Genomic DNA, 43979 nt, shown 5'->3' with positions numbered 1-43979 from the left:
GGCCTTTCTCCACAGATTCCGATGCGGAAAGACGCCCTCATCCGGCCTGCCGGCCACCTTCTCCCATCGCGTACCGCGACGGGAGAAGGGAAAATTGACATGGCACAAGACACGCCGCCGCCATATGCGATTCGCCTCCCCACAAGGGGGAGGGAAAAGACCCCGATTCTGCATGACCGCCCGCCGCTCTAGACCCCCGCCGTGCGGCAAACCTTGCGCTGCATCAAGGCGCGCGTATCCGCCATGCGGCCTATAGCGGGCATGGACCAGAAACTCGATCCCACGGGCATCGACGCCTACAAGCCTGCCGAAGTGGCGCTTCGCATCGAAGAGGCGGGTGTCAGGAAGGCGAACCTCCCGGCCATTCCGCTGCTCACCCTCTCGGTGCTGGCGGGGGCCTTCATCGCACTGGGGGCGGCGGCCTTCACGGCGGTGCTGGCGGGAACCACCCCGGGCTTCGGCCCGGCGCGTCTCCTCGGCGGCATCGCCTTCGCGACCGGGCTCATCCTCGTCGTCGTTGCGGGGGCCGAGCTCTTCACCGGCAACACGCTCATCGTCATGGCGCGGGTCGATGGCCGGATCAGCACTTCGGCACTCCTGCGCAATTGGGCCTTTGCCTTCGCCGGCAACCTGCTCGGGGCGCTCGCCGTGGTGGCGCTGATGGTTCTTTCGGGCCTGCTTGACGGCCCCAAGGGCGACACGGCGCGCGCCATTGCGGAGGCCAAGGTGGCGCTCGGCCCCATGCAGGCCTTCACCCGCGGCATCCTGTGCAACATGCTGGTCTGCCTCGCCGTGTGGGTGAGCTTCGCGGCGCGCGGGGTGGACGGCAAGATCCTCGGCATCGTCTTCCCGATCTCGGCCTTCGTGCTGCTGGGCTATGAGCACTCGATCGCCAACATGTATTTCATCCCGCTCGGCTGGGCGCTGGGCGGCAATGTCACGCTGGCGGGCTTCCTCGGCAATCTCGTGCCGGTCACGCTCGGCAATATCGTGGGCGGGGCCGGGGGCGTTGCCCTCGCCTATTGGCTGGCCTACCGGCCAGGCGGCTGAAAACGCCTCAGTCGGAAGCCTCCGAACTCTCGGTGGCGGTTTCCTTGCGGGTGCGGCGGCGCTTCACCGGCGGTGCGGCAACCTCTTCGGCAGCGGCCTGGACAGGGACCGGCGCAGGGGCCGGACGGCGCAGGAAGGATGGCGCCTCCCAGCGATCGGCATCGTCCGGGGCGGCGGCAGGCGGCGGCGCGGCAGCTTCGCCGCGCGGCGGGCCATCCTGCGGGCGTGGCTGCTGGTTCTGCTGGCGGGGTTCGCCGCCCTGGCCCGGCTGGTCGTTGTTGCGGCGCTCGTTGCGGTCCTGCCAGCGCGGACGGAAACGGTCACGGTTCTGGCCCTGATGGTCGCGGTTCTGGTCCCGGTCCCGGTTGAAGTCGCGGTCCCGGTTGAAGTCACGGTCGCGGTTCTGGCGGAAGGGCTGGTTCTGCTGCGGCGCGCGCTCCTGACCGTCGATCGAGGGCTGGTCGCCCAGCCCTTCCGGCTCGGAACCCTGCCCCTGCTGGCCGCGCTGTTCCACCTGCGCCTCGCCATGATCCTCAAGGTCCTCGTCGTCGAAATCATCGTCGGAGCGGCGGGACTGCGGCTGATTCTGCTGGTTATAGGCCTGTGCCGCGAAGACGATGCGCAGATAGTGCTCGGCATGCTGGAAATAGCTTTCCGCCATCACGATGTCGCCCGAGGACTGCGCATCGCGGCCGAGCTGCAGATATTTATCGGCCACCGTCTGAGCGGTGCCGCGGACCTTCACGTCCGGACCGTTGCTCTCATAGACGCGGCTCAGCGGGTTACCCCCGCCGCCCCCGCCTCCGCCTCCCCCGTTGCGATGACGGTTGCGGTTGCGGTTCTTGTGAGTCGGTCTCATCAACATTCCATCTTCAGACTGAGTCTGATCTTAGGTTGCAGGCATTGCCCCACGGAACGCTCGGGTTCCGCGGCAATCCGTTGTCACATGTGCTCAGAAAGCGAGCGTCTTCAAGCTTAACCCGTTGGTTTGAGGAGGCTTCCGCCAAAGGCGCGAGTCCCGGAGGGCGCGTGCCATGTCCCCGCCTGTGCTGATTTCAATTGCGGCCTCTGCGCCATCCCGGCGCCAATGCCCCAACGTCGTTCCTGGCACCAATCAAAGGGCAGAAAGCGTTTCCGGTTCCTGTTTAGCCCACAGACCCTTCATTTCCAAACGCTATTTTTGGCTGCACACAAAGACGAGGCAGCGCGTGTGGCCGCCCAGGTCGCGGCGTCGGCCGACCGACCGGAAGCCCGACTGGGCGAAAATCGCCTCGACGTCTTCCGCCTGCCCCGCCCCGATCTCGACCAGCACATGCCCCGCCGCCGCCAGATGGGCAGCCGCACCGGTTGCGATGATGCGGTAGGGGCCGAGGCCGTCGGCTCCTCCTGAAAGTGCAAGGTCCGGGTCATGGTTGCGCACGTCCGGGCTCAGGCACGCAATGTCCCGATCTGGAATATAGGGGGGATTCGACAGGATGATGTCGAAGCTGCCGGAGACCGGCGCGAACCAGCTGCCCTCCGCGAAGGTCAGCCGGCAGGCCACGCCGAGGCGCGCGGCATTCTCCCGCGCAACGGCGAGCGCGGCGGCCGAGAGATCGGTCGCGATGCCGGTCGCATCGGGCCGCTCGGCCAGCAGCGTGATGGCGATGGCCCCCGTGCCGGCGCCGAGATCGAGCAGGCGTCCGGACTTCGGCAGAAGGGGCAGCGCCGCCTCGATGAGGGTCTCGGTGTCGGGCCGCGGGTCCAGCGTATCGGGCGTCACCCGGAAGACGCGGCCATAGAATTCGCGCTCGCCGAGGATGCGGGAGACGGGCTCATGCCGCTCGCGCCGCGCGATGAAGCTGTCGAAACGGGCGAGTTTTTCTTCCGTCAGCGCGCGGTCTGGGCCGAGGATGAGGTCTTCGCGGGTGAGACCGGCGGCAGCCTGCAGCAGCAGGCGGGCGTCGAGCGTGGGGGTGCCCGAGCCCGCCGCCGTCAGACGCGCGGTGGCGGCGGCAAGCAGTGCCGCCAGCCGGTCAGGCGGCATGTTCCTGCTGAGCCAGAAGCTCCGCCTGGTGATTGGTCATCAGCGCCTGCACCATTTCCTCCAAGGCCGGGCCTTCGATGATCTGGTCGAGCTTATAGAGGGTGAGGTTGATGCGGTGGTCGGTGCAGCGGCCCTGGGGGAAATTATAGGTGCGGATGCGCTCCGAGCGGTCGCCTGAACCGACCTGGCCCCTGCGGGCGGCGGAGCGCTCGGAATCGATGCGCTGGCGCTCGATCTCGTAAAGCCTCGCCCGCAGCAATTTCATCGCGGCATTCTTGTTCTTGAGCTGCGACTTTTCGGTCTGCTGGGCCACCGCGATGCCCGTCGGAATATGCGTGATGCGCACGGCGGAATCGGTGGTGTTCACCGACTGGCCTCCGGGGCCTGACGAGCGGTAGACGTCGATCCTCAAGTCCTTGTCCTCGATTTTGATGTCCACGTCCTCGGCCTCGGGCAGCACCGCCACGGTGGCGGCGGAGGTGTGGATGCGGCCTTGCGTTTCGGTGGCGGGCACGCGCTGCACGCGGTGGACGCCTGACTCGAACTTCAAATGCGCAAAGGCGCCGGCGCCATGGATATTGGCGATCACTTCCTTATAGCCGCCATGCTCGCCCTCGCTCGCCGAGATCACCTCGGCGCGCCAGCCCTTGGACGCCGCATAGCGCTGGTACATGCGGAACAGATCGCCCGCGAAAATCGCCGCCTCGTCCCCGCCGGTTCCGGCGCGGACTTCGAGGATGACGTTCTTGTCATCCGCCGCATCCCTGGGCAGCAGCAGGATGCGGATCTCGCGCTCCGACTTCTCAATCTTGCCGTCCAGCACCGGGCGCTCGGCCTCGGCCATCTGGGCCAGTTCGCCGCCGGCCCTCACCATCTCGTCCAGGTCGCGGCGCTCGTCATAGGCCTTGCGCAGTTCCTGGGCCTTCTTCGCCGCCGGCTCAAGGTCGGCATATTCCCTGGACAGCCTGACGAAGGCTTCGCCCGACACCGCACCGGATGACATGTCGTGTTCGACAGCAGCGAAGCGCTGGATGATCCGGTCGAGCTTTTCGTGGGGAATGGCGGACATGGGCGGCTTCTAGATCAGGTTCCGGTTCAGTGGAATCGAAACCTGCTCCATCTATTTGTTTGGTCGCATCTTCGACGGTCAACCGGTTTTCGGCTGACCGGAACATGCTCCAGATCAAAAGCCTGAGCATGATCTTATCGCAAAAGCGGTTCCACTTTTGCGGATCATGCTCGGGCCGAAGCGCTGCTTGCGCGGCAACCGCTCGGTGCCCGGCAGCGAAAATGCGCCGGACGGCGGCGCGCAAGGAGGCGGGATCAGCTTTCGAAGGACTTCAGGTCAAGCGAGCGGCCGACAAGGATTTCGCCAGGCGTGCCGAGAATGCCCTTTTCCTTGCCGTCGATGATGTAGTCGAGCAGCCCGCCATCGCGCGCGATGACGACGAGCCCGTCACGGTTCGGCACGCGATAGGTGTCGCCCTTCATCAGCATCTGGGTCATCACCACGTTGCCATTGGCATCCTCGATGCGGACCCAGACGGGGGCCTTGGCCTTCAGCGTCAGGCGGCTGCCGGCATTGGCTTCGCCGAATTGTTGCGTGCCGGCAGCCTTGGGTGCGGCGCCGGGCGCGGGCGAGGTCGAGGCGGTGGTCTGGGGCACATTCTTCTGGATCAGCGCCGTGATGCCATCGAGGCCGGTGCCGTCGAGATCGTTCCGGCCCTCCGGCTGTGCCGCCGCGGTCTGGGTTTCCTCAGCGGGCATGGGCTCGTCACCCACCGAAACATCCGCCGTGCCGGACCCGGTCGAGGCGGTCGGCATCAGATCGGCGCCCGGGGGCGGCGGCAGGGCTGGGTAATCGACGCCCGACATGTCCGCCACCTTGTCCGGGGCCTTGCCGGCATGCGGCATCAGCATATAGCTCACCGCACCGAACAGCAGCACGGCGCCCGCGAGGCCGGCGACGAGGCCGCCCGCACCGCCGGGAATGCGGCGCAACTTCATCCTGGGCAGCTTTGCGAAGCTGGCGAAGGACAGTATCCTGGCGGAGGACAGCGGGCCAGGATTGGCTGGATGGCGCACGTCCGCAGTGAATTCCGGCACCGGCATGAACTGCGCGAAATGCTGCACCAGCGGCTCCGGGTCAAAGCCCAGATACGCCGTATAGGCGCCGATCATCTCCAGGGCCTCGCCGCGCTCCGGCAGGCAGGTCATGTCGCCATATTCGATGGCTTCGATGTGATAGGGGTGAATGCCGCAGCCCTCGGCCGCGTCCTCCAGCGACAGGCCGCGCATCAGGCGCTCATGCTCAAGATACCAGCCGGCCTCTCCGAGAGGGTCTGACTCGCCATCGGGCTTGTCGCGAATCTCGATGTGATGGTGAGCCTCCTCCTGAGGGGCGGCCTCCCCGTGCTGTTCCACGGCGGCCTCGGCCTCACCGCTCATCTCGACGCTGTCATCACGCATGATACCACTCTCGGGCACTGTTACCTTTTGTCCAAGAATGACCGAGAATGGTGAATGGGAAGCTAATGCGGGGACGGCGGCGCGCGCTCCCACCCGCGGAAGGAGGGGAAAAGGGCCAGACAGGGCGCATCCCCCGCAGGAAGAATGGTTCAGAGAACCACGCCGTTGCGCTGGGCGAATTCCAGCAACTCGGGGCGGAGCGTGTGGAGGGGGCTCCGCAGCAGGGGCTGCATGAAGGTCCACAGCTTACGGCGGTCGAGCGTGCGCAGCATGGCCTTCACCGGGCCTATGGCGGAGGGAACCATGGAGATCGAGTTGAGGCCGACGCCGATGAGGCCCATCGCCTCCAGCGGGCGTCCGCCCAATTCGCCGCACAGCGTCACCGGCTTGCCATGCTCCGCCGCCTTCTCGACGATGAGCCGCATGGCGCCCAGGGCTGCGGGGCTCAAAGGATCATAGCGGCCGGCGAGCCTGGGGTTGCCGCGGTCGGACGCGAAGAGGAACTGCACGAGATCGTTGGACCCGATCGAGGCGAAATCGACGAGCGGCAGCAGATGATCGAGCTGCCAGAGCAGCGAGGGAATCTCGATCATGGCGCCGAGCTTCAGCGGTGCGGGCAGTTTGTGGCCGCGCTTCAGGAGATGCCGCTTCTCGGTCTCCACCGCGTCCAGCGCCCGCCTGTATTCCTCGATGTCGGCGATCATCGGGAACATGATCTTCATCGGCTGGCCTTCCGCCGCCATCATCAGCGCGCGGAGCTGCAGGCGGAGAAGGGCCGGACGGTCCAGCGCCATGCGGATCGAGCGCCAGCCCAGAGCCGGATTCTCCTCCTTCGGCTGGCGGAGATAGGGCAGCACCTTGTCGGCACCGATGTCGAGCGTCCGGAAGGTGACGGGCTTGCCCTGGGCCTGCCCGATGATCGCCCCGTAATGGCGGATCTGCTGGGAAAGCCGCGGGAAGCGGCTCGCCATCATGAACTGCAGTTCGGTGCGGTAGAGGCCCACGCCGTCGGCGCCTGATTCATGGAGATGCGGCAGGTCGACGATGAGGCCGGCGTTGATGTTGAGCTCGATCCTTTCGCCCGACCTGCAGACGGCGGGCTCGTCCCTCAGCGCGGCATATTGCGCCTGCCTCCGCGCATAGAAGCGGACTTTCTCGGCATAGGAGCGCTGAAGGTCCGCGGACGGACGGACGAAGACCTCTCCGGTGCCGCCATCGACGATGACCGGGCTTCCGGTGTCGAGGAGGTCGATCAGCCCTTCCGTCTGGCCGATGGCGGGAATGCCCAGCGCGCGCGCGACGATGGCGACGTGGCTCGTCCGCCCGCCCTCCTCCAGCACCACGCCGCGCAGCTTCGAGCGGTCATAGTCGAGGAGTTCGGCGGGGCCCATGTTGCGGGCCACCACGATGGCGTTCTGCGGCAGGTCGGTGCGGGACGCGGTGGCGATCGCCCCGGTGAGGATGCGCAGCAGGCGGTTCGACAGATCGTCCAGGTCATGCATGCGCTCGCGCAGGTAAGGGTCGGGGGTGCGCATCATGCGCGCGCGGTTGTCGTTCTGCACGCGCTCCACCGCCGCCTCCGCGGTGAGGCCGGTGTCAATCGCCTCGCGCAGGCGGTTCGTCCAGCCCTTGTCATGGGCGAACATGCGGATTGTTTCCAGCACGTCGGAATATTCGGTGGCGCCGCGCTGCGCGTCCGAGCCGTCGAGCAACTCATCCACATGGGCGCGGAGCTGGGCCACCGCATCCTCGAGGCGGCGCTTCTCCGCCGGCACGTTCTCGGCGATCAGATTCTGGATGACGACGCGCGGCTCGTGCAGCACGGCATGGCCAAGCGCAACGCCTTCGGCGAGCGAATCGCCGCGGAGATGATGGCTGCGGACATGCGCCACGTCGGCGGCGACTTCGCGCGCCACCTCGCGCAGCTCGCCCGCGGCGATGACCTCCGCCAGCACCATGGCCGTGGTCTGCAGCGCCTCCTCTTCCTCCTCGGTGTAGAGCCGCCTGGTGCGGTTCTGCACCACGAGCACGCCGATGACGGCGCCGCCGCGCATGATCGGCACGCCAAGGAAGGAATGGTAGATTTCCTCGCCCGTCTCGGGGAGGTATTTGAAGGACGGGTGCTGCCGGGCGTCCTGCAGGTTCAGCCCGATCGCCTGATTGGCGATGGTGCCGACCAGGCCCTCGCCCGTCTTCAGCTTCGACTTATGCACCGCCTCCCGCTTGAGGCCTTCCGTGGCATAAAGCTCGAGGAAATCTCCAGGCCGCATGACGTAAATCGAACAGACCTCTGCCACCATGTTGGCGGCGATGATCTGGACGATCTTGTCGAGGCGCTTCTGCGCCGCCACCGGCTCCGCCATGACCTCGCGGAGCCTTCTGAGCAGGACGCGCGGGCCAAGGGCGGAGGTTGCCATCAGCCGCCGTCCCCGCTTACGGAGACGCAAACCGCTTTGCAGCGGCGGGCCTTCGTCATGACGTGGCTGATGGCGTGGCGCATGGGGCTGCTAGGCGACCTTGGCGTCGAGGCCGTAGGCCGTGTGGAGCGCGCGCACGGCGAGTTCGGTATAGGCCTCGTCGATCAGCACCGAGGTTTTGATTTCGGATGTGGTGATGGCCTGGATGTTGATGCCCTTCTCGGCGAGCGCCCTGAACATCCTGGCGGCAACGCCGGCGTGGCTCCGCATGCCGATGCCGACGATCGACACCTTGGCGACATCGGCCGAATGCGCGAGGTCGTCGAAGCCGACCCTGGACTTCACCGCGTTCAGCACCTCCAGCGCCTTGCGCAGGTCCTTGCGCGCCACGGTGAAGGTGATGTCGGTGTAGGTGCCGTCGGCGGAAATGTTCTGGACAATCATGTCGACCGAAATGTCGGCCTCGGCGAGCGGGCCGAAGATGGCGGCGGAAACGCCGGGCTGGTCCCTCACGCGGCGGACGGAGACCTTGGCCTCGTCACGGGAATAGGCGACACCACTGACGACATGCTGTTCCACGATACGCTCCTCATCGCATACGAGTGTTCCGGGACCGGTCCCGTCGGGCTTGTTCTGGTTGGGCGAATCCGGCGGCTCGAAGCTCGAGCGCACCTGCAGGGGCACCTTATACACCATGGCGAGCTCGACCGAACGGGTCTGCAGCACCTTGGCGCCGAGCGAGGCCTGCTCCAGCATCTCCTCATAGGAGATGCGGTCGAGCTTCCGCGCGCCGGTGACGATACGGGGGTCCGCCGTGTAGACGCCGTCGACGTCGGTATAGATATCGCAGGCGGCATCGAGCGCCGCGGCGATGGCGACGGCGGAGGTGTCGGACCCGCCGCGGCCCAGCGTGGTGATGCGGTGGTCAGGCCCGATGCCCTGGAAGCCGGCGATCACCGCCACCTGCCCCTGGTCCATGCGCTTCCTGATCTCGTCGCCGTCGATCCCGGCGATGCGGGCAGCGCCATGGACGCCGTCGGTCCTCAACGGAATCTGCCAGCCCTGCCAGGAGCGGGCGGGTATCCCTAGGTCCTGCAGGACGATCGCCAGCAGGCCGGCGGTGACCTGTTCGCCGGAAGCGACCACAGCGTCATATTCGCGGGCGTCATGCACCGCGGCGGCCTCGCGGCACCAGCCGACCAGGCGGTCGGTCGTGCCCGACATGGCGGAAACGACCACGGCCACATGGTGGCCGGCCTTCGCTTCACGCTCGACATGGCGGGCGACGTTGCGGATGCGGGCGATATCCGCAACCGAAGTCCCCCCGAACTTCATAACCAGACGGCCCATCGGCCCTAAACCTTTCATATCCCCCGCCGCCCGGAAACCCCTCCTCGGGAGGTCCGGCTAAAGCATGATCCGCAAAAGTGGAACCGCTTTTGCGGCAAGATCATGCTCAGGCTTTTGATCTGGCGCATGTTCTTTTCGTCCAGGCGATTCCGGCTGAGCGGAACATGCGCTCGTGGTCAACTCTGAAGGAATTTGAACCCCCGGGCGCGGCGCGGCGTACTCATAGATGACAGGTTTCGCTTATGCAATAATCGCCACAGCATTAAATTGGATTTCAGAATGACCGCTGCCGCCCCCTCCCTCGACCCTTCCGAAGTCGCCAAGTTCTCCGCCATGGCGGCCGAATGGTGGAACCCCAAAGGCAAGTTCGGGGTGCTGCATGTGTTCAACCCGGTCAGGCTGCAGTTCATCAAGGAACAGGTGACGGCGCGCTGTGGGCGGGACCCCCTGGAACGGGAGCCGTTCCAAGGCCTGCGCTTTCTCGACATCGGCTGCGGCGGGGGGCTTCTGACCGAGCCCATGTCGCGGCTGGGGGCCAGGATCACCGGGGTGGACCCATCGGAGCGCAACATCAAGACGGCCACCGTCCACGCGCAGGAAATGGGCCTCGACATCGACTACCGCGTGGGCACGGCGGAGGACCTGGTCGCGGCCGGCGAACAGTTCGACGTGATCCTCAACATGGAGGTGATCGAGCATGTGGCGGACCCCGACGCCTTCGTCAGGACCTGCGCCGCCATGCTGAAGCCGGGCGGGCTGATGTTCGTGGCCACCCTCAACCGCACGCTGAAGTCCTTCGGCCTTGCCATCATCGGGGCCGAATATGTGCTGGGCTGGCTGCCCAGGGGCACGCACCAGTGGGAAAAGTTCATCACCCCTGCCGAGCTGAAGGGCTGGCTGGCGGACAATGGCCTCACCGTGAAGGAAGAGCTGGGTGTCACCTACAGCCCCCTCTCCCGCCAGTGGAGGGTGAGCCGCGACATGGACGTGAACTACATGCTGGTGGCGCAGAAGGGGTGAGCGCCACCCGTCATCGGTATCTGATGGGAATCCGGTAGGCGACCACATTCAGCAGCGGACCGAGGAGGAAGCACAGGCTCACATAGCCAAGCAAGTGGCCGTGCGTTTCTGTTTCGGGAGCCCTGACGACGGCGATGGCGGTCGACATCAAGATGCTGAAGATGAACAGGTCGACAAAAAGGAACGCAGCGCAAATTCCCGATATGGGAATCTGGTAGAGACCCAACTCCCGCCTTGACCGCCTGGAACTTCGCGCCGCTTTTGCGAGGCGGAAATATGTTTCCCTGGCGAGGGAGAAGACCGGCAGCCCGAGATAGGGCGCGGTGTAGGCCGCAACACTGCCAGACGGGAAGGATTTCCACACGAGCAAGCCGAGGTACCTGCCCATCAGGCATATGCTATGCGTGCCGAGAACAACCCCTGCACAGAGCCAGGCCAACACGAACACCACATAACTGAGCGGGATTTCCGCGAACCCCAGGAACTCAGGCAATAGAATGACATTTCCGACTTTGCAGTCAGCGATCAGAAAGACGCCGAACAACAGAAAAGGATAGGCCGCAAGTACATATACCAGCTTGCTGCGTATCCTGTCCGCCAGCAACTTGAGGAGTTCGTGCCTTGGGACATCTTTTTCGAGAACGCGGAGCGCGCGTCGAAAGTCATGAACCGCTATTCCGCCAAGGGTCGTCCACCCACGCTTCACGTCGAGTCTCCATGATACAAACGTCAATGTATGACGCTGGGAAAGGGATTGTCACGCCATTCGATAGCACACTGCATTTGGCGCGGGACGGTAAATGAGCAATTCCGCCAGCAGTTTTCTCGGCATCGACATCGGCACGTCCTCCGTCAAGGCGGTGGTGGTGGACGGGGAGCAGAACATTCTTGCGGGCGCCTCCGCACCGCTTGCCGTCTCCCGGCCGCAGGACCTGTGGTCGGAACAGAACCCGGAGGACTGGTGGGTGGCGGTCGGGCAGGCCATCGCCGGGCTGCGCCACAAGGCGGGCAATGCCTGGCACGAGGTGAAAGCGATTGGGCTTTCGGGCCAGATGCATGGCGCGGTGCTGCTGGACGCGGCGGGCCATCCGATCCGCCCGGCGATCCTGCACAATGACGGGCGCGCGCATGCCGAGGCGGCCTGGCTGAATGCGAAGCTGCCCGGGATCGGCGCCATTGCGGGCGTTCCGGCCATGCCGGGCTTTTCGGCGCCCAAGCTTCTCTGGCTGGCCCGCCATGAGCCGGAGGTTTTCGGCCGCGCCAGGCATCTGCTGCTGCCCAAGGACTATGCGCGCTTCCGCATGACCCATGGCTTCGCCACCGACATGTGCGATGCCTCGGGCGCGCTGCTGCTCGATGGCGCGAAACGGCAATGGTCGCCGGAGATTGCGGCCGCGGCGGGCATTCCGCTTTCGATGCTGCCCACCGCGCTCGAAGGCTCCGCCGTCTCCGGCCTGTTGCAGGGATCGGTGGCGATGGCGTGGGGATTGTCCCCCGGCATCATCGTCGCGGCGGGTGCGGGCGATGCGGCGGCGGGTGCGGTGGCGAGCGGGGCCGTGAACGGGGGCGATGCCTTCATTTCGCTGGGCACAGCGACGCAGTATTTCGCCGCGCGCGGGACCTATCGTCCGTCCCCGGAGCATTTGATCCACACCTTCTGCCACGCGCTGCCCGGCCGCTGGTTCCAGATGGCCGCGCTGCTCAACGGCGCCGGCGCACTGGCTTGGGCGGCGGGGCTGATGGGGCGGGGCGACATCGGGCAGCTGCTGGAGGACACGGAGCGCGCCTTCACCGGCCCCTCGGCCCTGCTGTTCCTGCCCTATCTCTCCGGCGAGCGCACGCCGCACAACAACCCGCATGCCAAGGGCGTGCTGTTCGGCCTCACCCCCGCCACCACGCCGGAACAGGTGACCCAGGCCGTGCTGGAGGGCGTGGCGCTGTCGCTTGCCGATGCGCAGGGCTGTCTCGAAGCGACGGGCAAGCTGCCGGACCGGATTGCGGTGAACGGCGGCGGATCGAAGAGCCGCTTCTGGATGAAGATCCTGGCGAGCGCGCTGAACAAGTCCGTGCTTCTGCAGGAGGGTTCCGAAGCCGGCCCCGCCTTCGGCGCGGCCCGGCTGGCGAGGCTTGCCGCGACGGGGGAGGATGTCGCCGCCGTGTGCAGCAAGCCGGAGATCGCCGCCGAAATCCGGCCCGACCCGGAGCTGGCCCAAATCTATGCCGCGCGGCTTCAGAAATTCCGGGGGCTTTACAAGGCGGTGGAACCGCTGTTCTGAGCCGCCCGGCCGACCCGAACAAAATTTAATCTTTGACCCTGCCGCCCTCTTGACGGAACGCCCCGTCCGCCATATCTCCACCGGACTGCTAGCACTCTACACAGGGGAGTGCCAGCAGGGCTGGCCTCCCATCCGGAGTCCGCCAGTGTCAAACCTCAAAAAATGACGACATTCCGAGGAGTTAACCGACATGAAATTCCGTCCTCTGCACGACCGCGTTGTGGTGAAGCGCGTCGAGGAAGACACCAAGACCAAGGGTGGCATCATCATCCCTGACACCGCCCAGGAGAAGCCGATGCAGGGCGAAATCATCGCCGTGGGCCCGGGTGGCCGCGACGAGACCGGCAAGCTCATCCCCCTCGATGTGAAGGCCGGCGACATCGTGCTGTTCGGCAAGTGGTCCGGCACCGAAGTCAAGATCGATGGTGTCGAGTATCTGATCATGAAGGAAAGCGACATCATGGGCGTGCTTGAGGGCAAGCCGGCGTCCAAGAAGGTCGCCTGATCCACCTCGCCCCCCACAACTGAACAACCCGTAATCAGGAGTAGCAACTATGGCTGCCAAAGAAGTCCGTTTTGCCGCCGATGCCCGTGAGCGCATGCTCCGCGGCGTCGATATTCTCGCCAACGCCGTGAAGGTGACGCTGGGTCCCAAGGGCCGCAACGTCGTGATCGACAAGTCCTTCGGCGCGCCGCGCACCACCAAGGACGGTGTGACCGTCGCCAAGGAAATCGAGCTTGAGGACAAGTTCGAGAACATGGGCGCCCAGATGGTGCGTGAGGTCGCGTCCAAGACCAACGATCTCGCCGGCGACGGCACCACCACCGCCACCGTGCTCACCCAGGCGATTGTCCGCGAGGGTGCGAAGAACGTGGCCGCCGGCATGAACCCGATGGACCTGAAGCGCGGCATCGACATGGCCGTCGCCGTCGCCATCGAAGACATCAAGAAGCGCGCCAAGAAGATCAAGGGCTCCGCCGAGGTGGCCCAGGTCGGCACCATCTCCGCCAATGGCGAGAAGGCCATCGGCGACATGATCGCCGAAGCCATGCAGAAGGTGGGCAACGAGGGCGTCATCACCGTCGAGGAGGCCAAGACCGCCGAGACCGAACTCGATGTCGTCGAAGGCATGCAGTTCGACCGCGGCTATCTCTCGCCCTACTTCATCACCAACGCCGACAAGATGGTGGCCGAGCTCGACGACGCCTACATCCTGCTGCATGAGAAGAAGCTGTCCTCGCTGCAGTCCATGCTCCCCGTCCTCGAGTCGGTCGTGCAGACCTCGAAGCCGCTGCTGATCGTCGCGGAGGACATCGAGGGCGAGGCGCTCGCCACCCTCGTGGTCAACAAGCTGCGTGGCGGCCTCAAGGTCGCGGCCGTCAAGGCTCCGGGCTTCGGCGACCGCCGCAAGGCCATGCTCGAGGACATCGCCGTCCTGACGGGCGGCCAGGTGATCTCGGAAGATCTGGGCATCAAGCTTGAGAACGTGACGCTCGACATGCTGGGCCGCGCCAAGCGCGTGAAGATCGAGAAGGAAAACACCACGATCGTCGACGGCGCGGGCAAGAAGGCCGACATCCAGGGCCGTTGCGCGCAGATCAAGGCGCAGATCGAGGAAACCACCTCGGACTACGACAAGGAGAAGCTGCAGGAGCGTCTCGCCAAGCTGGCGGGCGGCGTTGCCGTCATCAAGGTCGGCGGTTCGACGGAAGTGGAAGTCAAGGAGCGCAAGGACCGCGTTGACGACGCGCTGAACGCCACCCGCGCCGCGGTGGAAGAAGGCATCGTCCCCGGCGGCGGTGTTGCGCTGCTGCGCGCCAAGAAGGCGGTTGGGGCACTCAAGTCCTCCAACGCCGACATCCAGGCCGGCATCAACATCGTGTCGAAGGCGCTCGAGGCGCCGCTCCGCCAGATCGTCGAGAACGCGGGCGTCGAAGGCTCGATCGTCGTCGGCAAGCTCCTGGAGAAGGACGGCAACTACGGCTTCGACGCGCAGAACGAAGAGTACGTCGATATGGTGGCCAAGGGCATCATCGACCCCGCCAAGGTCGTGCGCATCGCGCTCCAGGACGCGGCATCGGTCTCCTCGCTGCTCATCACCACGGAAGCCATGATCGCCGAGAAGCCCAAGGACAAGGCCCCGGCCGGCATGCCCCCCGGCGGCATGGGCGGCGGCATGGGTGGAATGGACTTCTAAGGAGTCCATAAAAGCCGCCCATCACCGAAAGTGCTTTGACCGGCCAAGGCCGGTCAAAGTGGCGGCATGGATTTCTAAGAAGTCCTGTCAGCCACAGGCTGAAACAAACGGACCCCGGTGGAAACACCGGGGTTTTTTGTTGAGTGTATGTGCCCCGCCCTTGACGACGGGAGAACGTTAGGCGAACTTCCATAAATGGCAAATCGCTTTTTTTACGAATTCTTCGCCGGTGGCGGCATGGCCCGTCTGGGGCTTGGCCCCGATTGGACATGCCTCTTGGCCAATGACATTGACCCGAAGAAAGTCGCAACCTACCAGGCGAACTTCGGGAAGAAGGAGATCGTGCACGGCGACGTCTACAAGCTCAGATCCGGGGACTTACCAGGCAGGGCCGACTTGGCTTGGGCTTCATTTCCGTGTCAGGACTTATCTCTGGCTGGGAATCGCGCCGGACTGGCGGGAGAGAGAAGCGGCGCGTTTTGGGGCTTCTGGCAGGCAATAAGTTCTCTGAGTGCGGAAAACCGCGCGCCCCGTTTGCTAGTTCTGGAAAACGTGACTGGCGCGCTATCGTCTCATGGAGGGCAGGACTTCCGGGAACTCGCTCAAGCGGTTTTCTCCCTGGGCTATGACTTTGGCGCACTTGTGATTGACGCAGTTCATTTCCTTCCACAATCAAGACCACGGCTGTTCGTCGTCTGTCAGAAGCGCGGAGAGCAATACAGACCCGAGCTGGTCGCTGACGCGCCAATCAGACCTTGGCACAATGAAGCGGTTTACCAGGCGTATTCATCATTGCCGTCACATCTTGGAGCCGTATGGCGGTGGTGGCGGTTGCCCATTCCCAAACCCCGCCAACTGAACCTTGCCGATATGCTGGAACGTGATGATGATGTCAGCACGTGGCATTCTGATGCGGAGACTTCCCGTCTTCTTTCGATGATGTCGCCGACAAACCTTGAGAAGGTGAAGGTGGCTCAGGCGTCCGGTGAGAGGACTGTAGGAACAATTTACAAGCGGACGAGAAATGAGGAGCGCTTAGGGAGAGTGCAAAGGGCCGAAGTGCGCTTTGACGGCATAGCCGGTTGCCTGAGGACTCCTGGAGGAGGCTCCAGCAGACAGATCATCCTCGTGGTCGACAAGAAAAAAATCAGATCGAGACTTCTGACGGTCCGGGAAGCAGCAAACCTGATGGGAGTTCCGAAGAGTGCCGATTACGCAATTCCAGAGAACTACAATGACGGATACCACATTTTTGGCGATGGACTTGCCGTGCCCGCCGTCTCTTTTCTACGGGAGCACCTGCTGGATCGCCTTACCGGCCCAGCGCTTGATCGACCGACCGTAATGACCATTGCAGCGGAATAAGCCGCAACCATGGCAAGAAAGAAGAATAACCCGCCGTTCGAAACCAACGAGCTAAGAAGGTCGCTGCGGAACTTCCTCAGGCAGCCTTACATCGTTGGCGGCGAAAAAGGAGAACCCAGAGCAATCGGCGCGCACAAGTGGGGAGTGTATATATTCTATGACTATGATGGCGAGCCTATTTACGTCGGTCAGACCAAGGAGAAGGTGTCGGGCCGCATAAGCCGGCATCTCACCAATCAGCGGACCGATGCGGTTGCCATGTCGGTGCTCGATCCTTACGAGGTTTTCGAGATTGAGATCTATCCGTTGCCTGAGTTCGACAAGGTGAATTCCAGGCATCCGGATTTTTCCCGGGCAAAGCAAACACTTGATGCTCTGGAATATGAGGTGCACAAGCTCGCCGTGGCGCGCTCCAGGTTTCGAGCGATTCTGAACGAGAAAGACCCGCCTGCTCCGGCGATTTCAATCACGCTTCCACATCCGCTGAGGGGTCGAATCGTTTCTGAGGAGGTCCTCAAACTCCGAGGACACGCGGATACGAGAACGGCGCGCAGAGCCCAAGTGATTTCGCGCCTCGCCCAGACGATTGCAGAACGGGACGTGAATACCGGGCTGCGGAGAACGCTGCTCACCCAAGCATCACGGCTTCGATCCATTGCCGAGGATCGGTTTGCCGCGATGGGCGGAAACGCAAGCGTCGAAACTGGTTCGGAGGCTGACGACGAAGCAGATGGGCCGCGCAAAAAAAGCGAGTGAGACACGCTCAAGGACGATGCGGGCGGTCGCATCCAGGTCCACCTCTGCTGAGATCGCGATTCGGTCCATGATCCGGCCACTGGGCTTTAGAATGCGTTTCAATGTGTCCGGTCTTCCAGGCAAACCCGACATTGTCATTCACTCCCTAAAGACAGCGAATTTTGTCAATGGCTGCTTTTGGCATGGCCACAATTGCAAGCGCGGTAGACGGCTTCCCAAGACGAATACAGCCTACTGGATAGCCAAGATTTCCTCCAACCGGGCAAGAGACCGCCTGAGCCGAAACTTGCTTCGGAGGAGCGGATGGCGTGTCATTTCTATTTGGGAATGCGAAAGCGTTGGCGCCAAGGCGAGAAAGCTGAGGTTTTTGCGGCAGGCGACAAAGACCTGACAACTGAAAGCAGGCCGGGAGAAATCCGGCGTTTTCTTGCTTCTGCGGCGCCGGAATCCCGAAACAGCCGCCCTGGTTGCGTTTCCGTGTCTGGCGGTTGGCCGTTGACAGGGACGAACTGAACACCAGAGCATGATCCGCAAAAGTGGAACCGGTTTTGCGATAAGATCATGCTCAAGCTTTTGATCTGGCGCATGATCCGCAAAAGTGGAACCGGTTTTGCGACAAGATCATGCTCAAGCTTTTGATCTGGCGCATGATCCGCAAAAGTGGAACCGGTTTTGCGACAAGATCATGCGCCAGAACCCCTGAGATGGAGCCGATCCAGTCGCCGGTGGCGGCGCCGACGGCGGCATGGAGTTCCAAGTCCGGCGCTCAGCCACAGGCTGAAGCGAACGAACCCCGGAAGACATGCCGGGATTTATTTGAGGGCATCTGCCACGCCCTGTCCTGGACCGAACAGACGTGAGACGATTGCATGGCCGGGCAAGCTGCCCTATCATCCCACCGGATACCGAGGCCCGCCCCATAACAAAAAGAGGCGGCCCGACAGTGATGGGATGGCACAAGATCAGGACGACACCGGCGGCTTGGCTTCGGTCAAGCCTGACTTTCCCTCCGGCGAAGAGGCCGGGGCTGGCGTGGGTTTCCTGCCGCCGCTTGAGCTCACCATTGACGTTACCGCATTCCGCTATGCCAAACTCAGCAAGATTGTCGTCGAACATGTGCTGCCCCAGCTGGTGGCGCTGCATGTGCCGCCTGAAGGCGATGTGCCGGCTGTTCCGCTGCGCAGCGCCGAGATTGCCGAGCTGGCCCGGCTGCTGCTGGGGCCTGAGAACGAGGATGCCTTCAATTTCGTGCTGAAACTGAGGGACGGCGGCGTGTCTCTCGACGACCTGCATGCGGAACTGCTGGAGCCCGCGGCCCGCCTGCTCGGCGAATTGTGGACGGAGGACAAGGCCGACTTCCTCGACGTGACCATCGGCATGTCCAGGCTGCAGCGGCTGGTCCATGTGTTCGAGGGGCTGGGGCAGATTCCGGATTATGACGAAAAGCGCCGCGTGCTGCTGGCCGCGGCACCCGGCGAGCAGCACAGCCTGGGCAGCACCATTGTGCAGAAGTTCCTGCGCGCCGGCGGCTGGCATGTGTGGAGCTGCCACACCGCCACGCCGGACGAGCCGGCGGGGATCGTCGCGCGGGAATGGTTCGGCGTCGTCGGCTTCTCGCTCGGATCGGACGTGCATGTGCCCTCGCTCAAGGAGGCGATCCGCCTGGTGCGCGAACGCTCGCTCAACCCGAGGATCGGCATCATGATCGGCGGCTCCGCCGTGGCCCGCCAGCCGGAACTGGTGGACGCGGTGGGCGCCGACGGCACGGCGGCCAATGGCCCGGCCGCGGTGATCCTTGCCAGGAAACTGCTGGCCGGGGCCCCCGTCTGATCTTGCATCGCCCGCGCGATGCGGCATGCTTGCCGCCATGACCACGCATCGCTTCACGCCCGCCACGCTCCACAACACGCTGGGAAGCCACGCGCCTGCCCTGGCGATCGCCAGCGGCGACACGGTGATCGCCGCGACGGCCGATGCCCATGGCTTCGACGCGCGCGGTGGGAAAATCGGCAACCGGCCGAACCCGATGACCGGGCCCTTCTTCATCGAAGGGGCCGAACCCGGCGACACGCTGCTGATCGCCATCCGCGACATCCGCCTGACGCGCGGCACGGGCTGGACCTTCGACGTGCTGAGCCCGAACGTGGTGGAGCCCGATGCCGTGCTGCGCTTCCGCGGGCGGCGCAAGGCGGAATGGCTGATCGATGCGGAGAAGGGCCGCGCCCGATTGGCGGTGCCGCCGCCGGCGCTCGCCGACTGGTCCGTCGCGGTGGAGCCGATGATCGGCTGCTTCGGCGTGGCGCCCGATCTCGGACAGGCGGTCTCGACCGCCACCGGCGGGCGTCATGGCGGCAATATGGATTATCGCGGCTTCAGGCCGGGGGTGGAGGCGATGTTCCCCGTCGCCGTTCCGGGTGCGCTGTTCTTCCTCGGCGATGTGCATGCCCAGCAATGCGACGGCGAGATCGTGGGAACGGGGATCGAAACCGCGGCGGACGTGACCTTCACCGCGCGCGTGCTGAAGGGCCGGAAGATCGGCTGGCCGCGGGGCATGAACGGGACGGAGATTTTCACCATCGGCACTGCAAGGCCGCTCGACCAGGCGCTGCAGCACGCGACGACCGAGATGCTGGACTGGCTGATGGCGGACCACGGGCTCGACGAGGTGGCGGCGAGCCATGTGATGGGACAGTGCGTGAGATATGACGTGGCCAATGTGTTCAACCCGGCTTACTCGGTGGTGTGCCGGGTGGCGCGGGCGGCGCTGCCTTGAGCGTCCTGCCACGCGGAGCGAGCCCTGGCGGGGGCTCTTTCGTCAGCTTACTGACGTTATCAACCCCTTCAACGTCTCCAGCGTGTCCGCCTCCTTCGCCGGCTTGTCCCACCTGATGCGCGAGACGCGGGGAAAGCGCATGGCGATGCCGGACTTGTGGCGGGTCGATGGCTGGATGGCGTCAAAGGCGATTTCCAGCACCAGCTTCGGCATCACCGAGCGCACGGGTCCGAAGCGGTCGATGGTGTTCTGGCGCACAAAGCGGTCGAGCCTGGCGAGCTCCTCGTCCGTAAAACCCGAATAGGCCTTGCCGACTGGGACGAGGACGGGCTGGCCGTCCTTCCGCGTCCAGGCGCCGAAGGTGTAATCCGAATAGAAGGAGGAGCGCTTGCCCGAGCCCTTTTGCGCATAGAGCAGCACGCAATCGGCCGTGAGCGCCGCGCGCTTCCACTTGTACCAGTGGCCCTTGGGACGGCCGGCGAGATAGGGGCTCGTCCGCCGCTTCAGCATGAGGCCCTCGATGCCCTCCCCGCGGGCCGCTTCCCAGCGCGCCTTCAGCTCTTCCTTGCCGGCGAAGGTCAACAGTTCGGAAAGGTCGCTGTGGGCGGGGTCCACTTGCCGGCGCCATGCCTCGAGGCGCTCGCGCCGGGCGGTGAAGGGAAGCCCGCGCAGGTCCTCAGCCCCGATCTCGAGCGCGTCGTAGAAGCGCACATGCGCGGGGTATCTGGTCAGCATGGCGCGCGTCACAGTCTTGCGGTTGAGGCGCTGCTGCAGGTCCTGGAAGGAGGCGGCCCCGCCGTTCCGCACGACGAGCAACTCGCCGTCCAGCACGGCGTCAAACCTGAAGTGATCGACGAGTTCCGGGAAGGCCTGGCCGATATCATCCCCCGTGCGCGAGAACAGCCGCGTGGCGCCGCCCCTGGCCGCCACCTGGATGCGGATGCCGTCCCACTTCCATTCGGCGGCGAAATCACCGGGGTTCATCGCCTGCCAGTCCGGCTCCTCCAGCGCGTGCGCCAGCATCATGGGGCGGAAGACGGGCGTGGCGGCGGGTGGCGGGCGCAAGGCCTTGCCCTCCAGCCAGGCGAAGAGCTCCGTATAGGGAGGCGTTATGCCGTGCCACAGCTCCTCGATATCGCCGATGCTGTGTCCGAAGGCATCGGCCACCGCCTGTTTGGCAAGCCGCGCCGAGACGCCGACGCGCGGCGCGCCGCTGAGGAACTTGAGGAGCGCCCAGCGACCCGTGGCGTCCAGCCGGTCCAGCCATTGCGTGAGCAGCGCCGCATGGCCGCCCCGGCCCGCCCTTGCGACGGCCGCGACGATTTCCGGCAGGCGCGGCGCATCGCCTTGCGCCTGCGTCACCGGCCAGATGAGGGCCACCGTCTCCGCCGTGTCGCCCACGTCGTCGCGCGACATGCGGAAGAGTGCCGGGTCGAAACGGCTCCCGCCAATCTCAGCGAGCACGCGGCGCAGCGGGACCTCGATGGGCAGGCCGTCAGTAAGGGCCGCGAGCGCATAGCCGCGGTCCGGGTCGGGCGTCGCGAGAAAGTAATTGCGCATCAGCATCAGCTTGGCGTTGCGCGCCGGCGTGTAGGTGAGGCGGTCGAGGAGCTGCGAGAAAGCCTTCATTCGGCGTCATCCTCGCGGCCCACGAGGCGCAATGCGCGCGCCACGATCTGGCGCTTGCCGAGTTCATGCACCAGCGCCTCCTCACGGCCATGGGTGACCCAGACTTCGGCCGCACCCGTCTCCGTGACAGTGCGGATCAGCTCCGGCCAGTCGCAGTGATCCGAAATGATGAGAGGGAGTTCGACCCCGCGCTGGCGCACCCGGCCGCGGATGCGCATCCAGCCCGAGGCGAAGCCCGGGAGCGGATCGGCGAAGCGGCGCGACCAGCGGTCGCCCAGCGCCGAGGGCGGCGACAGCACGATCTCGCCCGCGAGCCTGTCAGGCGCGTCCGTGGCATCCGGCACCGCGCCGAGATCGAAGCCGCGCGAGACGTAATAATCCGTCATCGATCTCAGCGCGCCGTGCAGCCAGATGGGGCGATCATAGCCCGCCTGGCGGATGAGCCTGATGAGGCGCTGGCACTTGCCCAGCCCATAGACGCCGATCTGGTGCGTGCGTTCGGGGAAGTCGCGGAGCGAGGCGAGCAGCTTCCGCACTTCCGCGGTGTCGGGCTCATGCCGATAAACCGGAAGGCCGAAGGTGGCCTCGGTGACGAAGAGATGGCAGGGCACGGGTTCGAAGGGATCGCAGGTCGGGTCCGCATGGCGCTTGTAGTCGCCGGAGATCACGGCGCGCTGGCCTTGATAATCGATGACGATCTGCGCCGAGCCGAGGATGTGGCCGGCGGGGACGAGCGTCACGGTCACGTCCTTCACCGTGAGCGGTTCGCCGTAGGCCAGGGCCTGGGTCTGGCCGAGTTCGCCGAGGCGCAGGCGCATGATGGCGAGCGTGTCGGCGGTGGCCAACACCGCGGCGTGGCCCGGCCGCGCATGGTCGGAATGGCCATGCGTGATGATGGCGCGCGGCGCCGGCCCCGCCGGGTCGATGAAAAAATCGCCGGGCGCGCAATAGAGGCCCGAGGGGCCGGGCCTGAGCCAGCTTTCGAAGGGAGGAACCGCCATGACGTTACAATGTCATGCGCGCGGGGATGTTTCGCAATGGGCCGGGCGGAACGAAAAACGGGGAGCCCCGCAAAGAAGCCCCCCGCAAGAAATGGTATCCGGGTACGCAGTACTTGATCCCGGATCGCCGTGGCGCAAGTCCCCCTCGGTCCCCGCTGGCCATGTATGCATCATGGGCCAATGCGGTTTCCAAACAGTTTCGAGTTTGCGAAGAAAGGCTTAACGGGCCTGCTGCCGCGTGCCAGCGCGGCACAGGGGCGGCGTCACGGCGCGAGCCAGCTGTCCAGAAACCGGGAGAGCCAGTCCCTCACCGGCGCATCGTGCAGCAGATTGCCTTCGAGATGTGCCGCCGCATCCTGCGCATTGGGCAGGACGAAGCGGTGGGCGCCTTTTACACCCCAGCGGTGCATGGTGAGCCTGGTCACCTCCGGGTGGAACTGGATGCCATAGGCCTTGCCGTTGAAGCGGAAGGCCTGGTTCTCGAAGGTCTCGCCGGTGGCGAGCCGCACGGCGTCTTTCGGCAGCGTGAGGCCTTCGCGGTGCCAGTGATAGACCTTCCGCGGCCAGGGGCCGTGGGCCCGTCCCTCCTCGGTGGGGGTAAGGTCATAATAGCCGATTTCGGCCAGGCCGTCGGCATGGGGGCTGACAGTGCCGCCCAGGTGCTTTGACAGCATCTGCGCGCCAAGGCAGACGCCGAGAAATGGCTTCTGCTCCCTGAGCGGCGTGCCGATCCAGTCGATCTCGCGGCCGACCCACTCATCGCTGTCATTGGCGCTCATCGGGCCGCCGAAGATGATCGCGCCCGCGTGGTGCTCCAGCGTCCCGGGCAGCGGGTCGCCGAGCGGATGGCGGCGGATGTCGAGGCGGAGGCCCTTCTCCCGCAGCATCTGGCCGATGCGCCCCGGGCTCGAGGCCTCGGTATGGAGCAGGATGAGAACGTCGGGCATCGCGCTAAAGCTCCGCCGCGGCGGGCACGGGCCGGCCCCTGCGGCCTTCGAGCAGGATGATGGCAAGCCCCGAAGCCATGATCAGCGTCATGCCGGCAATTGCGAGCATGTTGGGGAACTGGCCGAAGACCAGAATGCCGGAGAGGCCGGCCCAGATCATGACCGAATAGCTGAAGGGCGCCACCACGCGCGCCGCGCTGCGGCTGTAGGCCAGGAAAACGAAGGAATGGCCGCACATCAGGAAGAAGCCGGCAATAGACATCAGCCAGGCATGGTGGAGGGTGGGCATCACCTGCTCCTCGAAGGCGAGCGACAGCACGAGCGCGCCGAGCACGACGACCAGCAGGGTCGAGAAGGTGACCGCCAGCGCGGGTGTGCGTGGCGGCACCTTGCGCGAGAGGATGTCGCGGCCCGCAACGCCCGCCGCAGTGAGGAAGCCGAAGACCGCAAAGGGCGAGGCCGCGACCCCGCCGGGCTGCGCCACCAGCAGCGCTCCGGTGACGCCGAAGCCAATGAGCAGCAGGCGCAAGCCACCCACCTTCTCGCCGAAGAGGAACCACATGCCGAGCAGAACGACAAGCGGCGATGTCTGGGTGATCGCCGTCAGGTCGGCGATCGGCATGTGGGCGAGCGCCGTGATGAAGCACAGGATGGCAACGAGCTCGCTCGACGAGCGCAGCACGACCCAGGGGTTGAAGGCCTTGGGCAGGTGCCGGATCAGGCCCATGAAGCAGATCACCGGCAGGCACCAGACGATCGCCGCCGTGCCGCGCATGACCAGAACCTGGAAGGGCGGCGCATCCGCCAGCGCCAGCTTCATGCAGGTATCATTGGCAACGAAGCTGCCGGTGGCCACGACGATGGCGGCGATGCCGCGGAGATTCTGGGAGAGGGCCATGAGGTCCGGACAGGCGGTTTGAGTGATTCGGGCGAGGATAGATCAGAACGGCGGCGCAGGGTGCCGCATTTTCCGCAACACACCCACTCGGGAGCGGATCGGATCGTCCTGTAGCCGGTAAATCGTCCTTAGCGCATGTTCCGTTCCGGCGGAATCGCCTGGACGGAACATGCGCCAGATCAGCCGTTGCCTGATCTTTTGGCGGCAACAAAAAGGGCCGCCCCGAAGGACGGCCCCAATGTCGTTGACCGACAGGCGGTCAGTGGGCGCGGGCCGCACCCTCGCTGGCCTTGTCGGCGGCGGCGCGGGCGGCGGCGGCGGCTTCCTCGGCCTCCTCGTCCCAGGTGATGGGCTCCGGCATGCGGGTCAGCGCATGCTTCAGCACATCGTCCATGCGCGAGACCGGGATGATCGCGAGGCCCTTCTTCACGTTCTCCGGGATTTCCGCGAGGTCCTTCACATTCTCCTCGGGGATCATCACGGTCTTGATGCCGGCGCGGAGGGCGGCAAGCAGCTTCTCCTTCAGGCCGCCGATCGGCAGCACGCGGCCGCGCAGCGTGATTTCGCCCGTCATCGCCACGTCCCTGCGGACGGGGATGCCGGTCATCACCGAGACGATGGCCGTGACCATCGCGATGCCGGCCGAGGGGCCATCCTTGGGCGTGGCGCCTTCCGGCACGTGGACGTGAATGTCGCGCTTGTCGAACACCGGCGGCTTGACGCCGATGGTGGCGGCGCGGGAGCGGACGTAGGAGGAAGCAGCCGAGATCGACTCCTTCATCACGTCGCGCAGGTTGCCGGTCACCGTCATCTTGCCCTTGCCCGGCATCATCAGCGCTTCGATCGTCAGGATTTCGCCGCCGACTTCCGTCCAGGCAAGGCCGGTGACGACACCGGCCTGGTCCTCGCGCTCGGCCTCGCCATAGCGAAATTTCGGCACGCCGAGATACCGGTGCACCACCTCCGGCGTGACCTGGATCTGCTTCGTCTTCGCCGTGATGATCTCCTTCACCGCCTTGCGGGCGAGCGAGTTGATCTCACGCTCGAGGTTGCGCACGCCCGCCTCGCGGGTGAAGCGGCGGATGACCTCGTAAAGGGCCTCCTCCGTCACCTCGAACTCCTGAGGCATCAGGCCGTGGTGTTCGGCTGCCTTGGGCAGCAGGTGGCGCTTGGCGATCTCCAGCTTCTCCTCTTCCGTGTAGCCCGCGATCCGGATGATCTCCATACGGTCGAGAAGCGCCGGCGGAATATTGAGCGTGTTCGACGTCGTCACGAACATGACGTTCGAGAGGTCGTATTCGACCTCGAGATAGTGGTCCATGAAGGTCGCGTTCTGCTCGGGGTCCAAAACCTCCAGCAAGGCCGCGGACGGATCGCCGCGGAAGTCCATGCCCATCTTGTCGATCTCGTCCAGGAGGAAGAGCGGGTTGGACTTTTTCGCCTTTTTCATCGACTGGATGACCTTGCCGGGCATCGAGCCGATATAGGTGCGGCGGTGACCGCGGATCTCGGCCTCATCCCGCACGCCGCCGAGCGACATGCGGATGAACTCGCGTCCCGTGGCCTTGGCGATCGACTTGCCAAGCGAGGTCTTGCCGACACCCGGAGGGCCGACGAGGCACAGGATGGGGCCGCGCAGCTTGTTGGTGCGGCTCTGCACCGCGAGATATTCGAGGATGCGCTCCTTCACCTTGTCGAGGCCGAAGTGATCGGCATCGAGCACGCCTTCGGCGAATTTGAGGTCGTGCCTCACCTTGCTCTTCTGGCCCCAGGGGATGCCGAGCAGCCAGTCGAGATAATTGCGCAGGACGGTGGCTTCCGCCGACATCGGGCTCATCTGGCGCAGCTTCTTGATCTCGGCCTCGGCGCGCTCGCGCGCTTCCCTGGAGAGCTTGGTGGACTTGACGCGGCCTTCGAGCTCGTCGATCTCGTTCTTCTCGTCGCCGTCGCCCAGCTCCTTCTGAATGGCCTTCATCTGCTCGTTCAGATAATACTCGCGCTGCGTCTTCTCCATCTGGCGCTTGACGCGCGAGCGGATGCGCTTCTCGACGTGGAGGACCGAGATCTCGCCTTCCATCAGCGCATAAACCTTCTCCAGACGCTGCGCGACGGAGGTCATCTCGAGCAGCTCCTGCTTCTCGGCGATCTTGATGGCGAGATGGGCGGCGATGGTGTCCGCGAGCTTCGAAGGGTCGGTGATCTGGCCGACCGAGGCCAGCACTTCCTGCGGCACCTTCTTGTTCAGCTTCACATAGCTGTCGAACTGCGAAACGACCGCGCGGGCCAGGGCCTCCGTCTCGGCCGGGGTTCCGGCGACAGCGGGCAGCACCTCGACGTCCGCCTCGAAGAAATCGGTGCGGGCCGAGAAGCCGTGCACGCGCGCGCGGTCGGAACCCTCGACGAGCACCTTCACGGTGCCGTCGGGGAGTTTCAGAAGCTGCAGCACCTGCGCCAGTGTGCCGACGTCATAGACGGCATCCGAGGCCGGATCGTCATCGGCGGGATTCTTCTGGGCGACGAGCAGGATGCGCTTGTTTTCGCGCATCACCTCTTCAAGCGCCTTGATGGACTTCTCGCGCCCCACGAAGAGCGGCACGATCATGTGCGGGAAGACGACGATGTCGCGGAGCGGCAGGACCGGGATCGTCTCGTGGCTTCCTGCGGGGGCCGTTTTGCTCATACTACTTCCTTTCATGGGCCGCCACGCAGTCTGGCGCGGAATAGCCGCCAAACAAGGGCGCCCGGGTTCTGGGCCATTGAGCCGCAAATCAGTTGAGTCTCACGCGTATGATACGCACAAAATTCCCGGAAGAGCAGCCCCGGCGTCACGGGAGATGTGGAGAGCCCCTGAGAAAATTTCAATGCGCCCTGACCAGAAGTGTCCCACGGCGGGCGGCTGCTCAGCGGCGATGACCTCGGGCTTGTGCCCAACCTTTGCGGCCATGGGCCGTGCTGACCTTGCTGGCGGAGCGCTTGTGCTTGCTGCCTGAGGCAGAGCGCCTGCAGCTCCTGCTCGGACGCGCCGCAGGCTGCCGCGCCTGGGCTGAGTTGGCTCAGCAGTAATAGACACCCACCGCGCAGCGGCGCACCGTGCGGCGGGCGACGCCGGCGACGCTTACCGGGGTGAGGGGCCTGCCGATGATGGCCTGGGCCTGCGTGACGACGCCGAGCTTGCCGGGGGCGAGGGCCTGGCCGCCGAGTTCGATGGCGAAGCCAAGGGCGAGCGTGGTGAAGGCCAGAAGGCCGAGGCGCTTGATCATGGTGATCCTCATCAGGTCAGTTCTTGGGGGCGAGATGCGCGGGAAGCTCGTCGGTGTCGGCGAGCTTGGCGGGGTCCACGGCCTGAGCGCCCGCGGGCGGCGTGAAGGTGAAGCTTGCGCTGCCGGCATCGGTGCCCGACTTCCAGTTCCAGATCTCGACCGAATATTGCGGCTGGCCAGGAATGGCGTGGCTGGTGATGGTGTAGCGGCAGGGATAGGGCTTGTCGCCCTGGGCGATCCACAGCTGCAGGTCCACGTCGTCGTTGCGCATGGCGACATGGTCGCACATCTGGCCGAGAATGACGCCCGCACCCAGATAGGCAATGCCGGTGGCCCCGGTCATGATCTGGTCGTAGGAGTCGCTCTTCAGCAGATCGGCGGCGGGCAGCGGCCTCGCATATTTGTCGCGCAGTTCGTCGATCAGGTGGTCGAGATCGCCGGCAATGGGGATCTGGGCATAGAGATTGAGGTTTCTGCCGAGGATGCTCAGCGTCTTGCCGTCATAGACGGCGGCCACGTCGGCGAAGCCGCCCTTGCGCTCGACGCGGATCTTGTCGGGTCGGCTCATCTCCATGGCGCCGGAACTGGCGAGCGACAGGCGCTGGCCCTGGGTGGTGACGATCTCGAGGTCCGTTTCCATGTCGAAGGAGATCGACTTCTGGGCGGCCACGAAATCGGTCATGCTCCTGACCAGAGCCCTGATGTCGGCAGTGGCGTCGGCATGGGCGGGAAGGGCGGCCCACAAGGCCGCGGTGGCGGCGGCCACGGCAAGGCCCGGTCGGCGCAAGGTGCGTGAGCTGATCATTCCTGTCTCCAACTCGATTGAGTTTCGCCGCGGCATGCGCATCCGGCCCCGCGTTCGAGGCTGCGGCATTTGCCGCGTAGCACGATCTCGATAGCGCCCATTAGCCTTTGGCGGACAGCCTGTGCCGCTCAATCAGGGCCTGCCGCAGCTTCGGCGCTCGTGCAGTTCGCGGCTGAGATGCGGATCGGCCTTAACGAATTCGAGCCGTGGTGACGGATCAGTCCCGCGGCTGGTTTTTGCCGGTGGCGGGGAAGTTGAGGCCGCTCTCGCTGATGAAAGCGGAGATGAATTCGCCGCGCGCCATTTCGTCATGCGCGGCGGGAGGCTTGCCGAAGGCACGATCCGCCATCCGGTCCCAGCGCTGCTGGAACCCCTGGACGGCAGAGCGGACATGGTCGGCGAAGGACATCTCTACTACACCCAGTAAATCGGTAGGAGTTACGTAGCATCACCGCCGACGTCTGGCAAGTCCTCAGATAGGTTTGCGCAGGCTGAGACGACATGTCGATGATGCGGGTGCCAAACGGCAATTTCGGCGCGGCGCATGGGCCGCGCCTCTCCCCTCCTGCGGGGCGGGAACCCGGACAGCGGGACCGCCTGGTGGATCAGAACAAGTCGAAGGCGAAGCGGTAGGTGATGCCGGCACCGGCATAATACTGATTGACGCTGCCTTCCTTGACGATGGGGCTGTTGCCGGCATCGCCCACAAGCCGGTCCCAGCCGGCCAGCGCGTGGAGCTTCCAGTCATCCGTCAGATTGTAGCTGGCGGAGCCCGCAAGGCCGACCGTGTTGAAGCCGGCATCGGGCTTGTAGGCCTGGTCATAAAGCGGGCTCGCGGCGGCCTCGCTGGCGGTTATGCCGAAATAGGCATCCATATAATTCTGCGAGCCCCATCCGGCGCGTGGCCCGAAGCGGAGTTCAAGATCCTCCGTCGGGCTGCCGATGAAGTCGATACCGAAATTCGCCACCTGGCCCGAATAGCCGTTGAAGCCCTGGCGCACCTCGACGAAGCCGCGGATCCAGTCATAGCGGGCGGAAACGCCGAGGCCAGCCTCGAGCGCCCAGTCAACGTCATCAAGCCCCTCCAGTTCTTCAGAATCGGCTGAATTCCGTTCGCCGATGAAGTTGAAGGACGGATAGACCGTGATCCCGCGCACGCTGTCATTCCCGTCGATCTGGCCAAAGCCGGGCACGAAGAGCCGACTGACGCCGATCAGCGGATAGGGAACTGCGATGGTCTCGTCCGAACCGGGATAGCGCGGCTGTGCCAGGACGCCGCCGCCCAGGTCCAATACAAACTGGCGCTCCCCCGTATCCTGCGCGGAGGCCGGCGACAATACGGCCAGCAGGGGCAGGCAGGCGGCAAACACGGCAAGTCGGGAGGGTATCATGTCATCTCATCCAGTCTCGATGATTCTAGCAATTTTTCTCGCCAACGTCACCTGTGTCATACAGCGAATTACGCTCAAGGGATCATGCCAAGGTTGTGCCGGACTGATGACTGGCCCGGACCTCGGCTGGAGCATGATCCGCAAGAGTGGAACCGGCTTTGCCGTGAGATCATGTCCAAGCATATGATCCGGCGCATGTTCGTCCCGATCAGGTGAGTCCACCTGACCGGAACATGCATCAGGCCAGCTTGCCATCCTGCAGGAACTTGCGGTCGATCTCCGGCAAGGCCTCGCCCTGGAGGGCCGCCTCGAAGGCGCGCAGCCGCTTGTAGATGGACATGAACTCGACGATGTCGGGCCACGACCTGACCAGATACTGCATCGCGTCGCGCACCTCGCCGAACGAGGCGCGCACCTGCTGGAAGACGCCGAAGGTGATGGCCCCCGCGGCGATGGCCGGAATGAGCACGAGGAAGGGCAGCATCAGGTCGGCCTGCAGGTAGCCATAGCGCACCACGTTGAAGTAGAGATAATTGAAGTAGAGCCGGAAGTAGTTCTGGCGCACCGCGCCGAACAATTCCCTGAGCGGCAGCGGCGCGGCGCGCGACTCATCGTCTTCGCCATAAACCAGTTCCTTGCGATAGGCGGCCTCGACGCGCTGGTTGCGGAACTCGAGACCAGGCAGCCTGATGCCGACGATGGCCAGAAGCCCCGTACCGAACAGCGACCAAACCAGCGACACGACCACCAGCGAATAGGGTATCGCGCCGAGGATCGGGATCGACGGGATCTTTGCCGACAGTCCGGCGAGAATCGGCAGGAAGGCGATCAGCGTCATGATGGCGCTGACCAGGCTCGTACCCAGGTCCTCGAAGGTGCGGGCAAAGCGCATGGTGTCTTCCTGCACGCGCTGAGCAGCGCCCTCGATGTGGCGCAGCGCGCCCCAGCGTTCGACATAGTGGTCATTCATCGCGGTGCGCCAGCGGAACACATAGTGGCTGGTGAAAAAGGCGTTGAGCACGGCCACCACGATATTGAGCAGAAGCACCGAGGTGATTTCGGCAAGCCCGATATAGAGATCGGCCGCCGGCACCGTTCCCTTTGTGGACGGGTCGAGCGCCTTCTGGATGAGGTCGAAATAGGAGCCATACCAGTCATTGATGGTGACGCTCACCTCGACCATGAAATAGAGCACGAAGATGATGAGCGCGGAGCCGGGCACCGACCAGTTGAAATAGGGGTGGGGCGCCCGGACCCGCCAAACCGCGGTGAAGATCGCCACCGCGCCTCCGAAATAGAGATAGAACCAAATAAAGGACGGCGACACGAAGCGGGTGACACCCACGACAGGCGCGGCGTCAGACGGCGGGTTGGGGAGCCCGATGAGCCCGCCCGCATCGCGCGCGAGGAAGAACCACACCAGCACCGCCAGCAAGGCCCACGCCACGGCGGAGGAAAAGAACAGGCGCGGCGAGGGAAAGAAGGAAACGAACATGGCGGGCCTTTCGCGGCGGGCTTCAGAGCAGGTTTCGGTTCAGTGGAATCGAAACCTGCTCTGTCTTTATGTCTGGCCGCATTTTCGACGGTCAACCGGTGTCCACTTGACCTGAAAATGCTTTAGGGCGTTATGACGGGCCGGACCATAGGGTTTGGGATGCGCGCCGCGCAACTTAACTTCCCTTTACTGCCATGAGTGTACAAGAACAGTGATCTCCTGACAGCCGCCGCTGGGCCCCCTTGCCGGACGCTGGAGATGCGCGCCCGGCCTCGTTCAGTTGCCGCGCATGACGAGGACAAAGTCCAGCGTTTCGGTTGCGTGCATGAATGGTCGGGCGTCAGCTTCCTTGGGCGGCGCCTCGATGACGAAGCAGAAGGCGCCGCCGGGCACAGTCAGGGACCTGTCGTCCGGCCATGTCAGGGTAGGGTCTGACGGATCGTCGTTGTCAACCGGAATGGTCGACGTCGCCCAGATGTCCGTCCGGTAGATGACCTTGAGGGCAGTCCATCTTCGACAACGTCCGGGCGCCCGCCACTTTGTTTACCGCAGACAATCCTTCGGACTGGAATGGCCATTCTTCATCCGTTCAGTTGCTCATCAGGTTGGAAATTGTCCATGATAGGCAAGCACTGAAACGACCTGGAGCATGATCCGCAAGAGCGGAGCCACTCTTGCGACAGGAACATGCGTCAGGCTTCCGCCGAGTGCGTTAGCGGCGGTTCTCGTTCTGGGCAGGCCGCCTTCATGCATCCCGCCATCGCTAACGGGCCAGCAGGTCGAGGAGAATCATCTTGAATTGGTCGATCGGGGCCGAGGTCCGGTCGACCTTTGCGCGCAGCATCGCGCCCTGCAGTCCGTTCTGAATGAAGTCGGCCATTGCGGCGGGCTCGACAGTCAGCGCGATCTCACCCCGCGCCTGCGCCCGCGCAAGCGCTCCGGCAAGCGGCGCACGCCAACGGCGGAAGGAGTCGGATAGTTGCTGGCGCAGCGGTTCGCTTGCCCCTGTCACCTCAATGCTGAGATTGCCCACCATGCAGCCATCGCGCGCCCCCGCTGCCATGACGCGCTCGCGCACCGCATCGATCAGCAGCCTGACCCGCTGCAGGATCGGCAGGCCATCGTTTTCCATCAGATCGGCAAGCCCAGCCTCGCGCGCGCTCACATAGCGTTCGAGCGCGAGGGCTGCAAAGGCCTCCTTGGTGCCGAAATGATTGAAGAATGAGCCCTTTGGCACGCCCGCAGCGGCGGCGATGTCCTGCACCGTTGTGGCCGCATAGCCGCGTTCGTGCAGCACCTTCTGGCCCGCCTCGATCAGCACATCCCGCATGGAAACCCGTGGCATCGCTTTCTCCGCAATAGTTCTTGACAAAATCAAAGTGTTCGGTCACTTTACTTTTCGCTATGATACATTTTTGTCCCTAAAACGCAAGAAAGGTTATGCCAATGCACAGCTCTGTACCCAGTCTCAGCCGCCGCAACCTGTTGCGGACCAGCGGGACCCTTGCCGTCGCAGCCGGCGCCGCCGCTGCGTCGAACATCCTGCCGGGAGTGGCCGGCAAAGCCGCTGCCGAGGCCTCGGCGGCCACTCCGGCGGTCGGCGTCTACCCGTTCAAAATAGGCGCATTACAGGCCTATTCGATTTCGGACGGCGGCGGACCGGCTCCAAGCTTTCCTGTCTACCCGGTCTTCACCGGCGTTAATGCTCCGCAAGCGGAAGTGGCAGCCCTGCTGGAAAGCCATTTCCTGCCGCGTGATCTGGCACGGGGTGACATCAACAACCTGTTGGTGGATACCGGCACGAACCGCGTCCTGTTCGACACGGGGGCAGCGGGCCTGATGGGGCCGCTTGGCGGACACTTGCCCGCCCGCCTGACCGCGGCGGGGCTTGATCCCTCCACCATCGACACGGTTGTTCTGAGCCACGGCCATTTCGACCACATTGGCGGCATCCTTTCAGCGGAGGGCAAGCTGAACTTCCCCAACGCCACCTTCGTGATGGCCGAAGACGAATGGGCGTTCTGGACGGCGGACGATATCGAGGCGAAGCTGGTTGCGGCGGGTGTTCCGGACGGGCTCAGGTCGGCGCTGCTTCCCGCGGCAAAGGCCAACCTTGCGGCGATCAAGGACAAGGTTACCCTGGTCAAGCCGGGCGCGGATGTTGTCCCGGGCGTTTCGACCATCGCCACGCATGGGCATACGCCGGGGCATGTCGCCTTCCGGGTTTCGTCGGGCGATGCCGAGCTGATCAACATCGTCGATGTTGTCCACAATTATGTGACCGGAATGGCGCACCCGGAATGGACGCCAATCGTCGATCAGGACCCGGGTCTGGCCGCCGCCACGCGCGCGAAACTTCTGGATCAACTGGCGACGGACCGCACGCTGACCATGGCCTATCACTTCCCCTTCCCGGGGCTGGGCCATGTGGCCCGCAGGGACAGCGCCTATGAATGGGTGCCGACCCCCTGGGTCTGGTGACCTCGACCATCCCTGATCGTCCGGCCCCGGCGCGGGGGCCGGATCCACCCGACAACCATCCAAGGGAAAATCGAAAATGGAAAGCAAGGTCTGGTTCATCACCGGGGCATCCAGCGGCTTTGGCCGGGGGGTGCTGGAACGTGTCCTCGAAAACGGCGACCGCGCCGTGGCGGTCGCGCGCAACACGGGGTCGCTTGACGCGCTCGCGAAGCGCCATATCGGCAAGCTTCTGGTCCTCGCGGCGGACGTGCGGATTACGGCGGATGTGGACGCGGCGGTCGCGATGGCGGAACAACGGTTCGGGCGGATCGACGTCCTCTTGAACAGTGCGGGCCACGGCCTGTTCGGCGGGGCCGAAGATGTCACCGAGGCCGAGCTGCTGAATGTGTTCGAGACCAACGTCTTCGGCGCGATGCGGCTCGTCCGGGCGGTTCTGCCGGTGATGCGGGCGCAGGGGTCAGGCCACATCATCAACATCAGTTCCGCGGTGGGCCACGCCTCATGGCCCTTTGGCGGGGCCTATGCGGCGACGAAACACGCCATCGAGGCCCTGAGCGAGGCGTTACAGGCCGAGGTTGCCCCTTTGGGGATCAGGGTGACTGTCGTCAACCCGGGTTACTTCGCCACCGGCTTTGCAGGGTCCATGCCGATGGCCGCGGCGAATCCGGCCTATCAGGCAATGCGCGACCAGGTCCTGTCCGGGTTCGGCGCAATGGCGGCTGCCAATCCGGACGAGGTTGTCGAGGCGATCCTCAATGCCGCACGTGACCCCAATGCGCCATTTCGTCACTTCATGGGCGAGGATGGCAGGGCCTGGGCCAGAGAGTCGCTCTCGACCCGTCTGCAGGCGGTGGGGGCCTGAGACCGCACCTTACCGCGATGGCCCGGGCAACGGAAGCTGCGCAGCAGGGCCTGCTCCCCACGAACCCGCAAATCGCCCTACCCAAGCGCCCGCAAAGTCATGATCGCATGGCGGCGGACGTCGGGATCGTTCGCGGATTGCGTCGCGGCAGGTGAGGTCTGCAGGTCAGAAAACCCGTGCACTGCCGTCCAGACAAAGTACTGGTCCCCGGCTGTGGCACTGGCGATCACACCGTATGCCTTCAGTTCCCCAAGCGCCTTGCCCAGCCATTCATAGGTCGAAGGCCGCGCCGGTTTGGGCGCCTGCGGGTCGCGGCCACAGGGGCCGAACATCAGCCGCCACAGTCCGTAGTGTTCACGCGCAAAGCTGACATAGGCCTGCGCCAGCGCCTGGTATCGCTCCAGCGCGGCAGCAGCGTCCGGGGCTGTCGAGGCATAGGGCACGGCGGTTTCGAAGCGGTCAGCCAAAAGGTTGAACCCCGCACGGGCCACGGCGCGCAGGATCGCCTCGCGGTCGGGGAAGTGGCGGTAGACCGCCGCCGGCGACACGCCCAGCCGCCGCGAGACATCGCGCATCGACATCAGGTCGATTGACCCTGCGCGCGCCGCATCGATTGCCAGTTCGATCACCGCCTCGGGCAGGCGACCGTGGTGATGGGGCTTTCGGGTCACGTCCAGGTCCATGACAAAACTCTGTAATCACTGTTTACATCGGGCGCAAGTGAGGGTATGTAATCAGTGTTCACTTTCAGAAGGACATCATGACCATCCAAACCCTTCCCAGGACCACACCCACAGGCGCGCGTATGGTGCCCACCTCGCTGGGCGACCTGTCCGTGCGGATCACAGGCCATGGGCCGCGCCGGATCGTGCTCTGGCCCTCGATCCTCACGGACAGCCATATCTTCGATGTGCTGGCCGAAATGCTGGCAGACAGCGCGACCTTCGTGCTGATCGACGGGCCGGGCCACGGCAGAAGTCCTGGCACAGGGCAGGAATTCACCGGTGCCGATGCCGGTCGGGCGATGCTTGCGGTCATGGATGCCATGGGCATCCGGCGCGCGGTGGTCGGCGGCGTGTCGTGGGGCGGGTTGACGGCGGCAGAGGTGGCGCTTGCCGCGCCCGACCGGGCAGAGGCGCTGATCCTGATGAACACCCCGATGGACATTGACGGAACAAGGCCAGGTTTCGGCGACCGGATGATCGCCTTCGGCGCCCGTTGGATGGTGGGCTGGAAGTTTTTCCGCGACGGGGTGGCGAGAAGCTTTTTCGATGCCGACATGCCGCGCCGCAACCAGGCCTATCATGCCCGGTTCCACGCCATGCTGGCCGGGGCCGACCGGCGCAGGCTGGCGGCGGCTGTCCGGTCGGTCATCCTGCGCGGCGTGCCGCTTCGCGGAAGGTTGAAGGATGTGTCCGTGCCAACGTTGATGATCACCGGGATCTCTGATTCGCTTTATCCGGTCGAAAGTCAGGCCGAGGCGGCGCTGCGCATACCGAACGGTCAGTTCGCGCCGGTTCCCGGCCATCACATCTCGCCGGTGGACGCTCCCGGGGACGTGGCAATGCTTCTGCACGACTTCCTGGCGGAAAGGGCCGCAGCATGACCTTTCTTGTCCTTGGCGCCACCGGCCAGCAAGGCGGGGCGGTCGCCCGCGCCCTGCTGCGCCGGGGCCAGACTGTCCGCGCCTTGACAAGGAAGACAGGCAGCCCCGCAGCCCGCACACTCGCGGGTCTGGGTGCCACTGTTGTTGCCGGCGATCTTGACCGGCCCGAAACCCTTCCGCCTGCCTTCGCGGGCGTCCGGGGCGTCTTTTCGGTCCAGGACTTCTACAGCCCCGGCGTGGGCCTTGCGGGCGAGCTGCGCCAGGGACGCACCGTGATCGCGGCGGCCCGGGAAGCGGGCGTCCGCCACATCGTGCAATCCACCATGGGCGACGGACTGATACCCGGCGGTCCCGCGCATTTCCTGTCGAAAGCGCACCTGGAGCGTGACATCCGCGCCAGCGGTCTGCACTGGACACTTCTTGGAACCGTCTGGTTCATGGACAATCTGCTGAATCCCGCGATGAAGCCGCATCTGATGTTTCCCGTGCTTGCGGGCAGCCTGAAGCCCGACACAAGGTTCCAGATGCTTGCGGTCGAAGACCTGGGCTGGATCGCGTCCGAAGCTCTGATCAGCCCCGACCTTTGGGCCGGTCGCAAGATCAACCTCGCCGGAGACACCCTGACCGTCGGCCAGATGAAGCATGCCTATCGCGAAGTCACTGGGAAAAGGCCAAAGGCCTGGTCCCTGCCTGCCGTGCTGTTCCGCAGGCTGGTGCCCGAGTTCGCCGCCCAACTGCGCTGGCATAACGAGGCAGGATTTGCCTTCGATCAGAGAGAACTCCGTGCGATTCACCCCACGGCTCTTGATTTCAGGGGGTTCCTTCGGAAAAACGGGATTGGTGGCATGTGACTGTCCGACCTGTCCGTTTCCGGACTCGCCGGAATGTTTCCCGGACAGCCCGAAACATCCGTCCTGATCAGGCCGCTGCTCGCGTCCATTTGCGGTTTTGTCGGACGGGCGGTTGGCCATTCTGGTCAACCTTCGCATGAGCGCCGTCAGCGCGACCTTGGCGGGCTTTCCGGCCTGTATCATGGTTTGGTGTTTCTGCTGCCTTTATTGGGGTGCAGCGGCCGACGGTGGGCGCGGGCCTGCAAAGCGCGCCGCCGCAGGGGATTGCGGCCGTCCCGGACCACGGCCTTTGCCCGCCACTCCTGAGTGTCGTGTCATCGCTGCGCCGCTGGCCCATGCCGGCAAAAGCGGGCTGCGTGTCGTATCCGCTTTCATCGCCACAGCCTTTGCCCGGGGTGAAGCGGAGCAGCGATTTATCCGGTGGATCAATCGCCCGCTGAACGCCGGATGCCGCCCCGATCCAGTGGCGCGACCTTGCCGATCAGCTCCGCCCCGAACTGCCCGAACTCGCGACGCTCTTGGACACGGCAGAGCACGATGTGCTGGCCCTTATGGGCTTTCCCGCCGCCCACCGCGCCAAGCTGCATTCGACAAACCCGATCGGGCGGCTCAACGGCGAGATCAAACGCCGCACCGGGGCCATTCCCGTGGCGCCCTGCCCCCATGCGATCTCTTGCCCGATGGCCGGCGATGACTGGCGCCATTTCAGCGTCAGGCTTCCGCGCCGCCGCGCCCAGGTGCATGCCAAGGGCGCGCGCGTGCCTTTCGGGCACGAGCACGTCGCTCGTCCCGTGCTGGCGCGTCACGGAGCCCTCTGAGGGTCCCGGATTGTGGCGCCGCCACAGCACGCGAAACCAGGCATGACGTTGCGGCTGTGCGGGGGAGGACGGCGCAAGACCCGCCAATACGCCAATGTTCCGCTTGCCAGCCGCCGGACGATTCCATATACACCGGTCAGGACAAGGCTGGCCCAGGTAGCTCAGTTGGTAGAGCAGCGGACTGAAAATCCGCGTGTCGCTGGTTCGATTCCGGCCCTGGGCACCACTTTTTCTGGCCGGGTCCCCGGGCGAGGTGTATGGGGTCGCGCATCACAAATCACCCCAAGCTTACAATCGCAGCAAATCACAAAGCCAACGGCAATGGCGAGTTTTTCAGCAGCCTGCCGGGGGCGCCGTCGCCGGAGGCCATTCCGGAATTGCAGTTCCCGCCCTTCGCGCGGCATGCTCAAATGCCCTGCAAGGAGCTGACGAGGGGACATCCGCCACCATGTTTGCCGTGCTTTTCGGTGTGTTCGCCGCGCTGTGCTGGTCGATCCATGACGTGATCGCGCGGTCGATCGCGGGTGCGGTGGGCGGTTTCCGCACGGCGGCCTGGGTGATGGTCTCGGGCTTCATCCTGCTCACCGTCTATGTGCTGTGGGAGGGCTCCATCTGGCAGGCTTCCGGCCCCGCCATTTTCTCCGGGCTGCTTTTGGGCTTTGCCTATGGCTTCGGCGTGGGCGGGCTGTTCAAGGCTTTCAGTCTGGGGCCTGTCTCGCTTGTGGGTCCGGTCACGGCCGGCTACCCCGTGCTCGCGGTGCTGTGGGGCGTGTTCAATGGTTTGGATCCAACTCCATTGCAATGGGCGTGTGTCGGGGCGACACTATCGGGCGCAATCATCGTGGCACGCTCTGGTGGGGCGGATGGCGGCATCAATGCGGTTGAACCTGGCAAGATGCCGGCGCTGCTGTTCTTCGCCGTCATGGCGGTGTTGGGCTATTCGTCCTCCATCGTTCTGGGTCAGCAGGCGGCGCTCAGCGTGGGCGAGGTCGACGCCACCTGGCTGTCGCGGCCCGTGGCGCTGCTGGTGCTGCTTCCATTCGCCTTCCTTGATGGCAAAAATTCGGTTTTGACACGAAACCAGTGGATCGGAATTTTCGTCATGGGCGGGCTCGATGTGCTCGGTGTCATCGCCGTCAATGCCTCGGGGCATTTTCCCGGCAAGGAATTCGTCGGCACCGGCATTTCGGCCTATGGCGCTCTCTCCGTCATCATGGCGATGATCTTTCTCAAGGAAAAGGTCTCAGCCGGGCAGTGGCTGGGACTCGCGATGATCGTCGCCGGCGTGGCAACCATGTCAGTGACCCAGAATTGAACTGGATAAATCAGACCCTCTGATTTATCTTCTCTGCGATGATGACATGACGAGCGAGCGACACATGATAAAGCCGGCCCCGCGCGGCGCCGACCCGGAAACCATCCGAGCAGAAATCCTTGAAAAACTGGCCTATTCGGTGGGCAAGGACCCCGCCGTGGCGAAGCGCCATGACTGGCTCACCGCCACCATCCTGGCGCTCCGGGACCGCATCATCGACCGCTGGATGGAATCGACCAAGCGCGCCTATCAGACCAAGGCCAAGCGGGTCTACTACCTATCGCTGGAATTCCTTATTGGTCGCTTGCTGCGCGACGCGATGAGCAATCTGGAGCTCACCGGCGCCTTCACCGAAGCGCTCGAAGGCCTCAACGTCGACATCGATCTGATCGAGGCGCTGGAGCCTGACGCCGCTCTCGGCAATGGCGGACTCGGCCGTCTGGCCGCCTGCTTCATGGAGAGCATGGCGAGCCTCGACATACCGGCGTATGGCTATGGCATCCGCTACAATCACGGCCTGTTCCGCCAGAAGATCACCGACGGCTGGCAGGTGGAATTGCCGGAGAACTGGCTGGAACACGGAAATCCCTGGGAATTCCCGCGCCGGGAGGCGGCTTACGAGATCGGCTTCGGCGGCACTGTGTCGCCCGGCATCGACCAGAACAACCGCCACCAGCGGCGCTGGAAGCCGGCGGAGAAGCTCATCGCGTCCGCCTGCGACACGCCCATGGTGGGCTGGCGCGGCAAGCGGGTGAACACGCTCCGCCTGTGGACGGCGCGCGCGCCGGACCCCATCCGGCTTGATGCTTTCAACAGCGGCGACTACGCGGCAGCCCTCTCCGAGAGCAACAAGGCGGAGATCATCACCCGCGTGCTTTATCCAGCAGATTCAACGCCCGCCGGGCAGGAGCTGCGGCTCAGGCAGGAGTATTTCTTCACCTCCGCCTCGCTGCAGGACGTCATCCGCCGCCACATGCAGCAGTATGACGACATCCGGCTGCTGGCGGACAAGGTGGCGATCCAGCTGAACGACACGCACCCCGCCGTGGCGGTGGCGGAGCTGATGCGCATTCTGGTCGACCACCATGGGTTGGACTGGGACCAGTCATGGGAGATCACCCGGGCTGCGATCGGTTACACCAACCACACGCTGCTGCCGGAAGCGCTGGAGAGCTGGCCCGTCCACTTGTTCGAGCGTGTGCTCCCGCGGCACATGCAAATCATCTATAATATCAATGCGAAAGTCATCGGCGATGCGCAAAAAAGCAACTTCTGCAGCGATGCTTTTCTCGCCTCCGTGTCACTGATTGACGAGCATAACGGGCGCCGGCTGCGCATGGGGCAGCTGGCTTTCGTGGGTGCGCATTCGATCAACGGTGTTTCCGCCCTGCATACGGAACTGATGCGGCAGAGCGTGTTCCGCGACCTCAACCAACTCTACCCCGGGCGCATCAACAACAAGACCAACGGCATCACGCCGCGTCGCTGGCTTCTCGAGGCAAATCCGCAGCTTACGTCGCTTCTCAACGACGCCGCCGGGGCCAATGTGATGGATGATGCCGAAGTTTTGACACAGGCCAGAAGCCATGCCGCGGATGCCGCCTTCCAGCAGCGCTTCGCCGCCATCAAGCGGCACAACAAGGAGGAACTGGCGAACCTGATCTCGGCGCGGATGGGGATAAAGGTCGATCCCGCGGCGCTGTTCGACGTGCAGGTGAAACGCATTCACGAATACAAGCGCCAGCTGCTTAACATATTGGAAACAATAGCACTTTACAACGCGATCCGGGCGCACCCGGACAGGCCCTGGGCGCCGCGCGTCAAGATTTTCGCGGGCAAGGCGGCCGCGGGCTATGCGCAGGCCAAGCTCATCATCAAGCTGATCAACGACGTGGCCCAGGCCATCAACAACGACCCCGACGTGCGCGACCTGCTCAAGGTCGTGTTCCTTCCCAACTATACGGTGAGCCTCGCCGAAGTCATTGTTCCGGCTGCCGATTTATCCGAGCAGATTTCGACGGCCGGCATGGAGGCCTCGGGCACCGGCAACATGAAGTTCGCGCTCAACGGCGCGCTCACCATCGGCACGCTCGACGGCGCCAACGTCGAGATGCTGGAGCATGTGGGCGCGGACAACATCTTCATCTTCGGTCTGACGGCTGCGGAAGTCGATGAAAGACGTCGCATTGGTGTTGATGCCGTTGCACTTCTGGATGCCGCCGGAGAGCTTCGGAATGTCCTCGACCAACTGTCGTCCGGCGTGTTCTCGCCGGGTGACGCCAACCGTTACCGGCCGGTCGTCGACAGCATCACCCATGGCGACTGGTTCATGATCGCCTCCGACTTCAACGCCTATGCCGCGACCCAGCGCGAAATCGACAGCGTGTGGCGCCGGAGCCGGGACTGGACGGAGAAGGCGATCCTCAATACGGTGAACATGGGCTGGTTCTCGTCCGACCGGACGATCCGCCAATATGCCCGCGACATCTGGCGCGTGCCGGCCGGCTGAGGAGAGGACGCGCAATGGCCGACCCGGACTGGACACTGCCCGCAGCCGAGGTCGAGGCCATCGTATCGGGTCGACACGCAGACCCCTTCGCGGTGCTGGGCCTGCACCAGTCCGGCACGGAATGGGTGGTCCGCGCCTTCGTGCCGGGGGCGGAGGAACTGGACGTCCTCGACAGGGACGCCAAGCGCCTGGCCCGGCTGCCGCTTCGGCACGGGGCGGGCTTCTTCGAGGGCCCGCTGCCGGTTTCGGGCCGCCAGGCGCTCGGCTATTTCGCCCGCAATGCGGGCGGCGGCTGGACGGTGATCGACCCCTATCTGCTGGGGCCCGTGCTGGGGCCGCTCGATGATTACTATATCGGCGAGGGCAACCACCTCCGGCTTCATGACCGGCTGGGCGCCCACCCGATGCGGCATGAGGGGCATGAGGGGGTGCACTTCGCGGTGTGGGCGCCCAATGCCTCGCGCGTTTCCGTGGCCGGCGACTTCAACCGCTGGGACGGGCGCGCCCATGTGATGCGGAAGCGCCGCGATACCGGCGTGTGGGAAATCTTCATTCCCGGCGCGCATGAGGGACAGTGCTATAAGTATGAACTGCTCGACCCCGCAGGCAGGCTGCTGCCGCTGAAGAGCGACCCTTTCGGCTTCGCCGCCGAGATGCGGCCCAAGACCGCCTCGCGCGTGGCGCGCACCGACAATTTCGCCTGGGACGACAAGAGCCATCTCGACCGCCGCCGCGGCGTTGACCAGCGCCGCGCGCCGATGTCGATCTACGAGGTTCACCTCGGCTCGTGGCGGCGCCGGGACGATGGGGGCTTCCTCAGCTATGACGAGCTCGCCGATACGCTGATCCCCTATGTGGCCGGCATGGGCTATACGCATGTGGAGCTGCTGCCCGTGAGCGAGCATCCCTTCGACGCGTCCTGGGGCTACCAGCCGACGGGGCTCTATGCGCCCACCTCACGCTTCGGCGATCCCTCCGGCTTCGCGCGCTTCGTTGACCGCGCGCATCGCCTGGGGCTCGGCGTCATCCTCGACTGGGTGCCGGCGCATTTCCCGACCGACGAACATGGCCTCGCGCGCTTCGACGGCACGGCGCTTTACGAGCACGAAGACCCGCGGCAGGGCTTCCACCCGGACTGGAACACCGCAATCTACAATTTCGGGCGGCGCGAGGTGGCGTCCTTCCTGTTGAACAACGCGCTGTTCTGGCTCGAGCGCTATCACATCGACGGCCTGCGCGTCGACGCGGTGGCCTCGATGCTCTATCGCGATTACTCGCGCAGGGAGGGCCAATGGATTGCCAATGAACATGGCGGGCGCGAGAACCTGGAGGCCATCGCATTTCTGCAGCGCGTGAACCATGAGGCCTATGGCCAGAACCCCGGAATCGTGACGATCGCGGAGGAATCGACCGCGTTTCCCGGCGTGTCGAAGCCCACCAATGCCGGGGGCCTCGGCTTCGGCTTGAAGTGGAACATGGGCTTCATGCATGACACGCTGTCCTATCTCGGGCGCGAGCCCATTCACCGCAGGCACCACCACAATGAGCTGACCTTCGGCCTGCTCTATGCCTTCTCGGAGAACTTCGTGCTGCCGCTGTCCCACGACGAGGTGGTGCACGGCAAAGGATCGCTGCTGAGCAAAATGGCGGGCGATGCCTGGCAGAAATTCGCAACGCTCCGCGCTTACTATGCCTTCATGTGGGGCTACCCGGGCAAGAAGCTCCTGTTCATGGGGCAGGAGTTCGCACCCTGGGGCGAATGGTCGGAGGAGAGAAGCCTCGACTGGGGCCTGCTGGACCATGCGCCGCACAAGGGCGTGCAGTCACTCGTGCGCGACCTGAACCACGTCTATCGCGGGACACCCGCACTCCATGCGCGCGACTGCGAGGCGGAGGGCTTCGAGTGGCTGATTGCGGATGACCGGGAAAACTCCGTCTTCGCCTGGGCGCGCCATTCGGGCGGGGGACACCCCATCGCGGTGGTGGTGAGCAACTTCACGCCGGTGCCGCGCACCGGTTATGCGCTGCCCATGCCGGCGGCCGGGCGCTGGCGCGAGACCATCAACACGGATGCGCAGGTTTACGGCGGCAGCGGCATGGGCAACATGGGGGCGGTGACGGCGGAGCCCCGGCCGCTCCACGGCAAGCCGGCCCAGGCAATGTTGACCTTGCCTCCGCTCGCAACCTTGTATTTCATGCAGGAGGGATAAGGACTGCGTGTTTCCCTCCCCCTTGTGGGGAGGGGGAAGTGAGTAAGCCCTTTCCCTCAGAGGGGAGGCGAATCGCATATGGCGGCGGCGTGTCTTGTGCCATGTCAATTTTCCCTTCTCCCGTCGCGGTACGCGATGGGAGAAGGTGGCCGACAGGCCGGATGAGGGCTTCTTTCCGCATCGGAATCTGTGGACAAAGGC

General features: G+C 64.6%; 37 protein-coding genes, 1 tRNA gene and 1 pseudogene. 20 read left to right on the top strand and 19 right to left on the bottom strand.

Translation table 11 applies throughout. The features are described from left to right. Window positions 1–261: 261 nt before the first annotated feature. Window positions 262–1050, top strand: coding sequence for a formate/nitrite transporter family protein (locus IOC69_RS06675; RefSeq protein ID WP_290542762.1), 789 nt, complete (start codon window positions 262–264; stop codon window positions 1048–1050). A gap of 7 nt (window positions 1051–1057) precedes the next feature. Here the strand turns inward: IOC69_RS06675 and IOC69_RS06670 are convergent, their stop codons facing one another. The 6 genes from IOC69_RS06670 to IOC69_RS06645 all read right to left on the bottom strand — a co-directional run bounded on the left by IOC69_RS06670 (window position 1058) and on the right by IOC69_RS06645 (window position 9312). Continuing rightward, window positions 1058–1909, bottom strand: coding sequence for a DUF4167 domain-containing protein (locus tag IOC69_RS06670; RefSeq protein ID WP_290542761.1), 852 nt, complete (start codon window positions 1907–1909; stop codon window positions 1058–1060). Window positions 1910–2224: 315 nt separating this feature from the next. Next, complete coding sequence (gene prmC / locus IOC69_RS06665) at window positions 2225–3076, bottom strand: peptide chain release factor N(5)-glutamine methyltransferase (protein WP_290542760.1); 852 nt, start codon at window positions 3074–3076, stop codon at window positions 2225–2227. Continuing rightward, window positions 3066–4145 (bottom strand): peptide chain release factor 1, encoded by a 1080-nt coding sequence (prfA, locus tag IOC69_RS06660; protein WP_290542759.1) that lies wholly within the window; start codon window positions 4143–4145, stop codon window positions 3066–3068. Before prfA ends, prmC begins: the two co-directional genes overlap by 11 nt. Before the next feature lie 254 nt (window positions 4146–4399). Then, on the bottom strand, window positions 4400–5545 hold the full coding sequence (locus IOC69_RS06655; RefSeq protein WP_290542758.1) for a helix-turn-helix domain-containing protein: 1146 nt from the start codon (window positions 5543–5545) through the stop codon (window positions 4400–4402). A 149-nt stretch (window positions 5546–5694) separates the two neighbouring features. Next, window positions 5695–7962, bottom strand: coding sequence for a phosphoenolpyruvate--protein phosphotransferase (gene ptsP, locus IOC69_RS06650; protein ID WP_290542757.1), 2268 nt, complete (start codon window positions 7960–7962; stop codon window positions 5695–5697). Between the two features lie 90 nt (window positions 7963–8052). Next, complete coding sequence (locus IOC69_RS06645; protein ID WP_290542756.1) at window positions 8053–9312, bottom strand: aspartate kinase; 1260 nt, start codon at window positions 9310–9312, stop codon at window positions 8053–8055. A gap of 279 nt (window positions 9313–9591) precedes the next feature. Here IOC69_RS06645 and ubiG point away from each other — a divergent pair, with 279 nt between their 5' ends. Beyond that, entirely contained in the window at window positions 9592–10332 is a 741-nt protein-coding gene (gene ubiG / locus IOC69_RS06640; protein ID WP_290542755.1) for a bifunctional 2-polyprenyl-6-hydroxyphenol methylase/3-demethylubiquinol 3-O-methyltransferase UbiG, read from the top strand. Window positions 10333–10342: 10 nt separating this feature from the next. On the opposite strand, the gene IOC69_RS06635 is transcribed toward ubiG, so the two are convergent. Beyond that, on the bottom strand, window positions 10343–11038 hold the full coding sequence (locus IOC69_RS06635; protein ID WP_290542754.1) for a hypothetical protein: 696 nt from the start codon (window positions 11036–11038) through the stop codon (window positions 10343–10345). A gap of 94 nt (window positions 11039–11132) precedes the next feature. Here IOC69_RS06635 and xylB point away from each other — a divergent pair, with 94 nt between their 5' ends. The 8 genes from xylB (at window position 11133) to IOC69_RS06595 (ending at window position 19700) form a co-directional block, all read left to right on the top strand. After that, entirely contained in the window at window positions 11133–12608 is a 1476-nt protein-coding gene (xylB, locus tag IOC69_RS06630; protein WP_290542753.1) for a xylulokinase, read from the top strand. Window positions 12609–12798: 190 nt separating this feature from the next. Further along, entirely contained in the window at window positions 12799–13113 is a 315-nt protein-coding gene (gene groES / locus IOC69_RS06625; RefSeq protein ID WP_290542752.1) for a co-chaperone GroES, read from the top strand. A gap of 49 nt (window positions 13114–13162) precedes the next feature. After that, on the top strand, window positions 13163–14806 hold the full coding sequence (gene groL, locus IOC69_RS06620) for a chaperonin GroEL (protein WP_290542751.1): 1644 nt from the start codon (window positions 13163–13165) through the stop codon (window positions 14804–14806). A gap of 195 nt (window positions 14807–15001) precedes the next feature. Then, a complete protein-coding gene (locus tag IOC69_RS06615) occupies window positions 15002–16171 on the top strand; it encodes a DNA cytosine methyltransferase (RefSeq protein WP_290542750.1) in 1170 nt (389 codons plus the stop codon). Between the two features lie 9 nt (window positions 16172–16180). Next, window positions 16181–16927: a GIY-YIG nuclease family protein gene (locus tag IOC69_RS06610; protein WP_290542749.1), complete on the top strand. Its 747-nt coding sequence runs from the start codon at window positions 16181–16183 to the stop codon at window positions 16925–16927. Then, a complete protein-coding gene (locus IOC69_RS06605) occupies window positions 16902–17318 on the top strand; it encodes a very short patch repair endonuclease (RefSeq protein WP_290542748.1) in 417 nt (138 codons plus the stop codon). The genes IOC69_RS06610 and IOC69_RS06605 overlap by 26 nt, the downstream gene beginning before the upstream one ends. Before the next feature lie 560 nt (window positions 17319–17878). Beyond that, window positions 17879–18757 carry a B12-binding domain-containing protein gene (locus IOC69_RS06600; RefSeq protein ID WP_290542747.1) on the top strand — a complete coding sequence of 293 codons (879 nt, stop codon included), beginning with the start codon at window positions 17879–17881 and terminating at the stop codon, window positions 18755–18757. Between the two features lie 37 nt (window positions 18758–18794). Continuing rightward, window positions 18795–19700 carry an acetamidase/formamidase family protein gene (locus tag IOC69_RS06595; protein ID WP_290542746.1) on the top strand — a complete coding sequence of 302 codons (906 nt, stop codon included), beginning with the start codon at window positions 18795–18797 and terminating at the stop codon, window positions 19698–19700. A 42-nt stretch (window positions 19701–19742) separates the two neighbouring features. Here the strand turns inward: IOC69_RS06595 and IOC69_RS06590 are convergent, their stop codons facing one another. From IOC69_RS06590 to IOC69_RS06540, 11 genes are all read right to left on the bottom strand, one after another. Next, window positions 19743–21329, bottom strand: a complete 1587-nt coding sequence (locus IOC69_RS06590) for a cisplatin damage response ATP-dependent DNA ligase (RefSeq protein WP_290542745.1) — start codon at window positions 21327–21329, stop codon at window positions 19743–19745. Then, window positions 21326–22330 (bottom strand): ligase-associated DNA damage response exonuclease, encoded by a 1005-nt coding sequence (locus tag IOC69_RS06585; protein WP_290542744.1) that lies wholly within the window; start codon window positions 22328–22330, stop codon window positions 21326–21328. The genes IOC69_RS06590 and IOC69_RS06585 overlap by 4 nt, the downstream gene beginning before the upstream one ends. Window positions 22331–22593: 263 nt before the next feature. Next, window positions 22594–23277 carry a glutamine amidotransferase gene (locus IOC69_RS06580; RefSeq protein ID WP_290542743.1) on the bottom strand — a complete coding sequence of 228 codons (684 nt, stop codon included), beginning with the start codon at window positions 23275–23277 and terminating at the stop codon, window positions 22594–22596. A 4-nt stretch (window positions 23278–23281) separates the two neighbouring features. After that, a complete protein-coding gene (locus IOC69_RS06575; RefSeq protein WP_290542742.1) occupies window positions 23282–24175 on the bottom strand; it encodes a DMT family transporter in 894 nt (297 codons plus the stop codon). A gap of 259 nt (window positions 24176–24434) precedes the next feature. Beyond that, on the bottom strand, window positions 24435–26855 hold the full coding sequence (gene lon / locus IOC69_RS06570) for an endopeptidase La (protein ID WP_290542741.1): 2421 nt from the start codon (window positions 26853–26855) through the stop codon (window positions 24435–24437). A gap of 373 nt (window positions 26856–27228) precedes the next feature. After that, window positions 27229–27441: a hypothetical protein gene (locus IOC69_RS06565; RefSeq protein ID WP_290542764.1), complete on the bottom strand. Its 213-nt coding sequence runs from the start codon at window positions 27439–27441 to the stop codon at window positions 27229–27231. Between the two features lie 10 nt (window positions 27442–27451). Next, window positions 27452–28240, bottom strand: coding sequence for a DUF2092 domain-containing protein (locus IOC69_RS06560; RefSeq protein ID WP_290542740.1), 789 nt, complete (start codon window positions 28238–28240; stop codon window positions 27452–27454). Window positions 28241–28457: 217 nt separating this feature from the next. Continuing rightward, on the bottom strand, window positions 28458–28649 hold the full coding sequence (locus IOC69_RS06555; RefSeq protein WP_290542739.1) for a hypothetical protein: 192 nt from the start codon (window positions 28647–28649) through the stop codon (window positions 28458–28460). A 196-nt stretch (window positions 28650–28845) separates the two neighbouring features. Then, window positions 28846–29631 carry a MipA/OmpV family protein gene (locus IOC69_RS06550; RefSeq protein WP_290542738.1) on the bottom strand — a complete coding sequence of 262 codons (786 nt, stop codon included), beginning with the start codon at window positions 29629–29631 and terminating at the stop codon, window positions 28846–28848. Window positions 29632–29869: 238 nt separating this feature from the next. Further along, the gene (sbmA, locus tag IOC69_RS06545) at window positions 29870–31126 is read right to left on the bottom strand and encodes a peptide antibiotic transporter SbmA (RefSeq protein WP_290542737.1); all 1257 of its coding nucleotides are present in this window, start codon (window positions 31124–31126) and stop codon (window positions 29870–29872) included. 763 nt (window positions 31127–31889) lie between these two features. Further along, window positions 31890–32456, bottom strand: a complete 567-nt coding sequence (locus IOC69_RS06540) for a TetR/AcrR family transcriptional regulator (protein WP_290542736.1) — start codon at window positions 32454–32456, stop codon at window positions 31890–31892. 116 nt (window positions 32457–32572) lie between these two features. Here IOC69_RS06540 and IOC69_RS06535 point away from each other — a divergent pair, with 116 nt between their 5' ends. Together IOC69_RS06535 and IOC69_RS06530 are read left to right on the top strand one after the other, a co-directional pair. Then, complete coding sequence (locus IOC69_RS06535) at window positions 32573–33607, top strand: MBL fold metallo-hydrolase (protein WP_290542735.1); 1035 nt, start codon at window positions 32573–32575, stop codon at window positions 33605–33607. Between the two features lie 76 nt (window positions 33608–33683). Next, window positions 33684–34469 (top strand): SDR family oxidoreductase, encoded by a 786-nt coding sequence (locus IOC69_RS06530; RefSeq protein WP_290542734.1) that lies wholly within the window; start codon window positions 33684–33686, stop codon window positions 34467–34469. Window positions 34470–34546: 77 nt separating this feature from the next. Here the strand turns inward: IOC69_RS06530 and IOC69_RS06525 are convergent, their stop codons facing one another. Beyond that, the gene (locus tag IOC69_RS06525) at window positions 34547–35152 is read right to left on the bottom strand and encodes a TetR/AcrR family transcriptional regulator (protein WP_290542733.1); all 606 of its coding nucleotides are present in this window, start codon (window positions 35150–35152) and stop codon (window positions 34547–34549) included. A gap of 77 nt (window positions 35153–35229) precedes the next feature. Here IOC69_RS06525 and IOC69_RS06520 point away from each other — a divergent pair, with 77 nt between their 5' ends. The 8 genes and pseudogenes from IOC69_RS06520 (at window position 35230) to glgB (ending at window position 43778) form a co-directional block, all read left to right on the top strand. Next, window positions 35230–36075: an alpha/beta hydrolase gene (locus IOC69_RS06520; RefSeq protein WP_290542732.1), complete on the top strand. Its 846-nt coding sequence runs from the start codon at window positions 35230–35232 to the stop codon at window positions 36073–36075. Then, window positions 36072–36926 carry an NmrA/HSCARG family protein gene (locus tag IOC69_RS06515; protein ID WP_290542731.1) on the top strand — a complete coding sequence of 285 codons (855 nt, stop codon included), beginning with the start codon at window positions 36072–36074 and terminating at the stop codon, window positions 36924–36926. Before IOC69_RS06520 ends, IOC69_RS06515 begins: the two co-directional genes overlap by 4 nt. 328 nt (window positions 36927–37254) lie before the next feature. After that, window positions 37255–37561 (top strand): annotated as a pseudogene (locus tag IOC69_RS06510) (transposase); the annotation flags it as partial. A 12-nt stretch (window positions 37562–37573) separates the two neighbouring features. Beyond that, the gene (locus IOC69_RS06505) at window positions 37574–37744 is read left to right on the top strand and encodes a small ribosomal subunit Rsm22 family protein (RefSeq protein WP_366935502.1); all 171 of its coding nucleotides are present in this window, start codon (window positions 37574–37576) and stop codon (window positions 37742–37744) included. Window positions 37745–37894: 150 nt separating this feature from the next. Continuing rightward, window positions 37895–37970 (top strand) — tRNA-Phe (locus IOC69_RS06500). Window positions 37971–38192: 222 nt separating this feature from the next. After that, complete coding sequence (locus IOC69_RS06495; protein WP_290542730.1) at window positions 38193–39059, top strand: DMT family transporter; 867 nt, start codon at window positions 38193–38195, stop codon at window positions 39057–39059. A 64-nt stretch (window positions 39060–39123) separates the two neighbouring features. Beyond that, the gene (locus tag IOC69_RS06490) at window positions 39124–41568 is read left to right on the top strand and encodes a glycogen/starch/alpha-glucan phosphorylase (RefSeq protein WP_290542729.1); all 2445 of its coding nucleotides are present in this window, start codon (window positions 39124–39126) and stop codon (window positions 41566–41568) included. A gap of 14 nt (window positions 41569–41582) precedes the next feature. Next, the gene (glgB, locus tag IOC69_RS06485; RefSeq protein ID WP_290542728.1) at window positions 41583–43778 is read left to right on the top strand and encodes a 1,4-alpha-glucan branching protein GlgB; all 2196 of its coding nucleotides are present in this window, start codon (window positions 41583–41585) and stop codon (window positions 43776–43778) included. The last annotated feature ends 201 nt before the right edge of the window (window positions 43779–43979 follow it).

This window comes from Aestuariivirga sp. (assembly GCF_020252405.1).
In the GTDB taxonomy this organism is placed as follows: Bacteria; Pseudomonadota; Alphaproteobacteria; order Rhizobiales; family Aestuariivirgaceae; genus Aestuariivirga.
This window is presented reverse-complemented; position numbering and strand designations above follow the sequence as displayed.

Coding starts and splice junctions, on each gene's coding strand:
- IOC69_RS06655 (WP_290542758.1), bottom strand. CDS start 5,545: ATGCGTGATGACAGCGTCGAGATGAGCGGTGAGGCCGAGGCCGCCGTG.
- IOC69_RS06580 (WP_290542743.1), bottom strand. CDS start 23,277: ATGCCCGACGTTCTCATCCTGCTCCATACCGAGGCCTCGAGCCCGGGG.
- IOC69_RS06615 (WP_290542750.1), top strand. CDS start 15,002: ATGGCAAATCGCTTTTTTTACGAATTCTTCGCCGGTGGCGGCATGGCC.
- IOC69_RS06605 (WP_290542748.1), top strand. CDS start 16,902: ATGGGCCGCGCAAAAAAAGCGAGTGAGACACGCTCAAGGACGATGCGG.
- IOC69_RS06575 (WP_290542742.1), bottom strand. CDS start 24,175: ATGGCCCTCTCCCAGAATCTCCGCGGCATCGCCGCCATCGTCGTGGCC.
- IOC69_RS06515 (WP_290542731.1), top strand. CDS start 36,072: ATGACCTTTCTTGTCCTTGGCGCCACCGGCCAGCAAGGCGGGGCGGTC.
- prmC (WP_290542760.1), bottom strand. CDS start 3,076: ATGCCGCCTGACCGGCTGGCGGCACTGCTTGCCGCCGCCACCGCGCGT.
- IOC69_RS06675 (WP_290542762.1), top strand. CDS start 262: ATGGACCAGAAACTCGATCCCACGGGCATCGACGCCTACAAGCCTGCC.
- IOC69_RS06550 (WP_290542738.1), bottom strand. CDS start 29,631: ATGATACCCTCCCGACTTGCCGTGTTTGCCGCCTGCCTGCCCCTGCTG.
- IOC69_RS06585 (WP_290542744.1), bottom strand. CDS start 22,330: ATGGCGGTTCCTCCCTTCGAAAGCTGGCTCAGGCCCGGCCCCTCGGGC.
- IOC69_RS06525 (WP_290542733.1), bottom strand. CDS start 35,152: ATGGACCTGGACGTGACCCGAAAGCCCCATCACCACGGTCGCCTGCCC.
- IOC69_RS06670 (WP_290542761.1), bottom strand. CDS start 1,909: ATGAGACCGACTCACAAGAACCGCAACCGCAACCGTCATCGCAACGGG.
- IOC69_RS06600 (WP_290542747.1), top strand. CDS start 17,879: ATGGCACAAGATCAGGACGACACCGGCGGCTTGGCTTCGGTCAAGCCT.
- prfA (WP_290542759.1), bottom strand. CDS start 4,145: ATGTCCGCCATTCCCCACGAAAAGCTCGACCGGATCATCCAGCGCTTC.
- ptsP (WP_290542757.1), bottom strand. CDS start 7,962: ATGGCAACCTCCGCCCTTGGCCCGCGCGTCCTGCTCAGAAGGCTCCGC.
- IOC69_RS06555 (WP_290542739.1), bottom strand. CDS start 28,649: ATGTCCTTCGCCGACCATGTCCGCTCTGCCGTCCAGGGGTTCCAGCAG.
- IOC69_RS06520 (WP_290542732.1), top strand. CDS start 35,230: ATGACCATCCAAACCCTTCCCAGGACCACACCCACAGGCGCGCGTATG.
- IOC69_RS06540 (WP_290542736.1), bottom strand. CDS start 32,456: ATGCGGGATGTGCTGATCGAGGCGGGCCAGAAGGTGCTGCACGAACGC.
- IOC69_RS06645 (WP_290542756.1), bottom strand. CDS start 9,312: ATGGGCCGTCTGGTTATGAAGTTCGGGGGGACTTCGGTTGCGGATATC.
- ubiG (WP_290542755.1), top strand. CDS start 9,592: ATGACCGCTGCCGCCCCCTCCCTCGACCCTTCCGAAGTCGCCAAGTTC.
- IOC69_RS06535 (WP_290542735.1), top strand. CDS start 32,573: ATGCACAGCTCTGTACCCAGTCTCAGCCGCCGCAACCTGTTGCGGACC.
- IOC69_RS06490 (WP_290542729.1), top strand. CDS start 39,124: ATGATAAAGCCGGCCCCGCGCGGCGCCGACCCGGAAACCATCCGAGCA.
- lon (WP_290542741.1), bottom strand. CDS start 26,855: ATGAGCAAAACGGCCCCCGCAGGAAGCCACGAGACGATCCCGGTCCTG.
- sbmA (WP_290542737.1), bottom strand. CDS start 31,126: ATGTTCGTTTCCTTCTTTCCCTCGCCGCGCCTGTTCTTTTCCTCCGCC.
- xylB (WP_290542753.1), top strand. CDS start 11,133: ATGAGCAATTCCGCCAGCAGTTTTCTCGGCATCGACATCGGCACGTCC.
- groES (WP_290542752.1), top strand. CDS start 12,799: ATGAAATTCCGTCCTCTGCACGACCGCGTTGTGGTGAAGCGCGTCGAG.
- glgB (WP_290542728.1), top strand. CDS start 41,583: ATGGCCGACCCGGACTGGACACTGCCCGCAGCCGAGGTCGAGGCCATC.
- IOC69_RS06610 (WP_290542749.1), top strand. CDS start 16,181: ATGGCAAGAAAGAAGAATAACCCGCCGTTCGAAACCAACGAGCTAAGA.
- IOC69_RS06590 (WP_290542745.1), bottom strand. CDS start 21,329: ATGAAGGCTTTCTCGCAGCTCCTCGACCGCCTCACCTACACGCCGGCG.
- IOC69_RS06530 (WP_290542734.1), top strand. CDS start 33,684: ATGGAAAGCAAGGTCTGGTTCATCACCGGGGCATCCAGCGGCTTTGGC.
- groL (WP_290542751.1), top strand. CDS start 13,163: ATGGCTGCCAAAGAAGTCCGTTTTGCCGCCGATGCCCGTGAGCGCATG.
- IOC69_RS06495 (WP_290542730.1), top strand. CDS start 38,193: ATGTTTGCCGTGCTTTTCGGTGTGTTCGCCGCGCTGTGCTGGTCGATC.
- IOC69_RS06595 (WP_290542746.1), top strand. CDS start 18,795: ATGACCACGCATCGCTTCACGCCCGCCACGCTCCACAACACGCTGGGA.
- IOC69_RS06560 (WP_290542740.1), bottom strand. CDS start 28,240: ATGATCAGCTCACGCACCTTGCGCCGACCGGGCCTTGCCGTGGCCGCC.